Genomic DNA, 54040 nt, shown 5'->3' on the forward strand with positions numbered 1-54040 from the left:
CGGCTGCGGGTGCGGTGGCTGGGGCGGCAGCCGGGGCGGCAACGGCAGCCGGGGCAGGGGCGGCGACGATCACTTGCTTGCTGACCCGGACATTAAGGCTGGGATTGTCACCATACTCGCGCATGACCTCCAACTCGGTCAGGTCATTTTCGGCCAGCAGTTCCGCCAATGCCTTGATGAATGCGACATCCCCGTCATGTGTCTTGTTTGCCATCTCTGCCCTCGGGTGTTCTGGCGGGGGCCTCCCCGCGCGGATAAATATGTTCCGGGCTATATACGCGTTCCCCAAGGGGCTGAAAAGGCAAACCAGATGCGAAAACGGCCCATGTGCGTGCAAAGCGGTCCTTCATCTGCCCGGTTTTGCAGCCGCCGCGCAGGAAAATGACGCGGGAGGCGAGATTTTTGAAGTTTATTTTTTTTACCACTTGATCAAAAAAATATCCTGTGCCAGCGTTTCTCCTGAAGTACACGCCATTCGATCAGGGAGGCACCCCATGACGAACAGCCCGTTTACCCCGGGAATCGCGTCAGGCCGTTTATCGGCCGAAGACTACGCATCCAATTTCGGCGACCTGCACGAGCCGCTGGACGATCACGAGGCATTGGTGGCGGCGGATCGCTGTTACTTCTGCCACGATGCGCCCTGCATGACCGCCTGCCCGACGGATATCGATATTCCGTTGTTTATCCGGCAGATCGCCACCGGCACGCCAGAGGCGGCGGCACGCACGATCCTGTCGCAGAACATCCTGGGCGGCATGTGCGCCCGAGTCTGCCCCACTGAAACGCTCTGCGAAGAGGTCTGCGTGCGGGAAGTGGCGGAGGGCAAGCCGGTCATCATCGGTCAGCTTCAGCGCTACGCGACAGACAAGCTTATGGAGGCGGGTGTTCATCCCTTCACCCGAGCTGCTTCGACGGGCAAGAAAGTTGCCGTTGTGGGCGCGGGACCAGCGGGTCTGTCCTGCGCGCACCGTCTGGCGATGAAGGGTCACGACGTGGACCTTTTCGATGCGCGGCCCAAGGGCGGTGGTCTCAACGAATACGGCATCGCGGCCTACAAGGCGGTTGATGGTTTCGCCGGATCCGAGGTAGACTGGCTGATGCAGATCGGCGGGATCACCTTGCAAACCGGCATGGCGCTGGGCCGCGAACTCAGCCTTGATACGCTGAAGGCGGACTATGATGCCGTGTTTCTTGGCATGGGGCTCGCTGGTGTCAACGCGCTGCGCGCCGAGGGTGAAGAAAAGGGCGGTGTCACCGACGCTGTCGATTTCATTTCAGATTTGCGCCAGGCAAGTGATCTTGCCTCTCTCCCGGTCGGGCGCAACGTGGTGGTGATCGGTGGTGGCATGACCGCCGTCGATGCCGCCGTTCAATCCAAGCTGCTAGGCGCGGAAAATGTGACCATTCTCTACCGTCGCAGCCGCTCAGAGATGCCAGCCAGCCGGTACGAACAAGATCTGGCGGCGTCCAAGGGTGTTCGGTTGGTCTTTAATGCCAAGCCCGTCCGAGTAACCGGCAATGGCGCGGCTCAGGCGTTGGAGGCGGAATATACCGTGTCTGGTCCCGACGGGCTGACAGGCACGGGCGAGACTTTCACCGTCCCCGCCGATCAGGTGCTGAAGGCCATCGGCCAGACCCTGGAAGGCGCGCCCGAGGGAATTGCAATCGAAGGTGGCAAGATCGCCGTGACCGGGCCGGGCCGCACCAGCATGGCCGGGGTCTGGGCGGGAGGCGACTGCGCCTCTGGCGGCGAAGACCTGACCGTGACCGCCGTGGCCGAGGGCCGTGATGCGGCAGAAGATATTCACCAGACCCTGATAGGAGGGTAAGACAATGGCTGATCTCACGACGAATTTCATCGGCATCAAAAGCCCGAACCCGTTCTGGCTGGCTTCCGCGCCGCCAACGGACAAGGAATACAACGTCCGCCGCGCCTTCGAAGCCGGGTGGGGCGGTGTTGTCTGGAAGACCCTGGGCGAAGAAGGCCCGCCGGTCGTCAATGTCAATGGCCCCCGCTATGGCGCGATCTGGGGGGCAGACAGGCGTCTGCTTGGCCTCAACAATATCGAGCTGATCACCGACCGGCCCCTGCAAACCAATCTCGACGAGATGACACGCGTGAAGAAGGACTATCCCGATCGTGCGCTCATCGCCTCGCTGATGGTGCCGGTGAACGAGGACAGCTGGAAAGCGATCCTTGACCGGGTGATCGAGACCGGCTGTGATGGGGTGGAGCTGAATTTCGGCTGCCCACACGGGATGAGCGAACGCGGCATGGGCAGCGCCGTGGGGCAGGTGCCGGAATATGTCGGCCAGGTCACTGAATGGTGCAAGAAACATTCCGACCTGCCAGTGATCGTGAAGCTGACACCCAACATTACCGACATTCGCAAACCTGCGCAGGCGGCGAAGGATGGCGGCGCAGATGCGGTGTCTCTCATCAATACGATCAATTCGATCACCTCGGTCGATCTGGACCTGTTCGCGCCCGAACCCACCATCGACGGCAAGGGGGCCCATGGCGGCTATTGCGGCCCGGCGGTGAAACCGATTGCGCTCAACATGGTTGCCGAGATCTCTCGCTCACCCTCGCTGGCCGGACTGCCGATCTCTGGCATCGGTGGCGTGACCACCTGGCGCGATGCGGCAGAGTTCATGGCGCTTGGCGCGGGCAATGTGCAGGTCTGCACGGCGGCGATGACCTATGGCTTCAAGATCGTTCAGGAAATGATTTCGGGTCTTAGCCAGTACATGGACGAGAAAGGCTTCACCTCGACATCTGAGCTGGTGGGGCGCGCGGTGCCGAACTGTTCTGATTGGCAGCACCTCAACCTCAACTACATCACCAAGGCCCGGATCGACCAGGATGCCTGTATCAAATGCGGGCGCTGCTACGCGGCGTGCGAAGATACCAGCCACCAGGCGATCACTATGTCAGAGGATCGGGTGTTTGACGTCGATGACAGCGAATGCGTGGCCTGTAACCTGTGTGTGAATGTCTGCCCGGTCGAGGGCTGCATCACGATGGAGCAGCTTGCTCCCGGTACGGTGGATGAACGCACGGGCAAGGTGGTTGAGAAGGAATACGCCAACTGGACGACGCATCCGAACAACCCGGGGTCTTGCGCCGCTGAGTAGACCTTGGCACCGGTGGAAAGGCGTTTCGAAACGCCTTTCCACGCGGTTTTGAAACCGCGTTGAAAGCGCATTGTAATGCGCTTGGCTCAAGCCGCTTCGAAGCGGCTTCCAGCGCTCTTTACCCCGCCTCGCGCAGTAGGGTGCCAAGCCGTTTCATGCCGTCCTCGATCATTTCCGCATCTGCGCAGGAGAATGCCAGCCGCAGCGTGTTTTCCCCAGACCGATCCGCGTGAAACGCCCGTCCGGGCACGAAGGCGAGGTTCTTTTCTTCGATCGCGCGCGACAGCAAATCGGCCCCATCCAAGCCGCGCGGCAGAGTCAGCCAGATGAACATGCCGCCCTCGGGCCGGGTCCACTGTACGCCTTCGGGCATATGGCGGGCCAATGCCTCCAGCATCGCGTCGCGCCGCGCCATGTAGGCTGCGCGAATCTTGTCCACATGGGTGTCGAAACATGCCTCGGCCACCTTGTGAATGGCCATCTGGTTGATCGTTGCGCTGTGCAGGTCGGCTGCCTGCTTCATCAGGACGAGCTGCTGGATAACCGGGCTTGCAGCCACCACCCATCCGACGCGAAGTCCAGGGGACAACGTCTTGGAAAAACTGCCACAATAGACGGTGCGGCAGGCCTCCAGATCACCCTTGCGGGCCAGTTCAAGGGCCAGGATGGGCGGTACTGGCTCGCCGTCGTAGCGCAGGGACTGATAGGCCGCATCTTCCAGAACCATGCAGTCCAGGTCTTCCGCCAGATCGAGCAGCCGTTCCCGCCCCGCGCGGTCCACGGTTTCGCCCGTCGGGTTGGCGAAATCGGGCGACAGGTAGAGGAATTTAACCTTTCCGCCCTCGGCCTCGGCCGCCGCGCGGTAATCTTGAGCCGCGCGGTTCGTGCGAATATGCAGCCGTTCATAGCGCGGCTCATAGGCGTTGAACGCCCCGAGCGCGCCCATATAGGTTGGCCAGCCGACCAACGCAGTATCTCCGGGCGACAGCATCAGCTTGCCCAGATAGTCGAGCGCCTGCTGCGATCCGCTGGTGATCAGCACGTTTTCCGGCCCGCATGTGACGCCGATCTTGGCCATCTCGCCGGCGATCCAGTTTCGCAGGGGCAGATACCCCTCTGACACCGAATATTGCAGTGCCTGGTTCGGCATTTCGGTCAGCACCTGCTGGTAGGCATCCGCGAATTCCGTCATTGGAAATAGGGTCGCATCGGGGATGCCCCCCGCAAATGACAGGATGCCGGGCCGGTCGAGCAGTTTCAGCAACTCGCGAATTTCCGATGCCTTCATGCGGGCAGTGCGGGTGGCAAAATTCTGGGTGAGACTCATGCGCGTATTCCTCCTCGAACCGGGAGCCTACGCACGCCCATAAATAAGTCAATAAGATTGACCTAAAGGGCCGATATGGACCTATTCGGGCTTGAGGATCTTTAGGAAGAGTTCATCCAGAAAACTGCTCGCCTCTTGCAGCGGGTCGCGTCCGGGGCCAAGCACCGCACGCACCTGAACGTCGAAATCCGCATAGTGCTGCGTCAGGGCCCAGATGGAGAACAGCAGATGGTGGGGGTCCAGATCCGCGATCTTCCCTGCTTTGATCCATTCGCGGATCACGGCGCATTTCTCTTCGACCAGGTCCCTCAACTCCCCGTCCAACGCTCCGATCATCCGGGGTGCGCCTTGCAGGATCTCATTTGCAAAGAGGCGGCTTTCCCTAGGGAAATCGCGGCTCAGTTCCAGCTTGCGGCGCAGGTAGGTCATCAATTCTTCGACCGGCTCACCCTCTGGATCCAATTCGCGCAGCGGATCGAGCCATGTGGTCATCAGGCCGGTCAACAAGGTGACGTGGATGGCCTCTTTCGAGGGGAAATAATACAGCAGGTTGGGTTTTGACAGCCCCGCCTCGGCCGCGATTTCGTCCAGCGTCGCGCCGCGAAACCCCTGCCCAGAGAACACCTCCAATGCTGCGTCAAGAATCGCTTGCGTGTTCTTGCGCTGGATGCGGGTCTTAGGGGGTTGAAGTTTTGCGGTCATCTACGTCTCATTCAAACGGTTTCGGGCCGTGTCGTTGCGATAAACGGTTCCGGGACCGCCGCCAAGACCGGCACTGTCCGGATTTTTCGCCTATTTGGTCTCCGATTGGCAATCATTGGCGCGCAAATTCTTGACTGGTCATACTCCTTTGATAGCGTGATCTTGACCAATTGGTCAAAATAGCAATGATAAGGCCAGACCATCGCATCCAGGCCACGATAGGGAGAGCTACTATGTCCGCCCCCGGCGAAAACCTCAAGATCAATGGCGCGCGTCTATGGGACAGCCTGATGGAGATGGCCAAGATCGGCCCCGGAATCGCGGGGGGTAACAACCGGCAAACCCTTACCGATGACGACGCCAAGGGCCGCGCGCTGTTCCAGCAATGGTGCAAGGCGGCGGGGTGTTCCATGGGGCTGGACGAAATGGGCAATATGTTCGCCCGGCGCGAGGGCACAGACCCCGACGCGCTGCCGGTTTACATGGGAAGCCACCTGGATACGCAGCCAACGGGCGGCAAGTATGACGGGGTTCTGGGCGTGCTCGGCGGGCTAGAGGCCCTTCGCACCATGAACGATCTGGGTATCAAGACGAAACATCCAATCGTTCTGGTCAATTGGACCAACGAAGAGGGCACGCGCTTTGCCCCCGCAATGCTCGCCTCCGGCGTTTTCGCGGGCAAGCACACGCAGGACTGGGCCTATGACCGGGTCGATGCCGAGGGCAAACGCTTCGGCGATGAGCTGGAGCGCATCGGCTGGAAGGGCGATGAAAAGGTCGGTGACCGCAAGATGCACGCGATGTTCGAGCTGCATATCGAGCAGGGGCCGATCCTGGAAGCCGAGGGCAAGGATATCGGTGTTGTGACCCACGGGCAGGGGCTGCGCTGGATCGAATGCACGGTGACGGGCAAGGAAAGCCACACAGGCTCGACACCCATGCATATGCGCAAGAATGCAGGGCGTGGATTGGCCCTGATCACCGAGCTGGTGCACGAAATCGCGATGAAGAACCAGCCCAATGCCGTGGGCGCGATCGGGCATATCGACGTCTATCCCAACAGCCGCAACATCATCCCCGGCAAGGTCGTTTTCACCGTCGATATGCGCACCCATCTGCTGGACAAGCTTAATGCCATGGTGGCCGAGCTGATGGAGCGCGCCCCGAAGCTTTGCGAAGAGATCGGCGTCAGCTTCGAGTGCGAGATTGTCGGCCAGTTCGATCCGCCCGCCTTCGACGAGGGCTGCGTTGCGGCAGTGCGCGCTGCGGCCGAGCGGCTTGGCTTCAGCCATATGGACATTGTCTCAGGCGCGGGCCACGATGCGTGCTGGATCAACGACGTGGCCCCCACGGCAATGATCATGTGCCCTTGCGTCGATGGTCTGTCCCATAACGAGGCCGAGGAAATCAGCCCCGAATGGGCCGAGGCCGGCGCGAATGTTCTGTTCCACGCTGTTGTGGAAACCGCGGAGATTGTTGAATGAATTCAAGACTGATCGTTGCCGGGTTTGTGGCTTTGACGGCCCTTGGCGGCTGCGTGAATACCGGGATCACCCCCACCAGCCGGGATCAGGTGCCACAGGCGGTCTGGAACCGCGTGCCACCGGGAACCCCGGTGCAGGAGATCCGGCAAGGCACTGTGGACGGCTGCTATTGGTACCTGCGCCACGGTCCGCTGGAAACGGTCTGGGTGCCCGTGCGTGACATCGAAAGCGTCCCGATCTGCACCTGATCGACACGCCAACAGGGAGAAGACAAATGACCACGAAAGTCATCAAGGGCGGTATGGTCTGCACTGCGGACCGCACCTGGAAGGCCGATGTCCTGATCGAGGACGAAAAGATCAAACAGATCGGCGAGGATCTGAAGGGTGACGAATATATCGACGCCGAAGGGGCTTATGTGATCCCCGGCGGCATCGACCCGCATACCCATCTGGAGATGCCCTTCATGGGCACCACGGCGGCCGAGACGTTTGAAACCGGCACCTGGGCCGCAGCCTGTGGCGGGACCACCATGCTCGTGGATTTCTGCCTGCCCGGCGCGGACGGGTCGATCAAGAACGCGATCCACGAATGGCACCGCAAATCGGCCCCGCAGATCTGCGCCGATATCGGCTATCACATGGCGGTCACGGGCTGGAACGAAAGCGTCTTCAACGAAATGAAGGACGCGGTCGACATGGGCGTGAACTCCTTCAAGCATTTCATGGCCTACAAGGGCGCGCTGATGATCGAGGATGACGAGATGTTCGCCTCCTTCAAACGCTGCAAGGAACTGGGCGCGTTGCCAATGGTCCATGCGGAAAACGGCGATCTGGTGGCCGATATGCAGGAGCAGATGATCGCGCAAGGAATCACTGGCCCCGAAGGTCACGCCTATTCCCGTCCTCCCGAGTTTGAGGGCGAAGCCGCGAACCGCGCCATTACCATCGCCGATGCGGCGGGTGTGCCTCTCTACATCGTTCATGTCTCCTGTGAGCAGGCGCATGAGGCGATCCGCCGGGCGCGGCAAAAGGGTATGCGCGTTTACGGCGAGCCTCTCATACAATTCCTAACACTTGATGAAACCGAGTATTTCAACAAGGACTGGGACCATGCCGCGCGCCGGGTGATGAGCCCGCCCTTCCGGTCGAAGGATCATCAGGACAGTCTCTGGGCGGGGCTTCAGGCCGGCAGCTTGCAGGTTGTTGCGACCGACCACGCCGCCTTCAACACCGAACAGAAACGGGCCGGACGCGATGATTTCCGGATCATTCCCAATGGATCGAACGGGTTGGAGGAACGGCTGGCGGTTCTGTGGACAGAGGGCGTCGAAACCGGCCGTCTGACGCCGAACGAGTTTGTCGCGGCAACTTCAACGAATGTCGCCAAGATATTGAATATCTATCCGAAAAAGGGTGCCATTGTTGAGGGGGCAGACGCCGATATCGTGGTCTGGGATCCCAAGATCACCAAGACGATCAGTGCCTCGAACCACCATTCGATCCTCGACTACAACGTCTTCGAAGGTTTCGAAGTCAAGGCGCAGGCGCGCTATACGCTGAGCCGGGGCGAGGTCATCTGGGCCTGGGGCCAGAACAGCCAGCCGCAGCCCGGTCGGGGCCGGTTCGTGCCGCGTCCGGCCTTCCCCTCGGCGCATGAGGCGCTGAGCAAGTGGAAGGCGCTGACCGCACCCAAGATGATCCAGCGCGATCCGCTGAACATACCGGCGGGGATCTGATCGGGTCAGGGGACGAGGGCATCGAGATGAGGAAGCAAGACAACGCTTTCCTGCTCATGTGGGTCGGTTCGGGCAATCACCGCCTGCGCCGGCTCGTCGCCTGGATTGAGCGGCAGATGCGGTACGTCGGCCGGAATGTAAATGAGATCGCCAGCGTTGGTTTCCATACAGTGTTCAAGCTGCTCGCCCCAGTACATGATCGCCGACCCAGAGATCACATAGATCGCAGTTTCATGGGTCACATGCTTGTGCGCCTTGGCACGACCTCCTGGCGGCACGGTCAGAAGATGCATGCAGATCGCCTTGGAACCTGTTGTTTCCCTTGCGATTCCTTCAAAGTAGTTGAACCCCTGTTTGCCCGCAAAAGCCTGGCCGGGGCGCAGCTTGATGCAGGTGTTCGGCATAGTCTCGTCCATGTCGGCCCCTTTGATGATAGGCACCGGATTGGTGCTAGGAGAAAAGAACCATAATGATGGCAGAACAGGCAATTGAAACCGTCGCGCCGGTGGTAAAAGCTCAGCGCCTCGACCTCGTCTTCCAGACGAATGACGGGCCGGTCCATGCGCTGAAGGACGTGGATCTGGACATCGGCAAGGGCGAGTTCGTCAGCTTCATCGGCCCGTCGGGCTGCGGCAAAACCACCTTCCTGCGCTGTATCGCGGCGCTGGAAACGCCTACGGGCGGCAGCCTGAGCGTGAACGGGATGAGCCCAGATGAAGCGCGCCGGAGCCGGGCCTATGGTTATGTGTTCCAGGCGGCGGGGCTTTACCCTTGGCGCACCATCGCGGGCAACATCAAATTGCCACTTGAGATCATGGGATACAGCCGTGCTGACCAGGATGAACGCGTAAAGAACGTCCTGGAACTTGTTGATCTGGAAGGATTTGGCAAGAAATACCCCTGGCAGCTATCGGGCGGGATGCAGCAACGCGCCAGCATCGCTCGGGCGCTGGCATTTGATGCCGATATCCTGCTGATGGACGAACCCTTTGGGGCACTGGACGAGATCGTGCGCGATCATCTGAACGAGCAGCTTTTGCAGCTTTGGGCACGCACCAACAAGACTATCGGCTTCGTCACTCACTCGATCCCCGAGGCGGTTTATCTGTCGACCAAGATCGTGGTGATGAGCCCGCGACCGGGCCGGATCACCGACATCATCGACAGCCCTTTGCCCAAGGAGCGTCCACTTGATATCCGCGACACGCCCGAGTTTCTGGAGATCGCCCACAGGGTGCGGGAGGGGCTGCGCGCCGGTCATGCCTATGACGACTGAGGCCCTGAAAATGGAGGGGCGCCCCCAGTACATCCCCTGTACACCTCCTGTGCACCGGACGTGCAGACAATTGGCGCAAGAGGCAGCCCATGCGTAACCTGCTGCCGATCCTGACAGTCGTCGCGGTGATCCTGGGGGTCTGGTATATGGCCGTCGGTCCGATGAACTTCCGTCTGGCGCTGGATGCCGCGACGCGGGGCGGGGCCGATGTGACGCCCGCCACACCCGATGAACAGGGGCAGACCGGATTAATCCGGCTGATGCTGGACAATCCCGGTGTGATGCCCGCCGCCTATGCGTTCGAACGCCCCCGCCTGCCGCAACCTCAGGACGTGGTGGTTGAGATCTATGAGAACACGATCGGGCTGGCGCGGCGTTGTGAATGGCAGGGGTTCGGGGCGGAGAGGGACAATTGGTCGCCTCTCTCGGATGGTTGCCTCAGGGTGATCGAGAACCGCCGCTCGCTGATTTTCCACGCCTGGCAGACGCTGGCGCCGACTTTGCTGGGGTTTGCTATCGGCACCGGGTTGGGCATCCTGCTGGCGGTTGGGATCGTTTATAACCGGACGATGGATCTGAGTGTGATGCCCTGGGCGATTGCCAGCCAGACCATTCCGATCCTCGCCATCGCTCCAATGGTGATCGTGGTGCTGAACGCCGTCGGCATTCAAGGTCTGCTGCCGAAATCACTGATTTCCAGCTATCTGAGCTTTTTCCCGGTCGTCGTGGGTATGGTGAAGGGCCTGCGCAGTCCCGGTGCGATGGATCTGGACCTGCTGCGCACCTATTCCGCCAGCGGCGCGCAGGAGTTCTGGAAACTGCGCCTGCCAAGCTCTCTGCCTTATCTGTTTGCGTCGCTGAAGATCGGGATTGCAGCAGCGCTGGTTGGCACCATCGTGGCCGAACTTCCCACTGGCGCGCGGTTCGGCCTTGGGTCGCGCCTGTTGACGGGCAGCTACTATGGGCAGACGGTGCAGATCTGGGCGGCGCTGATCATGGCGGCGATTTGTGCGGCGTTGCTGGTCTGGCTGATCGGGGCGGTTGAGAAACGGACTCTGACACGGTTGGGATTGGTGCGATGAGCGGGACACAGGCGGGGAAATTCCTTGGAAGGAATTTGCAAAGCTCTTCGAAGAGCTTTCTTGCGCCCGTGGCGGGTGCTGTTGCCCTTGCCGGGGCGGGGGCGCTGCTGGATTGGCGGTTGGGCCTGGTGCTGGCGGTGTGGCTGGCGGCCTGGGGGCTGAACATTATGCTAACCGAAAGCGCCAGCCCGGGACGGCGCTTCGTGGTCCCCACCATCTTCGGCATCACGCTGCTGGTGCTCTGGCAAATGACGGTTCGGCTGTTCGATATCAGCCAGGTTATCCTGCCCGCACCTTCGGATATCTGGGCGGCGCTGACCACCTCTGTCCCAATCCTGTGGGCCGATTTTGTTCAGACCGTCGTGAAGGGCGCTTTGAGCGGCTACGTCATGGGCGCGGTTCTGGCCATCGGCACGGCCATTGCCGTGGACCGGTCGCAGTTTTTGCAACGTGGCCTGCTGCCCGTGGGCAATTTCATCGCGGCGTTGCCGATTGTGGGCACGGCTCCCATTCTGGTCATGTGGTTCGGATTTGGCTGGCAATCGAAGGCGGCCGTTGTCGTTGTCATGGTCTTCTTTCCGATCCTCGTAAACACGGTGGCGGGGTTGAAAGAAACCGACGCCATGCAGCGCGACCTGATGCGGACCTATGCGGCGAGCTACTGGCAGAGCTTTGTAAAGCTGCGCCTCCCGGCCGCGCTGCCGTTCATCTTCAACGGGCTGAAAGTTTCAACAACGCTGGCACTTATTGGTGCTATCGTGGCGGAATTCTTCGGCTCTCCGATTGTCGGCATGGGGTTCCGCATCAAGACCTCGTTCGGCACATTGGAACTGGCTATGGTCTGGGCAGAGATCGCGGTTGCCGCGGTTGCTGGCTCGGGCTTTTACGGATTGGTGACGCTGGCGGAGAAACGGCTCACTTTCTGGCACCCGTCTCAGAGGACGGGACGATAAACGACAACAAGGATCCAACACTCGGAGGTAAGACAATGAAAAAACTGATGACATCGGCGCTGGCCCTTGGCCTTGCGACCGGCGCGGCTGCGGCCGACGAGGTGACGCTGCAACTGCAGTGGGTCACGCAGGCGCAGTTCGCGGGCTACTATGTGGCGCTGGAGAACGGCTATTACGAGGAAGAGGGGCTCGACGTGACGATCCAGCCCGGCGGCCCGGATATTGCACCGCCTCAGGTGCTGGCCGGTGGCGGCGCGGACGTGATGCTGAACTGGATGCCTTCGGCGCTGGCAGCCCGTGAGCGGGGCCTGCCGGTGGTGAACATCGCGCAGCCCTTTGCGCGGTCGGGCCTGATGCTGACCTGTTGGGCGGATGCGGGCATTTCCGAGCCTGCGGACCTGGCCGGTCACACCATTGGCGTCTGGTTCTTCGGCAATGAATATCCGTTCCTGAGCTGGATGAGCCAGCTTGGCATTCCGACGGACGGGTCCGAGGGCGGCGTGACCGTTCTTCAGCAGGGCTTCAACGTCGATCCGCTGTTGCAGCGTCAGGCGGATTGCATCTCGACCATGACCTACAACGAATATTGGCAGGTGATCGATGCGGGCGTCAGCCCCGATGACCTGATCACCTTCCAGTATGAAGATCAGGGCGTCGCCACGTTGGAAGATGGCATGTGGGTTTTGGAAGAGAACCTCGATGACCCGGAATTTGTTGACCGGATGGCCCGCTTCGTGCGCGCCTCGATGCGCGGTTGGGACTGGGCCGAGGAGAACCCGGAAGACGCGGCAATGATCGTGCTGGACTACGACGAGACAGGCGCACAGACCGAAGAGCATCAGGTCCGCATGATGGGCGAGATCGCCTTGCTGACCGCGGGTTCTGATGGTCGCCTGGACGAGGCCGCCTATCAGCGCACCGTGGATACGCTTCTCGCTGGTGGCTCTGACCCGGTGATCACCGCCGAGCCGGACGGCGCGTTCACGCATGTGGTCACTGACATGGCGCTTGGCCAGTAACAGCGCCCCATAGCCAAAATCTGGCGCGGTCCTCTGACGAGGGCCGCGCCGCTTGATTCAGGGACACATCGGCACGCGACAGGTCGTGTTCGGGGGGCGCTGATCACCTCATTATACGGGAAGGGCACGAAAAACGGAGACTTGGAGGAGATCCGTGCTACGATCCTGGTCTTTGGGAGGACGACGATATGGCGATGACTGTTCAGGTGATCTACCCTACAGGCGAGGGCAAGACGTTCGACTATGACTATTATGTGGATATCCATCTGCCGATGGTCGGCAAGGTGATGGGACCGCATGGATTGGCCGACGCGATGGTGACTAAGGGGCTTGCTGGTGGTCCTGACGCGCCTCCGGGATATTTCGCGGTGGCGACGCTGATGTTTCCGGATGAGGCGACGATGAAGGACGGTCTTGGCGCGGCAGGTCCGTTGTTGGAGGACATCCCCAACTTTACAAATACACAGCCTGACATGCTGATCGGCACGACTCTGTAAAGCGTTTATCAAGGCGTTGCAAATAAGCAGTTTTTCCGTTAATCCGTCGGAGGAGATCCGAGGGATTTGAGCTTATGCGCGACCGGCCCGTTCCGGTGCGCCGTCAGGCGCTGACCGGCACACGCATTCGAGAGAGGCGCATGGCGCTGAAGATGCGGCAGAGCGATCTTGCGCAGGTCGTGGATATCTCGGCGAGCTATCTCAACCTTATCGAACACAACAAGCGCAAGATTGGCGGCAAACTGCTGCTGGATCTGGCACGGGCGTTGCGGGTGGAGCCCTCGCGCCTGACGGAAGGCATGGATGCGACTCTGTCGGATATGCTGCAATCCGCTGCGCGGGAAACAGCGCGCAGTTTTGGCCCACCTGCGGAAACCGACCGGATCGAGGAACTGGCCGGGCGGTTTCCAGGCTGGACCGGGCTGATCGCTGAACAGCAGAAGCGGATTGCCGCGTTGGAGGCCGCCGTGGAGGGCTTGCAGGACCGCTTGAGCCACGATCCGGTGCTGGCGGAATCGATGCATGAGGTTCTGTCGACCGTGGCTGCGATCCGGTCGACCTCTGACATTCTGGTGCGTGAACCCGATCTCGAGGCGCAATGGCGCGGGCGGTTTCATCGCAACCTGCACGAAGAGGCCGAGCGCCTGTCGGCCAGTGCCACGGCACTTTTGGCGCATTTCGAGGGGCAGGGTGCGCGGGCCGAAACCTTGTCCACCCCACAGGAACAGGTCGAGGCGGTGTTCGAACTAGCCGGGCATCATTTCCCCGAAATCGAGACAGGCGGCGCGGCGGCGATCCCGGAGGTGCTGGGGCGCATGGGGGCGCTGGCCGATGAGGATGCCCGCGATCTGGCGGCACGGCATTTGGCCCGGTATGCAGCCGATGCGGCGCGGTTGCCCTTGGCCGAAGTGCTGGCCGCTGCGGCAGAGCTTGATTTCGATCCCCAGGCTTTGTTGCCGCTTGCGGGCGGCGATGCGGCGCTGTTGCTTCGACGGCTGGCGGCGTTGCCTCAGGGCGGCGCGCAGGCGGTACCGGCTTTTGGGCTTGCCACATGCGATGCGTCAGGTGCGCTGATATTCCGGCGTCGGATCAACGCCTTTTCGATCCCACGCTATGGGTCGGGCTGCCCGCTCTGGCCGCTCTATCGCGCATTGGGACGGCCCATGGTTCCTGACAGCGCAGAGCTGGAGCTGCCCGATGGCAGCCGCTTCCGGGCGTGGGCCGTTTGCCAGCCTATCGGTCCTGCTGGATTCGGCGCGGAACCGGTTATGGAAGCGACCATGCTGTTGCGTGCGCTTCCAGATGATGCGCCTGCAAGCCCCGGCGCAGTGCCGGTCGGACCGGGCTGTGCTCTGTGCTCAAGAGAAAGCTGCGCAGCGCGCCGGGCCGGGGGCAGCTTCGCCTAGGGCAACATTCGGCAGGTCCAACAAGTGTTTGACAATGGCCGGGGCATCGGCAAGCTAGGTTTCCAATCCAAACGGGGCAGGGAGGGTCCAGCTTGGGGCGCCGCGTTCTTCTCGTCGAGGACGAGATCAACATTTTCGAGGCGATCAGCTTCCTACTGTCCCGCGACGGGTGGGAGGTCTCGGGCCATGGCAATGGCGCAACGGCAGTGCAGGAAATTGCTAGGCTGAACCCTGATGTGCTGGTGCTGGATGTGATGTTGCCGGGACGGTCCGGACTGGACATTCTGCGTGACTTGCGCGGGCGGCCTGAAACCCGCGATCTGCCGGTCCTGATGTTGACTGCCAAGGGCCAATCGAAAGACCGGGATCTGGCACTGGCGCTTGGGGCCAATGCCTATCTGACCAAGCCCTTTTCCAATTCCGAGATGGTGGAGACCTTGAACAGGGTGGCGACGGGCGGGCAGAAGGCCGGAACATGAACCGCCGTCTGTTTCTCGAACGCCGCACCTATCGGCGCAACCGCCTGCAAGATGCGGCGCGGCTGGCGCCGGTTCTGGGGGCGTTCTTGTTCTTTGGTCCGGTCTTTATCCTAACATCCGATACCGGCGTGGGCGGCGGAACCGCTGGCTGGCTGGTTTATTTTCTGGGCGTGTGGTTCGGGCTGGTGATCCTGTCGGCGGCCCTGTCCTATGCCATTGGCCGGGTCTTTCCGGGTGAAGATGGCGCCTGGCCCCCGTCTGACGGGTCGGAGGGCGACTGATGCTGTCGCTCGACGGTCTGGTCGCCATTTGCATCGTCTATGTGGTGGCGCTGTTCGGCATCGCCTTTCTGGCGGAAAAGCGCGCGACCGAGGGCAATGCCCGCTGGCTAAACTCGCCGCTGGTCTACACCCTGTCGCTGTCGATCTACACCACCGCCTGGACCTTCTATGGCGCGGTCGGGTCGGCGGCGCGGTCTGGGTTGGAGTTCATGACGATCTACCTCGGTCCGACGCTGGTCTTTATCGGCTGGTTCTGGCTGTTGCGAAAAATGGTGCGGATCGGGCGGGCGCAGCGGATCACCTCGATTGCTGATATGATTTCCAGCCGCTACGGCAAGTCGGGCGCTCTTGCGGCGCTGGTCACGGTGCTGGCGGTGATCGGTACGACACCTTATCTGGCGCTGCAATTGCAGTCGGTGACGCTGTCTTTTTCGGTGTTTGCCGACCCGGGGGAATTTGCAGCGCTTGGCACCGACACCACGGCGGTCTGGGTTGCGGGGGGGCTGGCGCTTTTTACCATCATCTTCGGGACGCGCAGCCTGGATGTGAACGAGCGCCACCCCGGCCTCGTCTCGGCCATAGCGCTGGAAGCGATCGTGAAGCTGGCGGCGCTGCTTGCCGTGGGCGTGTTCGTGGTCTGGGGCGTGGCAGAGGGACCTGCGGATATCCTTGCGCGGATCGAGGAAAGCCCAATCTCGGAATGGACCTCGAACGGTGCCAGATGGGTGGGGCTTACAGTGCTGTCTGCGGCGGCAATCCTGTGCCTGCCCCGCATGTTCCAGGTTCTGGTGGTGGAGAACGCCAACGAGGGGCATCTTGCCACCGCCTCCTGGGCGTTTCCGCTTTACCTCCTGCTCATGTCGCTCTTCGTGCTGCCGATTGCGGTCGTGGGGTTGCAGGTGCTGCCCGATGGCGCAAACCCGGATCTCTATGTTCTGACGCTGCCCTTGGCCTTCGATCAGGATCTGCTGGCGCTGCTGGTCTTCCTCGGTGGCTTTTCCTCAGCCACATCCATGGTGATCGTCGCGGCCCTGGCGCTGTCTACCATGCTGTCGAACCACATCATCGTGCCGATATGGCTGTGGGTGACAAAGGGCGAAGACCCGATGTCGGGAGACATGCGGCGTGTGGCGCTGATGGCGCGGCGGCTGTCGATTATCGGAGTGCTGTTTCTGGGATTGATCTACTACCGCAGTTCCGGCGGGTCGGCAGCGCTGGCCTCGATCGGGTTGATTGCCTTTCTGGGCGTGGCGCAGGTGCTGCCGGCACTTCTGGGCGGCATCTTCTGGCGGGGGGCAACGCGGGCGGGCGCCATGGCCGGGATCGGCGCGGGATTTGCCATCTGGGCCTGGGTGTTGCTGTTGCCCAATGCTGCGACCTCCGGGCTGATGCAGGGGCTGCTGGAGCAGGGGCCGTTCGGCATCGGTTGGCTCCGGCCCGCGACGCCGCTGGGCATTCAGGGTGCGGACCCGCTGCTGACGGCCATGGTCCTGTCGCTTGGGGTGAACACGTTCCTCTTTACCTTCGTGTCGCTGATCACCTTCCCTTCGCCGATGGAACGGCTGCAAGGCGCGCAATTCGTCAATGTCTTCGACCATTCCGCCCCCACCCCCGGTTGGCAGGGTGGGGCTGCGGCGGCGGATGACCTGCTGATTATGGCGCAGCGGATTCTCGGCACAGGCCGGGCAGGGCGGCTATTTCAGCAAGCGGCTGCAGCACAGGGGCGGGCGGCCAGCCTGCCGGAACCGAACCCCGATTTCCTGAAGATGCTGGAACGCGAACTGGCCGGGTCCGTGGGCGCCGCGACGGCGCACGCCATGGTCTACCAGATCACCGGCGGGGCCACGGTATCGGTGCGCGACCTTCTGGCGGTGGCGGATGAGACAGCTCAGATGATGGAATATTCAAGCCAGCTGGAACGCCAGTCGTCGGAACTGACCCGCACCGCCGCGCGCCTGCGGGAGGCCAACCAGAAGCTGACCGAACTGGCCGAGCAGAAGGACACGTTCCTGAGCCAGATCAGTCACGAGCTGCGCACGCCGATGACCTCGATCCGGGCGTTTTCGGAACTGCTGATGCAGGGCGAAGGGCTGGAGGAGGGGACGCGGCTAAAGTTCTCTCGGATCATTCACACCGAGAGTATGCGGCTGACGCGGCTGTTGGACGATCTGCTGGATTTGTCGGTTCTGGAACATGGCCGGGTGACGCTGAATGAAAGCCCCGCGACGCTGGCGGAGGTTCTGGACAAGGCCGAGGCGGCGACCGGGGTGATGGAATCGGGTGGGCGGATTCGCATCGTGCGCGACCGCGCGACCGAGCAGATCGACCTGATGACCGATGGCGACCGGCTGGCGCAGGTCTTTATCAACCTGATTTCCAACGCGCAGAAATACTGCGATGCGGAGGAGCCTGAGCTGCGCATCCGCGTTCAGCGGCAACCGGGACGGGTGGAGGTAGAGTTCACCGATAACGGATCGGGTATCTCCGAACGCCAGCAATCGCTGATCTTCGAGAAGTTCACCCGTTTGGAAACCACGCGCGACGCGCAAGGGGCGGGGCTGGGGCTGGCGATCAGCCGCGAGATCATGCAGCGCCTCGGCGGACGGTTGAGCTATGTGCCGGGGCAGGGCGGTGCGGCCTTCCGGGTGCGCCTGCCGGGCCGGGCCCTGCGCGCCGCTTGACGCTTTCTTAACCTGTCTCATGAGACAAGAGGGCGGGCCGTTTCACCCGCTGAAAGGAGAGCCATGTCGCGCGAGGGGTTCAATCCGGGCCTCAGGCAGAAGATCCGCGTTGCTGACGGGTCCGAACCTGGCGCGCCTGTGCGTGCACAGGGTTTGGAACCGGCGCTGACCCGTGCCCTGGGCAAGGCCGGCGCGCCCTATGAGGGGCTGTCACTGACGGCCGTTGCGGATGCCCCGCAATGGGATATGGCACTGGCCGATGTGATCGCGGCCGTGCCGAAGGGCGGGCTGGTTTGCCTGTTGGAGGCCGGGCAGGATCGCCGCGCGATCTGTGCACTGGATCATGGCATGGTCGATGCGCTGATCGAGGTTCAGACCACGGGGCGCGTCGACAAGGGGCAGGGTCTGGCCCGAGCGCCCACCAAGATAGACGCCGCCCTGACGCGGGATTTCGTCGGGCTGTTCCTCAGTGCCTTGTCCGGGGAATTGGCCGATGCGGCGGATGTGGACTGGCCGCTTGGCCTGACCTACGGCGCCCACCTGCCCGATCCGCGCGGGCTCGACCTGTTATTGCCCGATCACCCCTGCCACCTGTTCAGCGCGACGCTCGATCTGGGCGAGGGGGCCAAGACGGGAAGGCTGCTGCTGGCGGTGCCCGTGACAGGCAACGAGAGCATCGCATCAGATGGGACGCCCCCGGCGCCCGGGTGGGGCCAACCCTGGCAAGAGATTGTCCTGTCCTCTCCCGCCATGCTGGAGGCCGTGCTGTTGCATGAAACGCTGCCGCTTTCACGGGTGGAGGCGCTCGTGGTCGGCGATGTCCTGTCCTTTGATCGCAGCGATCTGGCCTCGGTCGCGATGTGTGACGTTCAGGGACGGCGGCTGTTCACTGCGCGGCTCGGTCGGGCCGGAACCTGGCGTGCCGTCAGTCTGAGCTCTGGCGCGGGGTTGCGCCCGGCCCCGGCGTCCAAGCCAGCGCACGAGGCCAATCCAGCACCACAGGCCCCGCCACCGAACCCAGGCCAGCCGCCTGCTTGACTGTCCCCGCTGCTTCGGCCTTTCTGTGCGCAACACTCTTGAAGGGGGATCGGCGATGAAATTTCTGCGCTATGGGGACAAGGGCCAAGAAAAGCCAGCTGTGCTGGATGCGGATGGCAACCTGCGCGACCTATCGGACCAGATCGCGGACCTGTCCGGCGATGTTCTGGGGCGTTTGTCCGAGCTGACCGCAGACGGCCCGCTTGTCCCCGGCACCCCCCGTATCGGAACACCTGTTGCGGGCGTGGGTAAGATGGTCTGTATCGGTCTGAACTACTCCGACCATGCGGAGGAATCGAAAATGACCCCGCCGGAAGAGCCGATGATTTTCATGAAGGCGACTTCGGCTCTGTCCGGCCCATATGACCCGATAGAACTGCCGCGCGGGTCGGTAAGCACCGATTGGGAGGTCGAGATGGGCGTCGTCATCGGCAAACCCGCCAAATACATCACAGCCGACCAGGTGATGGACCATGTGGCGGGCTTCGTGGCAGTGAATGACATCTCGGAACGTGACTTCCAGCTCCGCCGTTCGGGCCAGTTCACAAAGGGCAAAAGCTGCGACACATTCGGCCCGGTTGGCCCGTGGCTGGTCACGCCGGATGAGATTGCCGACCCTCAGAATGTCCCTCTGCGGCTGGAGGTCAATGGCCAGATCATGCAGAACGGCAATACGCGCGACATGATCTTCCCTATGCTTGAGGCCATCGCGCATCTGAGCCAGTTCATGAGCTTTCAGCCCGGCGATATCATCGCGACCGGCACCCCCGCGGGCGTCGGAATGGGGATGACACCCCCGCGCTACCTGCGCGCCGGCGATGAGGTGGTGCTGGAAATCGCCGGCCTCGGCCAGCAACGTATGCAGGTGGTTGAGGGCTAGGCCCCTCTAAACCAATTTGGCTAAAACCTGTCGAAAAATGAGAAAATGCCTTTGCAAAGTTGCATGGGCATCACGTTTCTGCCCAGATTCGCCGCCATCTTCCGCCCATGACCAAAAAACGGACCCGGGAAACGACTCGGAGATCCTGGCAGGAGAAGACGCATGAAACGTATCGCACTCGCACTTCTGGGCCTCGCCGCACTTGGCGTTTCGGCCTGCTCATCCGTCCCGCATGTGGACGTGACGCAGAATATCACCGTTCCCTCGGGGCTCGCCGCGCAGGCAGAGGCCGCCGACTGGCAGGTTGAGGCGATCAACATTTCCGTCCCAGACACCCTGACGGTGTCCGAGGCAAACACGATCAAGCCGCGTTCCGACATTGTCTGGCGCGAAGGCCCGATTGACGGCGACCGTCACCAGCAGGTGCAGGAGCTGATCTACGAGGCGATGGAATTTGCCCTGCGGCCGCTGACCGAAGAAGGCACCACGCTGGTCAGGGTCGAGCTGGAGGTCATCCGGTTTCATGCCCTGACCGAGCGCGCCCGCTACACCATCGGCGGCGAACATGAGATCGAGTTCCTGTTCACCGTGCGCGACGCAGAAACCGGAGCGGCCCTTACCGGCCCGATCCCTGTGGACCTGACCTTCCGCGCCCTTGGCGGCAGCCGTGCCATCGCGGCAGAACGCGAAGGCATCTATCAGCGCGACCGGATCCAGAGCCAGATCATCGGATGGGCACGGCAGGAATTCGGACTTGACGTTCAAGGCACCGAATACGTGTTCTGACCGTTCCCAAGACCAGAGAATCCCGATATGGGGGGCGTATGAACACGCCCCCCATTTCCGTTTTGCGCCTGAAACCCAAGGCCGACGCCCGCCGTATCCGCCATGGCCACCCATGGGCCTGGGCCGATGAACTGGTCCTTGACCGCCGCTCCCGCGCCGTGCCTGCCGGTGCCCTGTGCCTTTTGGAGGATGCCGACCGTCAGCCGCTGGCCATCGGCATTGCCTCTGTCGAGGCCAAGATCGCCTTTCGGGTGTTGGACCGTGACCCTTTGGCAGTGATCGACGCGGGCTGGCTGCGTGCCAAAGTTGCCGCAGCACTTGATCTGCGCGAGCGTCTGTTCAATGCCCCCTTCTACCGGCTGATCCATGCCGAGGGTGACGCCCTGCCCGGACTGATCGTGGACCGGTTCGGTGATGTTCTGGTCGTTCAGCCCAATGCGATCTGGATCGAGGAGCGGCTGGACGACCTGACCGCCATTCTGGCCGATCTGACGGGCGCGACCACGATCATCAAGAACGGCTCCGGCCGCGCCCGCGCGCAGGAGGGCCTCGCCGAGGATAGCGGCCTGCTTCTCGGGTCTGCCCCTGACGCGCCGTTGCCAGTGCAGATGAATGGCGCCACCTATCTTGCCGATGTGATGGGCGGGCAGAAGACCGGACTGTTCTACGACCAGCGTCCCAACCATGCCTTCACCCACGCGATGGCGGGCGGGGCACGGGTGCTCGACATCTTTTCTCATGTAGGTGGGTTTGCTCTGGCCGCATTGGCCGGGGGCGCGGCGCAGGCGCTGTCGGTCGATGCCTCCGCTCCGGCGTTGGAGCTTGCCGCCGAGGGCGCATCCCGGATGGGGATGGCCGACCGTTTCGCCACAAGGCAGGGCGACGCCTTCGCAGTGATGGAGGATCTGGCGTCAGCAGGTGAAAGCTTTGATCTCGTCATTGCCGACCCGCCCGCCTTCGCCCCATCGAAACAGGCGCTGACGCAGGGCTTGCGCGCCTATGAACGGGTGGCGCGACTGGCGGCTCCCTTGGTTGCCCCCGGTGGCACGCTGATCCTGTGCAGCTGCTCGCATGCCGCAGATCTGGGCAAGTTCCGGCAGGCCTGTCTGCGCGGCATTGGTCGGGCCGGGCGCGATCCGCGCCTGATCCATACTGGCTTTGCAGGACCGGACCACCCGCAGCACCCGGCACTGTCAGAGACCGGCTATCTCAAGGCGCTTGCCTTCCGCCTGTTGCCATGAGGTTCTGCCTCGACGCCTGCGTGCTCTACCCGACGGTCTTGCGAGAGATCCTGATGGGGGTTGCCGGGCAGGGGCTGTTCACACCGCTTTGGTCGGCTCGCATTGCCGAGGAATGGCGCCGCACGGCAGAGCGGCAAAGCCCCGGCGACGGGGTTATTGCCGCAGGGGAAATCGCGCTTCTGAACGCACGCTGGCCGGAGGCAGAGATTCCCGCCGATCCCGAACTGGAACAGCAGCTCTGGCTGCCTGATTCCGGCGATATCCATGTGCTCGCCACGGCGATCAAGGGGCAAGCGACGGGCATCGTCACTCTCAACCTGCGTGACTTCCCGACCCGCGAGCTTCAGCCCCACAATCTGCAGGCCCTCCATCCCGACGCGCTTCTTTACAAGCTCTGGCAGGACAGCCCGGACGCCGTCACCGACGTGGTCACACGCGTCCAGACCACCGCCCAATCCCTCGCAGGCGAGCCGTTAGAACTCAGGAAACTCCTCAAACGCGCCCGGCTTCCAAGGCTTGGCAAGGCGCTTTCTTATTCCTGGTGACAAATACTCTCGCCGGAGGTTGTCCTGCGGCTGCAAACAGCTCTGCTCCGATGGCAGAGTACAGGCCTCCCCGGATGTCCATGGCAATGCGGGCCGAGGAGGGCCCCGAAGGGGCCTGACGAGGACCGCCCCCGGATCGACGCCGAAGGCGGCGAAACCGCTTTATCCCCGCGCTTCATCCCATCGGGCTTCCAGCGCTTCGATCGCGGCAATCCGGTCGGGCGTCTTTGGGTGGCTCATCAGCCAGGCGGGCGCACCCCGTCCGGCCATGCCGGTCAGCGTCTCCAGCTTCGCCAGCAGGGCTTTCTGCGGCTCGGTGCCGAACCCGGCCTTGACCATCAGCGCTGCCGCATAGGCATCGGCCTCGTATTCGTCGCTCCGTGAAATCCGCGCCACCACGAGCGATGTGAGCAATCCTGCCAGCATCGGCCCGAGCCCGGGCAAAAACCGTCCGAGAACCGAGGCCAGGATCGTGCGCACGGCGTTCTGGCCGGAAAAGTCGATCATCCGCCGCCTTGTATGGCCAAGCGCCACATGTCCCAGCTCATGGGCCAGGACGCTGGCCAGCTCCTCTCCCGTCACTTCGCCAGACCGGTAGCGGTTATAGAACCCACGGGTCAGGAAGATCCGTCCATCAGGCGCGGCAAGCCCGTTCACCGGCTCCACCTCGTAGAGGTTTACCCGGATGCGCGGCAGTTCCAGTGCTGCGGCAAGCCTGTCCATGATCGCCTTCAGTCCCGGATCGGCCAGTTCAGTCGACCGCTCATCCAGCTCGCGCCGGGTGCGCCAGGCCGAGAAATGGTACATCACCAGCCCGTAGGCAATGGCAAGCAGGATGGGGGTCAGGCGCAATATCATGGGCAAGATATGGGGCGTGGCGGGGACTTGGGCAAGGGATCAGAGAGACAGGGCAGGGCTGCGGCCTGCCGCTTCGAAATCCCACTCCGCCGACCAGTCTTCCCCCTTGCGTTCCAGAACCAGGTAATTTCGCTCGGCGATATATCTCTGGGTTTGGCCGGGGATGCGCGCCATGCGGATCGAATGGCCCTTAAGCGGTGAGTCTCCCAGCATCGCCAGCGCTCCAAGCACCTTCGCCCAAGCCTTCGGAGGGGCACGATGAGAGATGCCCGAGGCGACAAGCTGATGCAGCGTATCGCCGCTTGGCAGGCTCATTTCGCCCCGCGTGGCCAGGTGGATTTCTCCCGACAGCACGGTTACCTGCTGGTCCGCGCGATCCGCGATGCGCGCCATCAGCTCGAGCATATGGAGCCAGGAATCGCGATGCGCCCGGCTTTGCCACTGGTCCCTCAGGTCGTCCTCGTATTTCTGCATACGCGGTGTCAGCACCATCAGGAGTTCCAGCAGCGACAGGCGTGGCCCAAGCAGCGGGACGCTCGAGAGGACAAGGGTGCGGCCGGGGCTGGCCGCGCGGGTCTCGTCCTCCATCATCTGCCAGCCGCCCTTTCCCATGACTTCGCGCCTTGTGCGTTCGCTGCGCAGATCGGGGCCAAGGATGCGCAGGCCCGGTGCCGAGACCGACCAGCCCAGATGCAGGCCCGCGGGATCGCGGAAGCGGGCGGGCAGGTCACCCTCTACCGTGCCATGCTGAAAGAGCAGAGCCGCCTCGCGCGCGATTTCAAAAAGCGTCTGGCCTACCGGTGAATAGGTGCGGCTGCGCTGCAAAGAGCCCCATCCATCGCAGATATCGTGGTCGTCCCATTGCATCAGCGCCGGCACCCGCGCGGCAATGTAGGCAAACTCGGGCGCCTGGTAGAGCGTGATGTAGCGTTCCGCGAACCGCTCTCGCAGATGGTCGCGGAGTGATGCGAGATCGGCGCGGGAAGGATCGCGCGGAAGACGGTCGGGCCAGTCTTCCGAAAGGGGATGGCCCCGGGTGGCCTCATCTGCATAGACCTGATCGCCGCCATGCAGGATCAGCGAAAAGGGGTGCTCGTCATGCTCGGCCGCCAGCCTTGCCCACATGGCGTTGCGTTCCGTGGCGTCGCGGTCGAGATCACCATGTTCCTCACCGTTGCACGAAACGAAGGCCAATCGCCCGGCCCCGTCCGGCACGCCTGCAAGCGCATAATCCGTCCCATTCCAATGGTAGAAGGAAGGCTGGTCAAGAGACACGGAGAACCGGGCGCGGTGAATGCTCTTACCCGCCGGTTCGGCCAGTTTTACCATCTCTGCCGGCGCGTCCCCGACGATCACCGGCGGCACCTTCTGCCCCATCGGGGCGATCAGCAACGCGGCCAGATGCATCTTGCCGTCGCGGATGTCGTCAAGGAATAGAATAGGGCCAAGAATAGGGTCTGAACTGCTCATGCAGCTGACTTAGAGGCCGGGGGCGGGGTGATCAACTCTACGTCTCGCCTTTTGCGCTTTCAGGGCGCCGCGGATCCACAAGGCCATGGCGACCACCACCGCCAACGCCGCCAGAAGGCCCACTGCGTTGCCGAGAATGTCGGACACCGCTTCGATCTGGCTGGCGAAGCCATAGCCCAGGCCGACATAGGCCGTGACCCAGATCGTCTCGCCCAATACGTCCCAAATGGTAAACCGCAGCCAGCTCAGCCCAGCGGTGCCTGCGATGAAATTCGCCCAAGGCCCAAGGGGGGCAAAGAGCCATGTGGAGAAGAAAACGCCAAGCCCGCCTTTGCGGTCCACGAGCTTCCGGGCCCTGTCCAGCACCGCCCGGCGCGCGGGCGAGCGGGCGATGCGGTCGACCAACGGCGCGCCGCCATGACGGCCAATCAGATAGCCGGTCTGATCGCCAAGAACGGCCCCACCCCAGGCCCCCGCCATGACCTGCCACAGCGCCAGATCGCCTGCGGCCACGAACGCCCCGCCCGACAGCATCATCAGCGAAGTGGGAATGGGCAGGGCCAGACAGGACAGAAAGGAAGAGGCAAAGATCACCAATGCGCCCCAGGCAGTGACAAGCGCGAAAATCGTGTCGGTCATGGCCGGTCCCCCTGCGCGGCCCGGAAGGCGTCGATCGCGGTTTGCAGCTCGGCTGCCAGTGCCTCGACCGTCATCCCACGGTCTTGCGCCAGGTCCCGCATTGTGCGTGGGCCACCGGGGGCAGGCGGCAGGTCAAGCGCCTCGAAGGCTAATTCGCGCGGGACGCCCCAGGAATGGGCGACGTAACCAGGTGTCATCCAGGGTTCGATTGCCTGATCACGATGCGCGGGATCTGCCCAGTAGATCCAGAATGCCACCAGCCGCACGGCAAAGAACAGGCTTACCGCCAGTGCACCGCCAAGGATCACGGTGGCAATGGGCGCGGCCTGCCAGATACGGCGGAGGAAGGTGAACATGGGCGGTCCTTCGGCGGGGCGTCATAGGGTGACACGGACCATGGCCCGGATTCCGTCGCAGCGGAAGGGGGCCGGTTGCACATATCCAGCTGAAGCAGAGAGAGAGAGTTTGGCCCCTTCCATCCGCTATTCGAGCGACACCGAAATACCCCTCAGGTCTGTTGACGATACAGGATCACCATCAGCGCAAATGTTGCCCCGGCCAACGCACAGATCGCGCCCAAGACCATTCCTCCTATCACAAGAGGAAAAAACAGCCTGCAATCAGAATCGCAGGTCACAACGGCCAAAGCCACTTGAGACACGGTGTAAAGGATCGCGGCAAGTCCCGCGGCTTTGTAGGGGGAAATCCATCGAAGCAGGTTGACCCTGCTCGCACCCCAGTTGAGTGCGATTGTGAGCAGAAAACCAACAACGATGCTGAACAGAAGAAACATGGTAGCCCTCCTTTTCGTTCAGTCACAGTATGGCACAGGTTTTCGCATCGGGCAGTCTGCCCTGCCGAATTGTGTGGCGGCAGGGCAGATTGGTCTTCAACAACGCATATTCGCACCGTTCGCGTCATAGCTGGGTCCGTCCAGTACGCGGGCCTTGTACATCTCACCCAGAATTTCGACCTCCAGCTCTGATCCCGGAACCGCGTGCGGGGTAGCGACATATCCCATGGCCAGTGATTGCCCCGTGCGGTGGCCATAGCCGCCGGACGAGACATAGCCCACGGCCTCACCATCCTTCAGCACGGCCTCGTCATTGCTGACGTCGATGCCCTCCACGTCAATCGCCATGGTGACCAGCCGCCGTTTTGGCCCGGCCTCGCGCGCAGCCAACGTCGCGTCCTTGCCGACGAAGTCCTTCTTCCAGTTGATGAAGACATCCATCCCGCTTTCCACAGCGTCGAAATCGGGTCGGAATTCCAGCGTCCAGACGCCCCAGCCTTTCTCCAGCCGCATGGACATCAACGCCCGCGCGCCATACCAGCGATAGCCCAGATCGGCACCAGCGTGCTCGATGGCCTCTGCCAGTCGCAGCAGGTATTGCGGCTTGCAGTAGATTTCGTACCCCAATTCACCGCTAAAGCTGATCCGGTTCAGGATTACCGGCACGCCGCCCACGAAGGTCTGGCGAAGGTCGCGGAACTTGAATGCCTCGGCGCTCATGTCATCGCGGGTAATCCGCGCCAGCAGGTCGCGCGATTTCGGGCCTGACAGCGCAATCCCGTGCCAGTCATCGCTGACATTGGCATAGGTCACGTCGGCCGGCAGATCCTTTTCAAACCAACGGCGATGCGCTTCCTGCATGGCGCCGGAGCCGAAGAGCATGAAGTGGTCCTCGGCCAGGCAGGCCACGGTCAGATCGCCATAGAGCCGCCCCTTCGGGGTCAGCATCGGCGTCAGGGTCAGGCGACCCGGTTTCGGCACATAGCCCGCAAGGATGCGGTCCAGATAGGCGCGCGCGCCTCTGCCCTTGAATTCATGCTTGGCGAAATTGGCGATCTCGATGCCACCGACAGCCTCTTGCACCGCCTTCACTTCGCGCGCCACGTAGTCATGCGACCGGTTGCGCTCGAACGTGGGTTCTTCATGGGCGTCTTCCGGCCCATCCGCGAACCACAGCGCGTTTTCCAGGCCAAAGCCCTGACCCATCCGCGCTCCCTTGGCGACCAGCCGGTCATAAAGCGCCGTCGTCTTCTGCATCCGGCCCTTGGGCAGCGTTTCGTTCGGGAAGGTCATCACGAAGCGGCGTTCGTAGTTTTCCGAGGATTTGACCGTACCCCAGTCCGGTGTTGCGAACTCTCCAAACCGTGCCACATCCATGGCCCAGACGTCGATGGAGGGCTCGCCGTCGATCATCCATTCGGCCATGGTCAGCCCCACGCCGCCGCCCTGGCAGAAGCCCGCCATGACGCCCACAGCGACCCAGTAATTGCGCATTCCCGGCACCGGGCCGATCATTGGGTTGCCATCGGGGCCGAAGGTGAAGGGGCCGTTGATCATGTCCTTGATGCCAGCCTCACCAATGGTCGGGATGCGTTCGAAGGACATTTCCAGCCGGTCGGCGATGCGGTCCAGATCAGGTTGCAGCAGTTCGTGCCCAAAATCCCAGGGCGTGCCACCCACCTTCCACGGGGTCGATTTCGGCTCGTAGGTGCCAAGCAGCATCCCCTGCCGTTCCTGCCGGAAATAGATATTGGCCTCGTAGTCGATGCCCGCGGGCAGGCGGCCTGCCTCGCCCATGCTCTCCATGCGCTCCTTGATCAGCGGGATCGCCTCAGTGATCAGATAGTGGTGCTCCATCGGCTGCACCGGCAGGTGGATGCCCGACATATGCCCCACCTCACGGGCCCAGAGGCCGCCGCAATTGACCACCTGTTCGGCATTGATCACGCCCTTGGGCGTGGTCAGGTCCCACGACCCATCGGGCCGCTGGCGCATGTCTGTCACGCCGCAATGGGTAAAATACTGCGCGCCGTGCACACGGGCCGATTTGGCGAAGGCATAGGTGGCGCCGGAGGGGTCCAGATCGCCATCCTGATCGTCCCAGAGTGCTGCGTAATAGTGGCTGGGGTCGATCAGCGGGTGCCGCTCGGCCAGTTCCTTGGGGCTGATAAACTCCTGGTTCAGCCCCATATAGCGCGCCTTGGACCGTTCACGCTTGAGGTAGTCATACCATTCCTTGGTCGAGGCCGCGTAGAAGCCACCGGTCATGTGCAGGCCCACGGAATGGCCGCTGGTTTCCTCGATCTCTTTATAAAGATCAATGGTATAGCCCTGAAGGCGGCTGATATTCGGGTCCGAGCTGATGGTGTGGATCTGCCCCGCCGCGTGCCAGCTTGACCCAGAGGTCAACTCGTCACGTTCCAGCAGGACAACGTCCTTCCAGCCGAATTTCGCAAGGTGGAACAGGATCGAGCAGCCAACAACGCCGCCCCCGATCACCACCACCTTGGCGTGGGAGGGCAGGGGCTTGCCGGTGGCAGTTTCGTCTTTCTGGATCTCGGGCATTTTGGTGCTCCTCTATCAGATATCGAGGCCGCATTTGCGGCCCTCGTAAAAGGCCCATGGCGCCTGGCGCGGGGCTTGCGCGTCGCCAATGAGAATGGGGTTGAGGTCGGACAGCTCTTCCGACAGCGGGTCGAAAGCGCGGTTGGTAGTGGCCATGATCAAGGCGGAACTGGCTATCTCACGCTCTGCTCCATCCAGCAGGTTGCGCAGAAGCGCCCCGTTGCCGCGCCATTCCAAAATGCCATGCTCCGTCAGCATCTCGACCCCCAACCGCGCCAGCCGCGCCCGGATGGGGATGTCGGCACTGGTCCGTGCCAGTTCCTTGCCAACGAAGGGATCGGGCGTGACCAATGTCACCTGCTTGCCCGCCTCGGCCAGGTGCCAGGCGGTGCCGACGCCGCGCATGTTGCCGCCTTCGTCATAGACGACGACGTGGTCCCCCAAACGCGCATCGCGGCGCATCACATCCTCGGCGGCATAGACCTGGCCGTTCGTCAGCCCCGGCAGAGGGCCAAGCTGCGGCAGCCAGCGTTGTGTGGCATCCTCGTCGGGCAAAGACCCGGTGGCCAGCACCACCTGATCCGCACCGATCGCCCGCACGTCCTCCGCATCGAGGAAGCTGTTGAGGTGCAACCGTACCCCCAGTTGCGCGAACTGCCGTTCGTACCAGTCGAGCAGGTCGGTGATCTGCCCGCGCCGCGGCTGTTCCCCCGCAAGCCGGAACTGCCCGCCGATGACCGCTGCTGCTTCATGCAGGTCTACGCTGTGCCCCCGTTCCGCGGCAACCCGCGCAGCTTCCAGCCCGGCGGGGCCTGCGCCCACGACCAGCACTTTTTTCGGCGCATCCGCAGGCGTGAACCGATCCCCGCCCCATTGGTATTCGCGCCCCACAGAGGGGTTTACCAGACAGGAAATCCAGTAATCGCGCGACCGCCGGCCCCAACACATCTGGTTGCAGGAGATGCAGCCGCGAATGTCATCAGACCTGCCTTCCGTAACCTTCCGCGCCAGATGCGGGTCGGCGATCTGCCCGCGCACGATCGACACCAGGTCGGCCTGCCCAGACCCGATGACACTTTCCGCATTGTCGGGCGTCCTGATCCCGCTTTCGGCTTGCACCTTCGCGTGTTTCAGCTCTCGCTTGAAAACCTCGGTCGCGGGCACGGTCAGTTTCTCACCCAATACGAATGTCGGCATCAGCTTCTCGAAGTCGAGGTATCCGCCCGACCCACAACTGACATAATCGAGATGCCCCGTCGCATCGTGCAGCGCGAGGATTTCCGTCAGGTCCTCGATCCCGAGGCTGACCGAATAACTGTCGGAGTAACTGACCGACATGCCGATGATGAAATCCTCACCGCAAGCCGCACGAATGCCGTCAAGAATGCGCATCGACATCCGCGTGCGGTTTTCCAGCGAACCGCCCCAGTCGTCGTCGCGCCGGTTGCTCCACGGTGTCCAGAACTGATCCAGCAGCGAATGATAGGCGGCCCAGATTTCGACCCCGTCAAACCCTGCCTGCTGACACCGCCGGGCAGCGGCCACGAAGGCTGCGATCATCTCTTCGATCTCGGCCCCGGTCATCGCGTGGCTGCCATCGCTGTCGTGGTAGCTGGGGCGCCCTGATGGTCCCCAATGCGGCTGATAGCTGAGGTCGGAATCGCCGTGCTGGCCCACATGGTAGAGCTGCTGCAAGACCACCGCGCCCGCGTCTTTCACAGGCTCCAGAATGCGGCGAAAGGCGGGAATCACCGCGTCATCCTCCGCCAGGAAATTGCCCCGTGTCAGCACGCCCGTCCGATGCACCGGAACAGGCTCCGCCACGATCATCCCGGCCCCGCCCAAGGCGCGTTCCAGCAGATAGGCGCCGAACTGGTCGCCCGGCAATCCGTTCACCGACATATTCGCCGTATGCGCGCCGAAGCTGATCCGGTTACGCAACGTTTTGTGGCGTAGCTCAAGCGGACTGGTCAGGCGCGGAAATGCGGTCATGCGTGTCTCCGACGGCACAGGCGGTGCACGGGGTGTGTACAAGGGGTGCACATTGGGTGCCCCCCTGAGTTTCGACCAGCTGCATCAACTGAACTTATGCGCAAACAAAGGGTTAACCTAGTACCACGCATCTGGCAGCTCCTCCTTGCGTTTGGCCACGAACGCCTCCAACGCGCCACGGATGTCGTCGCTGATCGGCGGCTCTTCATAGCCCTCCAGCATCCCGGTCCAGCGCGCATGGGCGCGGGTCCGCATGTCCTTCGATCCGGTCTCTTCCCAGCTTTCCACATTTTCGCTGTCGCTGAGCTTCGGCTCATAGAACGCCGTCTGATAATTGCGCATCGTATGCCCGCAGCCAAGAAAATGTCCGCCAGCCTCGACCTCTGCATAGGCATCTCGCGCAAGGGCCTCGTCCGAGACATCGAGCCCATGCGACAGCACCTTCTGGTAGCTGCCAAGCCGGTCTGCATCCATGATCAGTTTCTCGAACCCGGTGCAGAGCCCGCCTTCCAGCCAGCCCGCCGAGTGCAGCACGAAATTGGCGCCGGCCAGCATTGTGGAATGCATCGAGTCTGCGCTTTCATAGGCGGCCTGCGCATCTTCGATCTTGGACGCCGTCAGCGATCCGCCACAGCGTAGCGGCAGCCCGGCGCGGCGCGCAAGCTGGCCGATGGCGTAGTTCGACATGACCGGTTCCGGCATCCCGAAGGTGGGTGCGCCGGACTTTAGCGACATCGACGACAGGAAGTTGCCCAGAACGAACGGCGCACCGGGCCGGACCAGCTGCGCATAGGCGCAGACCATCATTGCCTCTGCCATGGCCTGCGCAACGCTGGCGGCGGTGCTGACCGGCCCCATGGCCCCGGAGAGTATGAAGGGAACCACCACAATCCCTTGATTTCGCCCACAATAAACGCGGATCGCCTCGGTCACTACCTTGTCCACCAATAGGGGCGAGTTGGTGTTGACGTTGCCCATGATGACGCAGTTTTCTTCCATCACATCGGCGCCAAAGACGATTTCAGCCATGTCCACGCTGTCCTGGGCGCGGCTCATTTCCGTGATCGCGCCAAGATGCGGCTTGTCTGACAGCGTCATATGCGCCAGCAGCATATCCAGATGGCGCTTGCTGACCGGAATGTCGCAAGGTTCGCAAGTGACGAAACCGCCGTGATGCAGGTTGGGGTGGAGGTAGGTGAGCCGCACGAGATCGCGGAACGCGGCCATGTCGCCGTACCGTCTGCCGCCCTCCAGATCGCGTACGAAAGGCGCGCCATAGATCGGGGCGAAGACCTGGTTGTTGCCGCCAATAATGACAGAGCGGTCGGGGTTCCGCGCAAGTTGCGTGAACTGGGTCGGGGCTTTGGCGCAGAGGCTGCGCACCCAGTCGGCAGGCGCACGAACAAGATCGCCCTCGACCCGTGCGCCCTCGCGTTGCCAGAGCGCTATCGCCTCTGGGTCGTCGCGAAAGGCAATCCCCACATCCTGTAGAATCCAGTCGACCTGAGCTTCCAGCTTTTCGATCTGTTCTGCGTCCAGCACGTCGAAGAACGGCAACACCCGCCTGATATGCGGCGAAGCGAGTGCTCCGCCATTGGCTGCATCTCGGGAACGGGTGGGACGGCTGCGTCTGGCCATGAGCGGTGCCCTTTTAAAATCGATTGAAAGACAGATTAATCATACCCAAAGGCCTTGTGACGCTTGAAAAGAGTGATGTTTGGGATAATCTGAAATTATGCGAAATCTTTGGGATAAACTCTGCTCCCCCCGCCATCTCATGGTCTTTGAAGCCGCCGCAAGATTCGGTTCTTTCACACGGGCGGCGCAAGAGCTGAATGTACAGCAGCCCGCCATCAGCGCCACAATACGGTCGTTGGAGGACCGGCTTGGCGTCGCGCTTTTTCTGCGCGGGCATCGCAAGGTGACGCTGACAGCGGCGGGGGAAAGGCTGTTCTCGGATGTGTCGCGGTCATTCGAGCAGCTCTCGCATTCGGCCACCGCAATCCAGCATCTATCACGGCGCGACTACGTGACCCTTAACGCCTCGACCGCATTCAACAATCACTGGATGATGCCGCGCCTTTCGGCTCTGAAGGCCGCACATCCGCAGATCGACCTGCGCCTTCAGACCAGCGACCGCGAACCGGATCTCTACGCTGAAAATATCAGCCTTGCAGTGCGGCGCGGGGATGGAGCCTGGCCGGACTGTGAGAGCGCTCTGATCGCGCAAGAGAAGATCTATCCCGTCGCCGCACCCAGGGTCATGGGGGCAGCCGTCAACCTCAAAGGTATTCCGAGCCTGCTGCACCAGCGTCTGATTCATCTGGAGGAGCCAATTCGCGATCGCCCGGTCTGGAGCGACTGGTTTGCCCATTTCGGCATCCGCGCCGAAGTGCCATCGACCGGTCTGCGGCTGAATGACTATGCGCTTGTTCTACAGGCGGCGATGGCGGGCGAAGGCTTTGCTTTCGGCTGGCACCATATCGTCACCGGGCTGGTCGATCAGGGCCTGTTGGCCGCGCGCCCGGATTGGAGCTGGTCTTCAGGCACCGGGTTCTACCTTGTCTGGTCCAAGGCGCGGCCCCTGTCGGAAGACGCGATGCTGGTGCGAGACTGGATTCTTGAGCAGACAGCCTAACGGCCAAGCTCCCGCATCCCCCGGTCGATGCCTTCCAGTGTCATCGGCACCATCCGGCCTTCGAAGATCTCGTGGATCATCTGGATCGACTGAGTATAGCGCCAATGGGCCTCTGGTGTGGGGTTGATCCACATGTGGTTGGGCCATTGCGCGCGGGCACGTTCCAGCCAGACCTGTCCCGCTTCCTTGTTCCAATGCTCATTCGCGCCGCCGGGCATGGCGATTTCATAGGGCGACATCGCAGCATCACCCACGAAAATGCATTTGTAATCAAACCCGTAGGTGTTCAGCACCTCATGGGTTGGGATCTGCGCCGTCCAGCGGCGGGTATTGTCCTTCCACACGCCTTCATACAGGCAGTTGTGGAAATAGTAGTGTTCTAGATGCTTGAATTCGGATCGCGCGGCGCTGAACAGCTCCTCCACCACGCGGATATGAGGGTCCATTGATCCGCCCACATCGAGAAACAGGATCACCTTCACTGCGTTGTGGCGTTCGGGCCGCGTCTGTACGTCAAGATAGCCATGTTCGGCGGTGGCGCGGATGGTGCCGTCAAGATCCAGTTCTTCATTCGCGCCGGTCCGCGCCCATTGGCGCAGGCGTTTGAGCGCCACTTTGATGTTGCGGGTGCCCAGTTCGATACTGTCATCGAGGTTCTTGAATTCGCGCTTGTCCCAGACCTTGACGGCGCGGCGATGGCGGCTTTCCTTTTGCCCGATCCGCACCCCTTCCGGGTTATAGCCATAGGCCCCAAAGGGTGAGGTGCCGGCAGTGCCGATCCACTTGTTGCCCCCCTGGTGGCGGCCTTCCTGTTCCTTCAGTCGCTCGCGCAGGGTTTCCATCAGCTTTTCGAACCCGCCAAGCGCCTCGATCTCGGCCATCTCCTCGGCCGACAAGTGCTTTTCCGCCAGCTTCCTTAGCCATTCGGCAGGGATCTCGGCGGCCTCCATCACCTGTTCGGGGGTGATCTGTTCCAGCCCGCCGAAGGTATGGGCGAAGGCGCGGTCGAAGCGGTCCAGATGGCGTTCGTCCTTCACCATCGCGGCGCGGGCGAGGTAGTAGAACCCGTCGAGGTCATAGGTCACCATGCCGGTGCCAACGGCCTCCAGAAACGTCAGGTATTCGCGGACGGATACCGGGATACGGGCAGCACGCAGAGTGTCGAAGAAGGGCAGGAACATGCGCCGCCCCCGTCAGCTTCCGCTACGCAGCAGGAAGACGCCCACGAAGGTGCCAACGATCAGCCCGATCAAGCCCAGAACCCCGGCGTAATGCACGATGTCCATGCGGTCGCCCTTGCGTCGCCAAGCGATGAGCGCGCCAAGCGCGGCCCCGATGACGAGCCCCAGAAGATTTGCCACGTCGCTCTCCTCAACTCCGGTTCTGCGGGGACAGAGCGGCGACCTCGGTCAGCCGGGCACGCACGTCCTGTTCCCGGCCGAAGCCATAACGTGCCCATCCAAGCGAGTCGAGGCGAACAGATGCCGCTTCTGACGGGCGGCCCTCAATCTCCAGTGCCTCGGCCTTGATCATCAGAAGCGTTGCCAGAAGCGAGGCGTTCTCGGCCCGCGTGGCGGCGGGCAGGGCCTCGTTCACCAAGGTCAACGCCCGCGCCCCGTCGCCGGTGGACAGGGCAAAGGCGGCAAGCTGCATGTTCACATGCGCGCTTTGGATGCTGCCCGGATCGATACTGCGGAAATTGTTGCCCGCGGCGATAAAAGCCGAAACCGAGGTATTTGCATCACGCGACAGCGCCAGCCGCCCGAGCGCGAAATAAGAAAAGCCAAGCCGCGTGTCGCGCCAGCCATGATTGGTGGCGATAGCGATGGCACGCTGAGCGGCTGCGATGCGCTGCGGTACCGGCTGACGTCCGCCAAGCGCCTCTTCGATGGTCTCGATCCAGTCCCGATCTATGGGGAGGGGGGCAATGACTGCAGCGCTGCCGCCGCCGGGATTGAGCCGCGACAGAATCGCGGGCAGCCGTGCGGAAACCTCTTCGCGGCTCATGCCAGATCGCAGCGACCCGTCGTAGTAGGTGCGCAGGATCAACATGTCGAAGCCGGTCAAAACCGCGTTGAAATTGTCGTCGTTAAAGATCGAGTCGGGCAGTCGGTAAAGATCGTTCAACGGCCCGAGCGCCTGGCCGATTTCTTCGTGCAGGCAATCGCGCACTTCCTGTGGGCTGACATCGTTGGGGATGAAGACCGTGGCATGTTCGCGGGTGGTCAGTGTGGTCCAGTCCAGCGTGCCAGAACTGCTGCGCGCGGCGCGGAATTCATCCCAGGAGGACACGCGCGGAACCACGAAACAGGCGGCTTGCGGAACGGCGCGTTGCATACGGGCGCGCGGCAGGGTTTCCACGGTGATCGAGGCGCGGGTGCTGCCGTGGGGCACACGGGAAATTTCGATACCCGCCTCGCTGCGCAGCCGCGAGATCAGCCGGTCGAGATCGCGTGATAGGGTAGGCGGCGCACCGGGTGCAACGGCCACGGTCACCGGGCCTTCGAACCGGGACAGGACCGGGATCAGGCGCCCGCTTTCCATCTGGAAGCTGAGGTCTAGAAAATCGCGGGCTATGGCGGCGTTGGACTGCGATGGAGGTATCGGGTTGGGGGTGCCAAACATCGACATGGGCGGCAGCGCGTTCGGCACGGTCATGTCCAACCGACCCGGCACATCCGACAGGCTATCGGGCTCACAGGCCATCAGGAACATGGCAGAGGACAGCAGCAAAGCGGTTTTCTTGAACATTTTCTTATCCAATTTCGCGCCGGTAGACCATGAAATCGGTGGCCTTGGCGATCTTGTCGTAAAGCGTTCTGGCGGTGGTGTTGCCAGTTTGGGTCAGCCAGTAAACGGCGGGGCGCCCTGCAGCATCGGCATCAGCATAGACCGTTTCGATTAGCGCGCGTGCCACGCCCTTGCCACGCGCGGCAGGCGTGGTGAACAGGTCTTGCAGATAGGTCACTTGCTCTGTCCGCCAGCCATGGGCGTGGGCGATGGAATGAACAAGGCCAAGCGCCGCATCGCCATGCCAAGCGATCCAGCCGCGCATGTCGGTCACGTTCGGGTCCACATAGCGGGCGAAGGTCGCGTCATAGGTGCTGTCAGGAAGCTCGGTCTTGTAGAAGGCCAGATAATCCCGCCATAGCGGGGCCCAAGCGGCACGATCCTGCTGTCGGATCATGCGGATGTCCAGGTTTATGCTCACCCTCGACGCCTCGTGTTTTGTTCTGTTCGTTGGAACAAGAGCTAGGCACGGATTGTGTCACAAATCGGGAGCGGTGCAAGCGAAGTCGGGGAAAGCTGCGGGCAATCCCCGGTCGCGGGATTAGCGCCGTTGCTGACGCGCCATGAAAGCAAGCCGTTCGAACAGCGCCACGTCCTGCTCGTTCTTCAGCAGCGCACCGTGCAATTTTGGCAACGCATTGGCCCCGTCGCGTTTCAGATCCTCTGGGTCCAGATCCTCGGCCAGCAGCAGCTTCAGCCAATCCAGCACTTCCGATGTTGAGGGCTTTTTCTTCAGCCCCTGCTGTTCACGAATCTCGTAGAACTGGGTCAGCGCTTCGGTCAGCAGGCGTTGCTTGATGCCGGGGTGATGAACCTCAACGATCTGTTTCAGCGTTTCGAGATCCGGGAAGCGGATATAGTGAAAGAAGCAGCGGCGCAGGAAGGCGTCGGGCAGTTCTTTCTCGTTGTTCGAGGTGATGATGACGATGGGGCGGGTTCTGGCGCGGATCGTCTCTCCGGTTTCGTAGACGAAGAACTCCATCCGGTCGAGTTCCTGCAACAGATCGTTCGGAAACTCGATGTCGGCCTTGTCGATCTCGTCGATCAGCAGAACGCATTTGCCTTCCGTCTCAAAGGCCTGCCAGAGCTTGCCCTTTTTGATGTAGTTCGCGACATCGTGAACACGCTCATCGCCCAGTTGGGAATCGCGCAAGCGGCTGACCGCGTCGTATTCGTAAAGGCCCTGCTGTGCGCGGGTGGTGGATTTTACGTGCCATTCGATGATCGGCAGCCCAAGCGCACCCGCAACCTGCCGTGCCAGTTCAGTTTTTCCTGTTCCGGGTTCGCCCTTTACCAGCAAGGGACGCTCCAGTGTGACGGCCGCATTCACGGCCACGGTCAGGTCTTCGGTTGCCACATAGGTGGCCGTTCCGTCGAATTTCATTGAAACGCCTCAATAGCTTGCCCGGATGCGGGCGCGACCATAACACGCCCCACAGGCGCGGCAAGCAGGCAATACATGGGGTGACAAGGGTGGCGCGTTCTTGTAAGCGGTCGGCAATGCGACCGGGGGCGCTTGCGCCATGTGAGTCGGACAGGCCCGCCTCGGTCCCTTCTAGGGGAGCACAATGAAAGCCGAAGTCTTTCTGCCTGAAGATTATCGTCCCGCCGAGGACGAACCCTTCATGAACGAACGCCAGCTCGAATATTTCCGTCGCAAGTTGCTGACTTGGAAAAATGAGCTGCTTGACGAAAGCCGTGGCACCGTCGCCGTGTTGCAGGACGATACCCGCAACATTCCCGACGTGGCAGACCGGGCGTCTGAGGAAACCGATCGTGCGCTTGAATTGCGCACGCGCGACCGCCAGCGCAAGCTGATTGCCAAGATCGATTCGGCCCTGCGCCGGATCGAAGAAGGTGAATACGGCTATTGCGAAGAGACCGGGGAACCGATTTCGCTGAAGCGCCTGGATGCCCGCCCGATTGCAACCCTGAGCCTTGAGGCACAGGAACGCCACGAGCGGCGCGAAAAGGTCCATCGCGACGACTGATTGCCGCTGCGCCTGCGGGCGCGACGGTCACAAATCGGTTCCCTTTGGGGGCCGCCGGCACCGGGGCCTGATCGCCCCGGTGTTTTTCTTGGAAAGGGCAGCACATGCTGATCGGGCAGGAGATCACAGTTCTGGGCGCGGGCATCGGCGGGCTTGCCGTGGCGACGGCCCTTGCGCAGCGTGGTGCACAGGTTCGGGTGCTGGAACAGTCCGATGCGATCCAAGAGGTCGGAGCCGGTCTTCAGGTCAGCCCCAATGGTGCCGTGGTGTTGAAGGCGCTTGGCCTTGGCGATGCGCTTGCCGCTGCTGCGCCCCGCGCCCGGGCCGTGGTGCTGCGAGATTTTCGCCGTGGCGATCAGGTCTTCCGCATGGATCTGGACCGTGACGACCGACCCTATCACCTGACCCATCGGGCCGACCTGATCGAGATCCTGCGTCAGGCGGCGACAGAGGCGGGCGTCACAGTTGAACTTGGCCGCAAGGTTGACAGTGTCACCACGGATCAGGATGCCACGACGCTGACCTTCGCGGGGGGGGTGAAGGAAACCCTGCCGCTGGTGATCGGCGCTGACGGGTTGCATTCACAGGCCCGCGCCGCGCTCAACCCCGCCACGCGGCCTTTCTTCACCGGCCAGGTCGCCTGGCGCTGTACGATCCCGCTAGACGCGCCAGAGACCCTGCCCGAGGCCACCGTGCATATGGGCCCGGGTCGCCATATCGTGACCTATCCGCTGCGCGGTGGCGAGCTGATGAATGTGGTTGCCGTCGAAGAACGCGATGGATGGGCCGCCGAGGGCTGGACCCACAAGGACCGCCCCGAGATCCTGCGTGCGGCTTTCGCCGATTTCGCGCCCGAGATCCGCGACCTTCTGTTCCGCGCGGACCAGGTCTATCTCTGGGGGCTATTCCGCCATCCTGTCGCAAAGGTCTGGGGGCAGGGGCGTCTTGCGCTGCTAGGCGATGCCGCTCATCCGACGCTGCCGTTTCTGGCCCAGGGGGCCAATATGGCACTGGAGGATGCCTGGGTGCTGGCCGATGCGCTGGATCAGGAAGATCGTATCGCCACTGCCTTCAACCGCTATCAAACCCTGCGGCGCAGCAGAACCGCGCGCATCGTGGACGCTGCCTCAAAGAATGCCGAGAACTACCACCTGCGTCCTGGCCCCTATCGCGCGGCGGCCCATATGGCTCTGAAACTGGGCGCTCGCATCGCACCCAAACTGGCCGCAAACCGGTTTGAATGGCTCTACGGGCACGATGTCACCCGCACCCGCTGATCCTTCTTCTTGGCAGAAATACTCCCGCCAGAGGCGTCCCGACCTCTCCACAGGATCGGTCATTGGACCCAGGCTCATTGGTCTCTCAACCATTCCGTGGCAACGCGGCCCGACGAGGGCTTCCGAAGGGAGCTTGAGGAGGGCCGCTCACGGGTCGACGCCGAAGGCGGCGAAACCCTTTGGGATCAGCCCCCCGCCAGTTTCTGCAACAGGAAGATTTCGCTGTCGGGCTTGACCGGGTGATTGCGGCTGTTGGGCACGATCTGCCCGTCCACCGCAACCGAGACGCCGCGTTTCAGCGCCGGTTCCAGCCCCGGATAGGCCGCGACCAGCCCGTCCAGAACCTGGCCCACGGTCGCGCCCTCGATTTCCACCATCTCTTTCCCGTCGGCCAGGGCACGCAGCCCTGACCACAGGTGCAGCTCTGCCATCAGACCTCCTTGCCCTGGATGGCGGCCAGAACGCGAGAGGGACGCAGCGGCAATTTGCAGATGCGCTTGCCGGTCGCGTCGCGCACCGCATTGGCCACGGCGGGCAGGGGCGGGGTGATACCCGTTTCGCCCACGCCGCGCACACCGTAGGGATGGCCGGGATTGGGCACTTCCACGATCACCGTGTCGATCATCGGCAGGTCCGAGGCGACGGGAACGCGGTAGTCGAGGAAGACCGGGTTTTGCAGCCGCCCGTCCGGGCCATAGACATATTCCTCGTTCAGCGCCCAACCGATGCCCTGTGCGGCACCGCCCTGGAACTGACCCTCGACATAGGCGGGGTGAATGGCCTTGCCGGCATCCTGCACCACCAGATAGCGCAGGATCGTGGTGCGGCCGGTCTCCGGGTCGACTTCGACATCCACAACATGGGTGCCGAAGCTGCCGGAAAAGCCCGAGGGAGAGTCCTCGTAGTGGCCAGAGATCGGCCCCCCGGTGCCACCCATTTCGCCCGCGATTTCGGCAATGGTCATCGGCGGGAATTCCCCGGCATTGGGGCCTGATGGCTTGGCGCAGCCGTCTTCCCAGACCACGGCCTCGGCGTCGATGCCCCATTTGTCGGCAGCGCGTTTGCACATCTTGCCGATGCATTCCTCCGCCGCCCGGATGGTGGCCAGGCCCGACGCATAGGTCGCGCGGCTGCCATGGGTGGGCTCATTGACGCCAAGCGCGCCGGTGTCCGAGATGTTCACCCGCACGTTTTCATAAGGAATGCCAAAGGCTTCTGCCGCCATCAGGGCCATGGACGCGCGGCTGCCGCCGATATCGGGCGTTCCGACCGACACCGTGACCGACCCATCCTCCGAGATCGCCACCGAGGCAGAGGTCTCGCCGCCCCAGTTCATCCAGTATCCCGATGCCACCCCGCGCCCCTGATTGGGGCCGAGCGGTTCGGAATAGTTCGGATGCGCTTTTGCGGCTTCCAGCGTTTCCACGAAACCAATCGGCCCGTATTTCGGCCCGAAGGTCGCGCGGGTGCCTTCCTTGGCGGCGTTCTTTAGGCGTGTGTCGATCGGATCGAGGCCAAGCTCACGGCAGAGCTCATCAATCACGCTTTCGGTGGCGAAGGCCGCCATCGGGGCCCCCGGCGCGCGGTAGGCGGCCTGACGGGGGCGGTTGGTGATCACGTCATAGCCGATGTGATGCACATGCTCGATATCGTAATTGGCAAAGGCCAGCATGGTGGTCACATCCACGGGCGCACCGGCAAAGGCGCCGCCCTGCATTCGGAAGATACCGCTGGCGGCGGTGATCTTGCCGTCCTTTGTCATGCCGATCTTGACGTCCATCGAGGCCGAGGCGGTAGGGCCGGTGGCACGCAGCACCTCGTTGCGGGTCATCACCATCTTCACCGGCTTGCCGCCCGCCTTGCGGCTCAGTGCCAGCGAGAGGGGTTCGATGAAGATCGTGGTCTTGCCGCCGAAACCGCCACCAATCTCGGACGGCGTGACGCGGATATTGGTGGTTTCGACGCCCAGAACAGCGGTGGACATGCGGCGCATGAACCAATGACCTTGGGTGCAGACCCATAGCTCGCCCCGGCCATCAGCCCCCATCTGGCCCAGACAGGCATGGGGTTCGATATAGCCCTGATGTGCGGCCTCGGTGGTGAAGCTGCGTTCGATGATCAGGTCGGCCTCGGCAAAGCCCTTGTCCAGATCGCCCCGGCCGCTGTCGAAAAAGCGCACGACGTTGGGGTGCAGACCCTCGGGAACCGAGAAGTCGGCCGCCCCTTCACGGATGACCGGCGCGCCGTCCTTCATGGCCTCATCCACGTCCGTCACATGGGGCAGGATCTCGTAAGTGACCTCGATCAGCTTGGCCGCATCGCGGGCCAAGAGGGGCGTGGTGGCGGCAACGGCAGCAACGGCGTGACCGTCATAAAGCGCCTTTTCGCCGGCCATGCAGTTTTCCTGCAAATCCCAGTCTTCGCCTTCCAGCCCCTCGGGGAAGTCGGCGCGGGTGATGACGGCCTTCACACCTTCCATCGCCAGTGCCTTCGTCGCGTCGATCTTGACGATCTTGGCATGGGCATGGGGGCTGCGCACAACCGCGCCGTGCAACATGCCGGGCACATTGATATCCGCGCCATAGCGCGCGCGGCCTGTCACCTTGTCCAGCCCGTCAGGGCGGTTGGGGGTGGTGCCGATATATTTGTAAGCGGTCTTTTGTCCGTCCAGAGCCATTACGATGCCTCCCGCATTTCAGCCGCCGCGTCCATCACGGCGCGAATGATCTTGTCGTAGCCGGTGCAGCGGCACAGGTTGCCCGCCAGCCAGTAACGCAGTTCGGTTTCTGTCGGATCGGGGTTCCGTTCCAGCAGGTTCTTGGCAGCAACCAGAATGCCGGGCGTGCAGATCCCGCATTGCAGCGCCGCATGTTCGATGAACTTGCGTTGCAGCGGGTGCAGGGTCTCGCCCTCGGCCATGCCTTCCACGGTGCCGATGTCCTTGCCCTCGGCCTCGACGCCCAAGACCAGACAGGAACAGACCAGCCGCCCGTCCATGGTCACGCTGCACGCACCGCAGTCGCCGGTGCCGCAGCCTTCTTTCACGCCCATCACGCCCAGATGGTCGCGCAGGCAGTCAAGCAGGGTTTCGCGCGGATCGCAGAGGTAATCGACCTCGTCGCCGTTTACCTTGGTGCTGACATGGATACGCTTGCTCATGCGCTTTCTCCTTTCGCGCGGGCATAGGCGATCTTCGCCGCCCGCTTGGCCAGCACGCCGGCCACATGGGTGCGGAACTCGATCGTGCCGCGCTTGTCGTCGATGGGGTTGCAGGCGGCAGAGGCCGCAGCTGCCAGCGCGTCCAGGGCCGCGTCATCGAGCGTGGTGCCGATGATCGCCTTGGCCGCCTCCTCTACAAGCAACGCAACAGGCGCGACTGCGCCAAGCGATACGCGCGCCTCAGTGATGGTATCGCCATCGAGCCGAAGGTTCACCGCGCAGCCCACAACGGCAATGTCCATCTCGGTGCGCGGGATAAAGCGCAGATAGGCGTCGCCGCCGTTTTCCCCACGCGCCGGAATGGTCACGGCGGTGATCAGTTCGCCCTTGGCCAGCGCGGTCTTGCCGGGGCCGGTCGGGATAGTCTCGACCGCGACTTCACGGCTGCCATCAGGGCCCTGGATCGTTACCGTGCATCCCGCCGCGATCATACCGGGTACGGAATCGGCAGCGGGTGAGCCGTTGCAGAGGTTTCCAACAAGGGTTGCGCGGCCCTGTACCTGGGTCGATCCGATCAGGTCCATGCCCTCAATCACCCCCGGCCAATCGGCACAGAGATCAGCACATTCAGACATCTCAGCACCGGCCACGGCGACGCCGATGCGCCAGCCGCCATCCTCGGTGCGCACGATCTCTCTCACGCCGGGGATATGTTTGATGTCGATAAGGTCATCAGGCGTTACGATATCGGCACGCAGCTGCACCAGCACATCCGTACCACCTGCCAGGAACCGCGTGGTTCCCCCCGCCTGCGCCGCAATGGCCGAAGCTTCTTCGAAACTCGAAGGACTATGATAGTTCATGTCATCTCCTTGATCTTCGCGCCGGGGCCATGGCCGTTTCGGCGTCTTGGGCTCAGACTAAACGAGCAATCCGGAATGTCGATCCACCGCGCGCGACTTTTCGCGTCGGAAGCCGACAATTGCGCGTGGATTGGTGGCAAGATGGAGTGAATCGGCGACGTTCAGCCGGTTTCCAACCCTTGTAGAATCGGACAATCGGGCCGGTCGTCGCCCGCGCATTCGCGCACCAGCAGGGACAGGGTGTCGCGCATGGCCACAAGATCGGCGATCTTGCGATCAATGCGCGAGAGGTGTTCCTTGGCGATTTGCTTGACGTCGCTGCTGGCCCGGCTCTCATCCTCGTAAAGCGCCAGCAGGGCGCGGCAATCCTCGATGGAAAACCCGAGCGAGCGCGCATGGCCCAGAAAGGTCAGCTTATGCAGGTCGCTATCACGAAAGCTGCGATAGCCATTGGCGGCGCGCTGCGGGGTGACAAGGCCAATATCCTCATAATAACGAATGGTTTTGGGCGGCAGGCCGGACCGTTCGGCCACGTCTCCGATATTCATGGGCTGGTCCTTATTCGGCAGGGGCAGGAATTGCAGTTTGAGCAGATTGTGGAACGGTGGGGCTGCCATCATGCGCCTCGCCCACCCATCTGAGACGCAGTGCGTTCGACAGCACGAAAACGGATGACAGCGCCATTGCTCCTGCCGCAAGGGCAGGGGATAGCAGCATTCCGGTCAGCGGATAAAGAACGCCGGCAGCGACCGGGATCAGCAGCACGTTATAGCCAAAGGCCCAGAACAGGTTCTGGCGAATATTGGCAATCGTGCGCTGACTGATGCGCAGAGCGTTTGTCACCCCGAGCAAATCGCCCGAGATCAACACCACATCCGCCGCTTCGATGGCGATATCAGTGCCGGTGCCGATGGCAATCCCCACGTCGGCAGAGGCCAATGCGGGCGCGTCATTTATGCCGTCGCCGACAAAAGCCACAGCGCCTTGGGTGCGCAGCCGTGCAATGGCCTCGACCTTGCCATCGGGCAATACGCCCGCGACCACGTGGTCGATGCCCAGATCACGAGCGATGGCCTCGGCTGTGGCGGGGCTGTCACCGGTGATCATCGCGGTTTGCAGACCCATGTCGCGCAGCATGGTCAGGGCCAGTGGGGTGGACCGTTTGATCGGGTCGGCCACGGCAATGAGTGCCGCAAGCTGTCCGTCCACCGCGGCAAAGAGCGCGGTTTTGCTGTCGCTTGCCAACTGGTCTGCCTGTGACGTCAGCAGGCTGGTGTCGACTCCTTCGCGGTCCATGTAACGATCCGCGCCAACAAGAACCCTTCGGCCCTCAACCAGCGCCTCCGCCCCAAAACCGGTAACTGATTGGAACCCTTCAGGTTTCGGCACTTCCAACCCACGCAGCTTGGCGGCGCGCAGAATGGCGGCGGCAATGGGGTGTTCAGACTTGCTCTCGACGCCTGCAACGAGCCGCAAAACCTCGTCCTCCGGCAGGTCCACGGGCGTCAGAGCCACCAATTCGGGGCGGCCTTCTGTCAACGTGCCGGTCTTGTCGAATGCCACGACGCGGGCGGCTTGCAGGCTTTGCAGCGCGTCTCCTTTGCGGAACAATACCCCCATCTCTGCGGCGCGACCGGTGCCGACCATGATAGAGGTTGGCGTTGCCAATCCCATGGCGCAGGGGCAGGCGATGATCATGACTGACACGCCCGCGACCAGCGCGAGGCTAAGCGCCGGGGCGGGGCCGAAGATCAACCAGACCAGCACGGTCAGCAGGCTTGCGGCGATGACGGCTGGCACGAACCAGGCGGTGATCCGGTCAACAAGGCCCTGAATCGGCAGTTTCGCGCCCTGCGCTTCCTCGACCATGGCGATGATCTGGGCCAGCATCGTGTCGCGGCCCACCTTTTCCGCGCGGTATGTCAACGCTCCGGCACCGTTCACTGTGCCGCCTACAACCTGCGATTTGCGAGACTTGAGGACCGGGATCGGTTCACCCGTCAGCATCGATTCATCGACATGGCTTTCGCCCGAGATCACGCTGCCATCCACGGCGATCATTTCGCCTGGTCGGACATGCAGGATATCACCGACGACGACCTCTTCTATGGCGAGGTCTACGACCTCTCCACCCCGTTCCACCTGCGCGGTTTTCACCTGCAGGTTCAACAGCTTGCGGATCGCTTCGCCGGTGCGGCCCTTAGCGCGGGCTTCCAGGAGGCGGCCAAGCAGGATCAACACGACAATCACGCCCGCCGCCTCGAAATACACATGCGCGGTGCCGTCTGGCAAAAGGCCCGGCGCAAAGGTGGACACGGTGGAATATCCGAACGCCGCAAGCGTGCCGAGCGCGACGAGGGAATTCATATCGGGGGCACCCTTGAACAGCGCTGGAATGCCCTTGGTGTAGAAGGCGCGGCCGGGGCCAACCAGGGTAATCGCAATCAGCAGGAATTGCAGAACGCGGCTGGTCTGTTCACCGATCGTCATCGCTACCAAATGGTGCAAGGGCGGATACACATGCCCCCCCATTTCCACGATAAAGACCGGCAAAACAAGCGCTGTGGCGAGTAGAGTTTTTTGCGTAAGAGACTGAATTTCTTTCGCTTTTCTTTCGTCTTTGGTGTCGGGTTCTGACCCTTTCACAACTGCCGGATAGCCCGCATCCCGCGCCGCGTGGGCAATCTGGGACGGGCTGGATTGACCAAGCAGATATCGCACCTGCGCGGTTTCCGTGGCGAGGTTGACGCTGGCCGACAAAACACCCGGTGTGGCGCGCAGTGCCTTTTCCACACGACCCACGCAAGAGGCACAGGTCATGCCCTCGACAGACAAGGTAACATCCGCAAGTCCTGCCGGGTAACCCGCTGTTTCCAAAGCCTTTGTCAAATCATCAAGGCTGACTGAAGGGTCATGAAGAACCTGCGCGCTTTCGCTGGCAAAGCTGACTTCTGCGCTGCTGACACCGGGGACGCCTGCCAAGGCGGTTTCCGCACGCCGCACGCATCCGGCGCAGCTAAGGCCAGTGATTTGCAGGTGGGATTTGGCTTGGTCGGACATGGTTATCCCTTCGGGCGGAATCCTCGATCAGCACGGTAGATAAGGGTTCCAGTCTCTGGAAGGTCAAGGGGGCTGGGGATTAATAAAATGGCGGCGCCCCGGTACGCCCCCATACACCCCCTGTGCTGACGTTGCGCGGATTACGCGGAGGGGAAGGCGAAATCCGGCAGTTCCCGGAACGCGTTCTTCAGGGCGACGCCCCAGCCTGTCGAGATCTCTTCGAAATAGGCATTGTCGGCCTGAATCCGCATCTCTCTGCCTCGGGTCCTGCTGTCGGCATCATAGGCATGCAGATCCAGCGGCAGACTGACCGAGAGGTTGGCCTTGATCGTCGAATCGAAAGACACAAGCAGCAGCTTGATGGCGTCCTCAAAGCTCATGTCCGGTTCAAACGCACGCACAAGGATCGGGCGGCCATATTTGGTTTCGCCGATTTGGAAGAAGGGCGTGTCCTCGCTGGCCTCAATGAAATTGCCTTCCGGGTAGATCATGAACATGCGGGCTTCGCCGTCGCCGACCTGACCGCCGACAATGATGGTCGCGGAAAACATCGCGTCGGCCTGCTGGCCGCTATCGGTGTGGCTTGCGATAACCTCTTTCAGCGTGTCGCCAATCAGGGTGGCGACCTGAAACATCGATTTGGCCTTGTAGATGCCGGGATTGCGGTCATCGGGGGCTTTGCCGCGTTCCTCCAAAAGGCTGATCACCGATTGTGTGGTCGCCAGATTGCCCGCCGTCATGATTGTGATGCAGCGTTCGCCGGGTTCTTCGAAGATAAACATCTTGCGGAAGGTGGAGATATTGTCGATGCCCGAATTCGTGCGGGTGTCCGACATGAACACCAGTCCCCGCTTCAATTTCAGCCCCACGCAATAGGTCACGGCCGTCGCCCTCTATTATTCCGTTGCCTTGAAATCAGGCTATTGCTGAACTTGCAAGCTGACTTGCAAGTGTTCGTCGCCTGCACCCTGCCGGATGCCCATAATTGGGGCTGCATCACGGTAATCGCGACCGGTGGCGACGCGTACATAGCGGGCATCTGGCGATATGCCGTTCGACACGTCAAAGCCGACCCAACCAAGCGCCTCGGTCCAGACTTCGCACCAGGCGTGGCTGGCATCCTGTTCCACACGGTCGTTCATCATCAGATAGCCCGAGACATATCGGGCAGGATGACCGAGCAGGCGCGCTGCGGCAATCATGATATGGGCGTGGTCCTGACAGACGCCATGCCCTGCGCCCAGGGCAGATTCGGCGGTGGTGTCGCTGTTTGTGCGCCCGGTTTCATAGGCGACCTTGGTCAGGATCATTGCCGACAGGGCATGTAATTGCGCGAGAGGGTCGAGCTCTTCGGTCTCTGACTTCAATTGACGTGCCAGGGCCCGGATAGCGGGGCCGGGGGTGGTGTTCGGGGTTGGGGACTCGAACAGCCACAAAGGGGCGAATCCCTTGTGAGTGCCGATGACGCCATGGTTGTCCTCAACTTCAACGGTGCCTTCGCTGCGGATCTCGATCAGGGTCGCGCCAGGATCGACTTTGACCAGCTCGGTGTGGTTGACGAACTGGTCGGAAAAACTGGCCTGTTTGGTGCCGCCGGTGATGGTCGAAGACCAGTCCAGAACGGTCTGACCGTGCCCGGACCGGGGCACAAGGCGCAGCTGTTGCAGGGCATAATATACCGGTTGGTCATAGGTATATGTGGTCACATGGGTGATCCGGAGAAGATTGCGCACGGTCATTGTATGAACCTGAAGTCTCTCTGAATGAGGCTGGCCAATTCAGCGGTATCATTGATGCTGGCGGTCAGGAATTCGTGCAGACCCTCGTCGAAGATGGATTGAACGGTGGCCGCATTCAGCGCCGCGCAGATGCGATCGGCAAGCGCGTGGCAATCGTGGCGGATACCATAGTCGTCAGCAAGCCAGTTCAGGTTTTCCCCGATCTTCGAGAAACAGAAGGCCATGGACCGGGGCATCCGTCTGTCGAGGATCAGGAAATCAGCGATGCCCTGTGGTGTGGTTTCGCCGCCATTCAGCCAGCGATAGCTGCGTTCGGCGGACACGGATCGCAGGATGATCTCCCACTGCACATTGTCGATGCGGCTGCCAACAAACGAGGCCGAAGGAAGCAGGACGTAATATTTCACATCAAGAATGCGGGCCGTGTTGTCGGCGCGTTCCAGAAAGGTGCCAAGCCGTGAGAAGGCGAAGATATCGTTGCGCAACATTGTGCCATGCAGCGCGCCGCGCACGACCGAGGTGCGGAACCGGATCGTTGCCAGCAGGTCATGCAGGTTGCGTTCTGATACCGGTCGGCTCAACGCAGCTTTGATAGCCATCCAGCATTCATTCACCGCCTCCCATACTTCCGAGGACAGGGCGGTCCGCACCAGCCGCGCATTTGACCGGGCGGCGTCGATGGAGTTCAGAACCGAGGAGGGGTTGTCGCGGTCGCGCAGCAGGAAGTTAATGACCGACGCGGACTCGAAACTGTCGAACTTTTCGGAATAGGCAGCGTCGCTTCCTGCCGTGCTGATCACCGATTGCCATTCATTCGATTCCCCGTCACTCCGGGTCAACGCAATGCGCCAGCCGGCCTCTAACAGCCGCGCGGTGTTTTCGGCGCGTTCAATGTAGCGGAACATCCAGAACAGCCCGCCTGCGGTTTTTCCCAGCATCATCGGCCTAGTCCCCCAATACCCAAGTGTCTTTGGTGCCGCCGCCCTGGCTGGAATTCACCACCAGAGAGCCTTTCTTGAGCGCGACGCGGGTCAAGCCGCCAGGCGTGATCTCTATCTTGTTAGGGGACACCAGCACGAAGGGGCGCAGGTCCACATGGCGCGGCGCAAGCCCCGACTTGGACAGGATCGGCACGGTCGACAGCGCCAGGGTGGGTTGCGCGATATAGTTCGAAGGCCGCGCGCGCAGCTTCTTCTCGAAGGCGGCCAGTTCTTTCTTGGACGCGGCAGGGCCCACGAGCATCCCGTAGCCGCCCGATCCGTGCACCTCTTTGACCACCAGTTCGGACAGGTGATCGAGCACATAGGCAAGCGAGTCCTCCTCTGAACAGCGCCAGGTCGGCACGTTTTGCAGGATCGCCCGTTCGCCGGTGTAGAACTCGACGATATCGGGCATGTAGCTATAGAGTGCCTTGTCATCGGCGATGCCCGTGCCCGGTGCATTGGCGATGGTGATGCCGCCCGAACGGTAGACATCCATGATGCCGGGCACCCCAAGCAGGCTGTTGGGATTGAAGGTCAGCGGGTCGAGGTAGTCGTCATCCACGCGCCGGTAGAGCACATCAATAGGATGATAGCCTTGCGTTGTTCGCATCACGACGCGACCGTTTTCAACCGACAGATCGTGGCTTTCTACAAGCTCCGCCCCCATCTGATCGGCCAGAAATGCGTGTTCGAAATAGGCCGAGTTGTGGATGCCGGGGGTCAGCACCGCCACCGTGGGCCTGTCCGTCAGCCCCTCGGGCGCGCAATCGGCCAGCGAACGGCGCAGAAGTTGAGGATAGGCGCTGACGGGCCGGACCTTGAGCTTGCTGAACAGCTCGGGGAACATCTGAAGCATGGTCTCCCGGTTCTCCAGCATATAGCTGACACCGGAGGGGGTGCGGGCATTGTCTTCCAGCACGAAGAACTCGTTTTCGCCGGTGCGCACCAGATCGGTGCCGACGATGTGGGTGTAGACGCCGCCGGGCGGGTTTACCCCGATCATTTCCGGCAGAAACGCTGAGTTCTTTGAGATGATTTCCTTCGGAATGCGGCCTGCGCGCAGGATCTCCTGCCTGTGATAGATGTCATGCAGAAAGGCGTTTATCGCGCGAACCCGCTGTTCAATACCACGTTCCAACGTTGCCCATTCACGCGCTGATATGATGCGCGGGACAATGTCGAAGGGGATCAGCCGTTCATCAGCGTCCTGTTGACCGTAGACATTGAAGGTGATGCCGATGCGTCTGAAAAAGGCTTCAGCCTCGGTCGATTTGCGGCGCAGATCCTTCAGATCTTCATTCGCAAACCACTGAAAATAGGACTCATACGGCGGGCGGGGCTGGTTCGCGTCTTCCAGCATCTCATCGAAGGTTGGAGCGTTGTCTGCCATGTCTCCACTATGAGGTAGTTTCGGGACTAATCAATTGGCAAATGCATCTACGCGGGATGCAAGCTGATCGCGCGGGCAAGCTTCATCGCAGGATCGCGGCCTTGAATGCCTGCCCAAAATCTGGGCGTTTGCGCCTGACTATTGGTCGCATGGTGAACAATGAGGCGGTTGAGTGCCCTTGACGCGGGCCTTGGTGCCTCGTTGGATGGCTATCAGAAACGGTCGCGGGGTCTAGACAATGTTGCAGAAACTGCTTGCCAGAAACACAGCCTGGGCGGATGGCAGACGCCGGTCAGATCCAGACTATTTTCAACGCATGGCCCAAGGGCAGCAGCCCAGTTACTTTTGGATCGGTTGTTCCGACAGCCGGGTGCCGGAGAACGTGGTGGGTGGGCTGAACCCCGGTGAGATCTTCGTGCACCGCAATGTGGCGAACCTTGTTCACTCGACCGATTTCAGCCTGCTGAGCGCGCTTGAGTTTGCGGTTGACGTTCTGTGCATTCGAGAGATCATCGTCTGCGGACATACCGGCTGTGGGGGGATCGCAGCGGCAAGCCAGGGGCTGGTAAACGGTTTGGCCGATCACTGGCTGGAAGCGTTGCGCCGTCTGGCCCGGCGTGAGGCCAAGGATCTGGCGGCCTATCCCGAAGGGCCGGCGCGCAATGACCGACTGGCAGAGCTAAGCGTGATCGACGCCGTGAGCCGCCTTGCAGAAACCCCGGTTCTGCAGAGGGCATGGGCGCGGGGCGACTATGTGTCCGTACACGGGTTGATCTATCGGCTGGCTGAAGGTGAGTTGCGAAACCTTGACGTGACGCTGACAGCGGCGCATCTGGACCGGAATGAAACGGGGTAGGGAGGGCAGGCCATGAAAATTGGATATGTGATGTCGCCGGGGCGCGGCGATGTGGACCGGGTGCTTGGCCGCTTTGTTGAGACGCTGATGGCGCGCGGTGTGGATGTTGCGGGCGTGGTGCAAACCAATACCGATTGCGGGCCTTCGAAAGCCTGCGACATGGATGTAGAGGTTCTGCCCTCTGGCCCGGTGCTGCGGATCAGCCAGGATCTGGGGCCGGGGTCGCGCGGCTGCCGCCTGAACCCCGACGCGCTGGAACAGGCCGTGGGTCTGGTCGGCCAGCGCCTGTCAGGGGACACCCGGCTCTTGGTGGTCAACAAGTTCGGCAAACAGGAATCCGAGGGCCGCGGCTTTCGTGAGGTGATCGGCACGGCTCTGGCGCAGGATATTCCGGTCGTGGTGGGGCTGAACGGGTTGAATCGGGAACCGTTCGAAGCGTTTTGCGGCGGCATGGCCGAGGCGCTGACCCCCGATGTTCAGGCGTTGTTGGACTGGTTCGACGGGGAGTGAAGGCTGCAGAATGACCCATTGCAGTGTAGAGCCGCCGACTGAGGCGGAGAGGGCGCTGCGTCCGACGGCTAGGTATGTCGGCTTTGCGGGACAAATCAGTCACCGCCCGTTCGAATAACAATCAAGCGTTTTGACTAGCCGTTACATCGGTTGTCATTTGGCCATCTTGGTGAAGACGTGAGGTATGACCCGTCCAAACTTGCCAATGGCGTTTTCGACTGAAGCGTGCCGCATAGCTGGGCGTCCATCGTAATCAGTGAACCCATACGTCTCGGAAACTTCATAGAGTGTGAGCGCGGTGCCGTTTCGTTCTGCCTCTTTTGTATCAGCAGTCAGATGTGCAATGGCGAGCCCCACCATCTCTGGCGAGTTAGCTTGGGTCGCCGGATCGAAACCTGGAGGCATCTGAAAGCCAGCATCTTCACCGGAAGCTGCCATGACGACCCGCTCGGTTCGAATGAAAGAAGGCCAGAGAGAGTAAGCTCTAACACCGGTGCCGTTCAATTCCGAAGCGAACGACTGGGTCATCCGGTCAGCTGCCGCCCGCGCGATAGAATACGGGGCGCAGAAGAAATCAAAACAAGCACCCGGTGAAGAGATGTTTACAATGCACCCGCTTCCTTGCTTGATCATTGCCGGAACCGCTGCGTGAGCCGCGAGGTAGTAGGAACGTGCACCTACCGCAATGTGGGTGTCGAACGCAGAGGCGGGCATTTCCCAAAAACGACCAGCGAGAGTGCTTTGCGGTTGTCCATTGTTCACCAGCACGTCGATGCGGCCAAATTTATCTAAAGCGACCTGCACCAGATTTTCGACAGACCTGGCATCGCTTAGGTCGCAGGCGACCGGAATGGCTGTTCCGCCCTCAGCCTCGATCTGTTTGGCAACTTCTTCGAGCGATCCACCGACAGAGGCGCCATCTCCGTCGATCTTGACGTCTTGGGAGGGTGATAGCGTACGCGCCGCGATGACGACCGCTGCACCTTCACGTGCCAAACCGATTGCAGCACCGCGTCCAATTCCCCGGCTGGCGCCTGTTACAACCGCGACCTTCCCATCCAAAATGCCCATCACTTCCTCTCCGTTTGCGTTACCCCAACTCTGGCCGAAAGCCGCAACTTGAGCTCATGGTTCAAAACAATAAGAGGTTTTTCAACTGGAAACTGCTAGACACCCTAAGCGGCGGCTTTCCAAGCGGCTGCTTCGGGCTCAAAGCCGACATCCGCCTGGCGTGCGACGCCTCAAATAGTGCCCGCCTGTGATCTGGAGCATTCCGCGCATGGGCGGCTCATAGCCGCCCTTCAGAACGCCTTGAAGGTCAGCGTGGTCAGCGTCCGCTCGATACCCGGCACGTCGCAGAGGCGTTCGTTGATGTAGCGGCCTATGTCTTCGCCCTCGGGGATGATCAGCTTGACCAGCAGGTCATATTCGCCCGAGGTGGAGAAGAGCTCGGCATGGATTTCCTTCAGGACGATATTGAAGGCCACGTCATATGTGGTGCCGGGTTTGCATCGGATCTGGACGAAAACGGTCTGCATTGAGGAATCCTGCGAATGGGTCTGTCGCCAAGATGACCTGTCTTTCGTGTCGGGATCAACCCGGACTATCCCAAGACGTGGCAACGGGTTAGAGTTCGGCCATGACAAACGCGCTGCCCTTTCGCTTTCTCTTGCTGCCCGGCTTTGATCTGGCGGCGCTTGGGGCTGCGTCGACGGTCTTGACTGAGGCAGGGGTGACTTTCCAAACCACGGCGCTGTCAGGCGCGTCGGTGCCGGGGGACAGCGGCGTGCATGTGGCCCATGGCGGACCGATGCCGCCGATTGAGCCGGGTGATGCGCTGGTGGTGTTCAGCGGGCTTGTCTTGTCTGATTTGGACCGAGAGGGCGCTTTGGCGGCGCTGCGCCGGGCACG

At 62.0% G+C, this 54040-nt stretch carries 53 protein-coding genes and 1 pseudogene; 25 read left to right on the plus strand and 29 right to left on the minus strand.

The annotated features are described in order from the left end of the window. Positions 1 to 214 (minus strand): annotated as a pseudogene (locus tag ACROHD_RS15205) (acetyl-CoA carboxylase, biotin carboxyl carrier protein); the annotation flags it as partial. Between the two features lie 280 nt (positions 215 to 494). Between ACROHD_RS15205 and ACROHD_RS15210 the strand changes: the two are divergent. Beyond that, the gene (locus tag ACROHD_RS15210) at positions 495 to 1832 is read left to right on the plus strand and encodes an NAD(P)-dependent oxidoreductase (RefSeq protein WP_432679048.1); all 1338 of its coding nucleotides are present in this window, start codon (positions 495 to 497) and stop codon (positions 1830 to 1832) included. A 4-nt stretch (positions 1833 to 1836) separates the two neighbouring features. Then, positions 1837 to 3141: an NAD-dependent dihydropyrimidine dehydrogenase subunit PreA gene (gene preA, locus ACROHD_RS15215; RefSeq protein WP_432679049.1), complete on the plus strand. Its 1305-nt coding sequence runs from the start codon at positions 1837 to 1839 to the stop codon at positions 3139 to 3141. A gap of 118 nt (positions 3142 to 3259) precedes the next feature. Here preA and ACROHD_RS15220 read toward each other — a convergent pair whose 3' ends face one another. Both ACROHD_RS15220 and ACROHD_RS15225 read right to left on the minus strand, forming a co-directional pair. Beyond that, positions 3260 to 4468, minus strand: a complete 1209-nt coding sequence (locus ACROHD_RS15220) for an aminotransferase-like domain-containing protein (RefSeq protein ID WP_432679050.1) — start codon at positions 4466 to 4468, stop codon at positions 3260 to 3262. Positions 4469 to 4549: 81 nt separating this feature from the next. Next, positions 4550 to 5170, minus strand: coding sequence for a TetR family transcriptional regulator C-terminal domain-containing protein (locus ACROHD_RS15225; RefSeq protein WP_432679051.1), 621 nt, complete (start codon positions 5168 to 5170; stop codon positions 4550 to 4552). A gap of 233 nt (positions 5171 to 5403) precedes the next feature. Between ACROHD_RS15225 and ACROHD_RS15230 the strand changes: the two genes are divergently transcribed. Genes ACROHD_RS15230 through hydA form a run of 3 tightly spaced genes read left to right on the plus strand, consistent with a single transcriptional unit; the run spans position 5404 to position 8392 of the window. Further along, positions 5404 to 6654, plus strand: a complete 1251-nt coding sequence (locus tag ACROHD_RS15230) for a Zn-dependent hydrolase (RefSeq protein WP_432679052.1) — start codon at positions 5404 to 5406, stop codon at positions 6652 to 6654. Further along, on the plus strand, positions 6651 to 6902 hold the full coding sequence (locus ACROHD_RS15235; RefSeq protein WP_432679054.1) for a hypothetical protein: 252 nt from the start codon (positions 6651 to 6653) through the stop codon (positions 6900 to 6902). Before ACROHD_RS15230 ends, ACROHD_RS15235 begins: the two co-directional genes overlap by 4 nt. Before the next feature lie 26 nt (positions 6903 to 6928). Continuing rightward, entirely contained in the window at positions 6929 to 8392 is a 1464-nt protein-coding gene (gene hydA / locus ACROHD_RS15240; RefSeq protein ID WP_432679055.1) for a dihydropyrimidinase, read from the plus strand. A 5-nt stretch (positions 8393 to 8397) separates the two neighbouring features. Here hydA and ACROHD_RS15245 read toward each other — a convergent pair whose 3' ends face one another. Then, positions 8398 to 8808 carry a cupin domain-containing protein gene (locus tag ACROHD_RS15245; RefSeq protein WP_432679057.1) on the minus strand — a complete coding sequence of 137 codons (411 nt, stop codon included), beginning with the start codon at positions 8806 to 8808 and terminating at the stop codon, positions 8398 to 8400. Positions 8809 to 8864: 56 nt separating this feature from the next. Here ACROHD_RS15245 and ACROHD_RS15250 point away from each other — a divergent pair, with 56 nt between their 5' ends. The 14 genes from ACROHD_RS15250 (at position 8865) to ACROHD_RS15315 (ending at position 22556) form a co-directional block, all read left to right on the plus strand. Then, a complete protein-coding gene (locus ACROHD_RS15250; protein ID WP_432679059.1) occupies positions 8865 to 9668 on the plus strand; it encodes an ABC transporter ATP-binding protein in 804 nt (267 codons plus the stop codon). 89 nt (positions 9669 to 9757) lie between these two features. Then, positions 9758 to 10750 (plus strand): ABC transporter permease, encoded by a 993-nt coding sequence (locus tag ACROHD_RS15255; RefSeq protein WP_432679060.1) that lies wholly within the window; start codon positions 9758 to 9760, stop codon positions 10748 to 10750. 167 nt (positions 10751 to 10917) lie between these two features. After that, positions 10918 to 11703 carry an ABC transporter permease gene (locus ACROHD_RS15260; protein ID WP_432679118.1) on the plus strand — a complete coding sequence of 262 codons (786 nt, stop codon included), beginning with the start codon at positions 10918 to 10920 and terminating at the stop codon, positions 11701 to 11703. Between the two features lie 35 nt (positions 11704 to 11738). Continuing rightward, positions 11739 to 12722 carry an ABC transporter substrate-binding protein gene (locus tag ACROHD_RS15265; protein ID WP_432679061.1) on the plus strand — a complete coding sequence of 328 codons (984 nt, stop codon included), beginning with the start codon at positions 11739 to 11741 and terminating at the stop codon, positions 12720 to 12722. Between the two features lie 188 nt (positions 12723 to 12910). Continuing rightward, a complete protein-coding gene (locus tag ACROHD_RS15270; protein ID WP_432679062.1) occupies positions 12911 to 13219 on the plus strand; it encodes an EthD family reductase in 309 nt (102 codons plus the stop codon). Between the two features lie 74 nt (positions 13220 to 13293). Next, positions 13294 to 14625, plus strand: coding sequence for a short-chain fatty acyl-CoA regulator family protein (locus ACROHD_RS15275; protein WP_432679063.1), 1332 nt, complete (start codon positions 13294 to 13296; stop codon positions 14623 to 14625). Between the two features lie 92 nt (positions 14626 to 14717). Further along, positions 14718 to 15104, plus strand: a complete 387-nt coding sequence (locus ACROHD_RS15280) for a response regulator transcription factor (RefSeq protein ID WP_432679064.1) — start codon at positions 14718 to 14720, stop codon at positions 15102 to 15104. Continuing rightward, complete coding sequence (locus ACROHD_RS15285; protein WP_432679065.1) at positions 15101 to 15385, plus strand: hypothetical protein; 285 nt, start codon at positions 15101 to 15103, stop codon at positions 15383 to 15385. Before ACROHD_RS15280 ends, ACROHD_RS15285 begins: the two co-directional genes overlap by 4 nt. Further along, positions 15385 to 18066, plus strand: a complete 2682-nt coding sequence (locus ACROHD_RS15290) for an ATP-binding protein (protein ID WP_432679066.1) — start codon at positions 15385 to 15387, stop codon at positions 18064 to 18066. The genes ACROHD_RS15285 and ACROHD_RS15290 overlap by 1 nt, the downstream gene beginning before the upstream one ends. Positions 18067 to 18129: 63 nt before the next feature. Then, positions 18130 to 19104, plus strand: a complete 975-nt coding sequence (locus tag ACROHD_RS15295; protein WP_432679067.1) for a FliM/FliN family flagellar motor switch protein — start codon at positions 18130 to 18132, stop codon at positions 19102 to 19104. A gap of 55 nt (positions 19105 to 19159) precedes the next feature. Then, on the plus strand, positions 19160 to 19984 hold the full coding sequence (locus ACROHD_RS15300) for a fumarylacetoacetate hydrolase family protein (protein WP_432679068.1): 825 nt from the start codon (positions 19160 to 19162) through the stop codon (positions 19982 to 19984). Positions 19985 to 20146: 162 nt separating this feature from the next. After that, positions 20147 to 20770, plus strand: a complete 624-nt coding sequence (locus ACROHD_RS15305) for a DUF6778 family protein (protein ID WP_432679069.1) — start codon at positions 20147 to 20149, stop codon at positions 20768 to 20770. 38 nt (positions 20771 to 20808) lie between these two features. After that, positions 20809 to 22011: an RSP_2647 family RNA methyltransferase gene (locus ACROHD_RS15310; RefSeq protein ID WP_432679070.1), complete on the plus strand. Its 1203-nt coding sequence runs from the start codon at positions 20809 to 20811 to the stop codon at positions 22009 to 22011. Beyond that, positions 22008 to 22556, plus strand: a complete 549-nt coding sequence (locus ACROHD_RS15315; RefSeq protein ID WP_432679071.1) for an RSP_2648 family PIN domain-containing protein — start codon at positions 22008 to 22010, stop codon at positions 22554 to 22556. The genes ACROHD_RS15310 and ACROHD_RS15315 overlap by 4 nt, the downstream gene beginning before the upstream one ends. A gap of 162 nt (positions 22557 to 22718) precedes the next feature. Here the strand turns inward: ACROHD_RS15315 and ACROHD_RS15320 are convergent, their stop codons facing one another. The 8 genes from ACROHD_RS15320 to ACROHD_RS15355 all read right to left on the minus strand — a co-directional run bounded on the left by ACROHD_RS15320 (position 22719) and on the right by ACROHD_RS15355 (position 32511). Then, entirely contained in the window at positions 22719 to 23411 is a 693-nt protein-coding gene (locus tag ACROHD_RS15320; protein ID WP_432679120.1) for a M48 family metalloprotease, read from the minus strand. A gap of 42 nt (positions 23412 to 23453) precedes the next feature. Continuing rightward, positions 23454 to 24884 (minus strand): alkaline phosphatase D family protein, encoded by a 1431-nt coding sequence (locus tag ACROHD_RS15325; protein WP_432679072.1) that lies wholly within the window; start codon positions 24882 to 24884, stop codon positions 23454 to 23456. Between the two features lie 9 nt (positions 24885 to 24893). Then, on the minus strand, positions 24894 to 25523 hold the full coding sequence (locus ACROHD_RS15330; RefSeq protein WP_432679073.1) for a DedA family protein: 630 nt from the start codon (positions 25521 to 25523) through the stop codon (positions 24894 to 24896). Continuing rightward, positions 25520 to 25879: a hypothetical protein gene (locus ACROHD_RS15335; protein ID WP_432679074.1), complete on the minus strand. Its 360-nt coding sequence runs from the start codon at positions 25877 to 25879 to the stop codon at positions 25520 to 25522. The genes ACROHD_RS15330 and ACROHD_RS15335 overlap by 4 nt, the downstream gene beginning before the upstream one ends. 152 nt (positions 25880 to 26031) lie before the next feature. Beyond that, positions 26032 to 26316: a hypothetical protein gene (locus tag ACROHD_RS15340; RefSeq protein WP_432679075.1), complete on the minus strand. Its 285-nt coding sequence runs from the start codon at positions 26314 to 26316 to the stop codon at positions 26032 to 26034. 96 nt (positions 26317 to 26412) lie between these two features. Next, positions 26413 to 28881 (minus strand): GcvT family protein, encoded by a 2469-nt coding sequence (locus tag ACROHD_RS15345; protein ID WP_432679076.1) that lies wholly within the window; start codon positions 28879 to 28881, stop codon positions 26413 to 26415. Between the two features lie 15 nt (positions 28882 to 28896). Next, the gene (locus ACROHD_RS15350) at positions 28897 to 30873 is read right to left on the minus strand and encodes an oxidoreductase (protein WP_432679077.1); all 1977 of its coding nucleotides are present in this window, start codon (positions 30871 to 30873) and stop codon (positions 28897 to 28899) included. A 117-nt stretch (positions 30874 to 30990) separates the two neighbouring features. Then, on the minus strand, positions 30991 to 32511 hold the full coding sequence (locus ACROHD_RS15355; protein ID WP_432679079.1) for a trimethylamine methyltransferase family protein: 1521 nt from the start codon (positions 32509 to 32511) through the stop codon (positions 30991 to 30993). A 139-nt stretch (positions 32512 to 32650) separates the two neighbouring features. Here ACROHD_RS15355 and ACROHD_RS15360 point away from each other — a divergent pair, with 139 nt between their 5' ends. Beyond that, entirely contained in the window at positions 32651 to 33511 is an 861-nt protein-coding gene (locus ACROHD_RS15360; RefSeq protein WP_432679080.1) for a LysR substrate-binding domain-containing protein, read from the plus strand. Here ACROHD_RS15360 and ACROHD_RS15365 read toward each other — a convergent pair. The 5 genes from ACROHD_RS15365 to ACROHD_RS15385 all read right to left on the minus strand — a co-directional run bounded on the left by ACROHD_RS15365 (position 33508) and on the right by ACROHD_RS15385 (position 37685). Then, positions 33508 to 34692: a vWA domain-containing protein gene (locus ACROHD_RS15365; RefSeq protein WP_432679081.1), complete on the minus strand. Its 1185-nt coding sequence runs from the start codon at positions 34690 to 34692 to the stop codon at positions 33508 to 33510. The two genes, ACROHD_RS15360 and ACROHD_RS15365, sit on opposite strands and share 4 nt — an antisense overlap. 12 nt (positions 34693 to 34704) lie before the next feature. Next, positions 34705 to 34872, minus strand: a complete 168-nt coding sequence (locus ACROHD_RS15370; protein WP_432679083.1) for a hypothetical protein — start codon at positions 34870 to 34872, stop codon at positions 34705 to 34707. Positions 34873 to 34882: 10 nt separating this feature from the next. Then, positions 34883 to 36262, minus strand: a complete 1380-nt coding sequence (locus ACROHD_RS15375) for a DUF2927 domain-containing protein (RefSeq protein ID WP_432679085.1) — start codon at positions 36260 to 36262, stop codon at positions 34883 to 34885. Positions 36263 to 36266: 4 nt separating this feature from the next. Further along, positions 36267 to 36698, minus strand: coding sequence for a GNAT family N-acetyltransferase (locus tag ACROHD_RS15380; RefSeq protein WP_432679087.1), 432 nt, complete (start codon positions 36696 to 36698; stop codon positions 36267 to 36269). Between the two features lie 144 nt (positions 36699 to 36842). Further along, positions 36843 to 37685 carry an AAA family ATPase gene (locus tag ACROHD_RS15385; RefSeq protein WP_432679089.1) on the minus strand — a complete coding sequence of 281 codons (843 nt, stop codon included), beginning with the start codon at positions 37683 to 37685 and terminating at the stop codon, positions 36843 to 36845. Positions 37686 to 37869: 184 nt separating this feature from the next. On the opposite strand from ACROHD_RS15385, the gene dksA reads away from it, so the two are divergent. Beyond that, a complete protein-coding gene (dksA, locus tag ACROHD_RS15390) occupies positions 37870 to 38292 on the plus strand; it encodes an RNA polymerase-binding protein DksA (protein WP_420397664.1) in 423 nt (140 codons plus the stop codon). Between the two features lie 104 nt (positions 38293 to 38396). Further along, entirely contained in the window at positions 38397 to 39569 is a 1173-nt protein-coding gene (locus ACROHD_RS15395; RefSeq protein WP_432679092.1) for an FAD-dependent monooxygenase, read from the plus strand. Positions 39570 to 39754: 185 nt separating this feature from the next. On the opposite strand, the gene ACROHD_RS15400 is transcribed toward ACROHD_RS15395, so the two are convergent. From ACROHD_RS15400 to ACROHD_RS15445, 10 genes are all read right to left on the minus strand, one after another. Continuing rightward, positions 39755 to 40000, minus strand: coding sequence for a MoaD/ThiS family protein (locus tag ACROHD_RS15400; RefSeq protein ID WP_071690182.1), 246 nt, complete (start codon positions 39998 to 40000; stop codon positions 39755 to 39757). Further along, positions 40000 to 42246, minus strand: a complete 2247-nt coding sequence (locus tag ACROHD_RS15405; protein WP_432679094.1) for a xanthine dehydrogenase family protein molybdopterin-binding subunit — start codon at positions 42244 to 42246, stop codon at positions 40000 to 40002. Before ACROHD_RS15405 ends, ACROHD_RS15400 begins: the two co-directional genes overlap by 1 nt. Then, entirely contained in the window at positions 42246 to 42728 is a 483-nt protein-coding gene (locus ACROHD_RS15410) for a (2Fe-2S)-binding protein (RefSeq protein WP_432679096.1), read from the minus strand. Before ACROHD_RS15410 ends, ACROHD_RS15405 begins: the two co-directional genes overlap by 1 nt. After that, entirely contained in the window at positions 42725 to 43591 is an 867-nt protein-coding gene (locus tag ACROHD_RS15415) for an FAD binding domain-containing protein (protein WP_432679098.1), read from the minus strand. Before ACROHD_RS15415 ends, ACROHD_RS15410 begins: the two co-directional genes overlap by 4 nt. 161 nt (positions 43592 to 43752) lie before the next feature. Beyond that, positions 43753 to 44139 (minus strand): Cu(I)-responsive transcriptional regulator, encoded by a 387-nt coding sequence (gene cueR, locus ACROHD_RS15420; protein ID WP_432679100.1) that lies wholly within the window; start codon positions 44137 to 44139, stop codon positions 43753 to 43755. Positions 44140 to 44149: 10 nt separating this feature from the next. Beyond that, positions 44150 to 46651 (minus strand): heavy metal translocating P-type ATPase, encoded by a 2502-nt coding sequence (locus ACROHD_RS15425; RefSeq protein ID WP_432679102.1) that lies wholly within the window; start codon positions 46649 to 46651, stop codon positions 44150 to 44152. 140 nt (positions 46652 to 46791) lie between these two features. Next, complete coding sequence (locus ACROHD_RS15430) at positions 46792 to 47532, minus strand: proteasome-type protease (RefSeq protein WP_432679104.1); 741 nt, start codon at positions 47530 to 47532, stop codon at positions 46792 to 46794. A gap of 39 nt (positions 47533 to 47571) precedes the next feature. Then, positions 47572 to 48384, minus strand: a complete 813-nt coding sequence (locus tag ACROHD_RS15435) for a transglutaminase family protein (RefSeq protein ID WP_432679106.1) — start codon at positions 48382 to 48384, stop codon at positions 47572 to 47574. A gap of 2 nt (positions 48385 to 48386) precedes the next feature. Beyond that, on the minus strand, positions 48387 to 49328 hold the full coding sequence (locus ACROHD_RS15440; RefSeq protein WP_432679122.1) for an alpha-E domain-containing protein: 942 nt from the start codon (positions 49326 to 49328) through the stop codon (positions 48387 to 48389). 7 nt (positions 49329 to 49335) lie between these two features. Then, positions 49336 to 50763, minus strand: coding sequence for a circularly permuted type 2 ATP-grasp protein (locus ACROHD_RS15445; RefSeq protein WP_432679108.1), 1428 nt, complete (start codon positions 50761 to 50763; stop codon positions 49336 to 49338). A 316-nt stretch (positions 50764 to 51079) separates the two neighbouring features. Here ACROHD_RS15445 and ACROHD_RS15450 point away from each other — a divergent pair, with 316 nt between their 5' ends. Together ACROHD_RS15450 and ACROHD_RS15455 are read left to right on the plus strand one after the other, a co-directional pair. After that, complete coding sequence (locus tag ACROHD_RS15450) at positions 51080 to 51619, plus strand: carbonic anhydrase (RefSeq protein WP_432679110.1); 540 nt, start codon at positions 51080 to 51082, stop codon at positions 51617 to 51619. A gap of 12 nt (positions 51620 to 51631) precedes the next feature. Then, entirely contained in the window at positions 51632 to 52129 is a 498-nt protein-coding gene (locus ACROHD_RS15455) for a DUF2478 domain-containing protein (protein WP_432679112.1), read from the plus strand. A 153-nt stretch (positions 52130 to 52282) separates the two neighbouring features. On the opposite strand, the gene ACROHD_RS15460 is transcribed toward ACROHD_RS15455, so the two are convergent. Continuing rightward, the gene (locus ACROHD_RS15460) at positions 52283 to 53200 is read right to left on the minus strand and encodes an SDR family NAD(P)-dependent oxidoreductase (protein ID WP_432679114.1); all 918 of its coding nucleotides are present in this window, start codon (positions 53198 to 53200) and stop codon (positions 52283 to 52285) included. A gap of 230 nt (positions 53201 to 53430) precedes the next feature. Further along, complete coding sequence (locus tag ACROHD_RS15465; RefSeq protein WP_071690194.1) at positions 53431 to 53667, minus strand: Lrp/AsnC ligand binding domain-containing protein; 237 nt, start codon at positions 53665 to 53667, stop codon at positions 53431 to 53433. A 101-nt stretch (positions 53668 to 53768) separates the two neighbouring features. Between ACROHD_RS15465 and ACROHD_RS15470 the strand changes: the two genes are divergently transcribed. Beyond that, a partial coding sequence (locus tag ACROHD_RS15470) for a type 1 glutamine amidotransferase family protein (RefSeq protein WP_432679116.1) occupies positions 53769 to 54040 on the plus strand: 272 nt, incomplete at its 3' end.

The organism is Nioella aestuarii, assembly GCF_050896395.1.
In the GTDB taxonomy this organism is placed as follows: domain Bacteria; phylum Pseudomonadota; class Alphaproteobacteria; order Rhodobacterales; family Rhodobacteraceae; genus Nioella; species Nioella aestuarii.

Coding starts and splice junctions, on each gene's coding strand:
- ACROHD_RS15210 (WP_432679048.1), top strand. CDS start 495: ATGACGAACAGCCCGTTTACCCCGGGAATCGCGTCAGGCCGTTTATCG.
- preA (WP_432679049.1), top strand. CDS start 1,837: ATGGCTGATCTCACGACGAATTTCATCGGCATCAAAAGCCCGAACCCG.
- ACROHD_RS15220 (WP_432679050.1), bottom strand. CDS start 4,468: ATGAGTCTCACCCAGAATTTTGCCACCCGCACTGCCCGCATGAAGGCA.
- ACROHD_RS15225 (WP_432679051.1), bottom strand. CDS start 5,170: ATGACCGCAAAACTTCAACCCCCTAAGACCCGCATCCAGCGCAAGAAC.
- ACROHD_RS15230 (WP_432679052.1), top strand. CDS start 5,404: ATGTCCGCCCCCGGCGAAAACCTCAAGATCAATGGCGCGCGTCTATGG.
- ACROHD_RS15235 (WP_432679054.1), top strand. CDS start 6,651: ATGAATTCAAGACTGATCGTTGCCGGGTTTGTGGCTTTGACGGCCCTT.
- hydA (WP_432679055.1), top strand. CDS start 6,929: ATGACCACGAAAGTCATCAAGGGCGGTATGGTCTGCACTGCGGACCGC.
- ACROHD_RS15245 (WP_432679057.1), bottom strand. CDS start 8,808: ATGGACGAGACTATGCCGAACACCTGCATCAAGCTGCGCCCCGGCCAG.
- ACROHD_RS15250 (WP_432679059.1), top strand. CDS start 8,865: ATGGCAGAACAGGCAATTGAAACCGTCGCGCCGGTGGTAAAAGCTCAG.
- ACROHD_RS15255 (WP_432679060.1), top strand. CDS start 9,758: ATGCGTAACCTGCTGCCGATCCTGACAGTCGTCGCGGTGATCCTGGGG.
- ACROHD_RS15260 (WP_432679118.1), top strand. CDS start 10,918: ATGCTAACCGAAAGCGCCAGCCCGGGACGGCGCTTCGTGGTCCCCACC.
- ACROHD_RS15265 (WP_432679061.1), top strand. CDS start 11,739: ATGAAAAAACTGATGACATCGGCGCTGGCCCTTGGCCTTGCGACCGGC.
- ACROHD_RS15270 (WP_432679062.1), top strand. CDS start 12,911: ATGGCGATGACTGTTCAGGTGATCTACCCTACAGGCGAGGGCAAGACG.
- ACROHD_RS15275 (WP_432679063.1), top strand. CDS start 13,294: ATGCGCGACCGGCCCGTTCCGGTGCGCCGTCAGGCGCTGACCGGCACA.
- ACROHD_RS15285 (WP_432679065.1), top strand. CDS start 15,101: ATGAACCGCCGTCTGTTTCTCGAACGCCGCACCTATCGGCGCAACCGC.
- ACROHD_RS15290 (WP_432679066.1), top strand. CDS start 15,385: ATGCTGTCGCTCGACGGTCTGGTCGCCATTTGCATCGTCTATGTGGTG.
- ACROHD_RS15295 (WP_432679067.1), top strand. CDS start 18,130: ATGTCGCGCGAGGGGTTCAATCCGGGCCTCAGGCAGAAGATCCGCGTT.
- ACROHD_RS15300 (WP_432679068.1), top strand. CDS start 19,160: ATGAAATTTCTGCGCTATGGGGACAAGGGCCAAGAAAAGCCAGCTGTG.
- ACROHD_RS15305 (WP_432679069.1), top strand. CDS start 20,147: ATGAAACGTATCGCACTCGCACTTCTGGGCCTCGCCGCACTTGGCGTT.
- ACROHD_RS15310 (WP_432679070.1), top strand. CDS start 20,809: ATGAACACGCCCCCCATTTCCGTTTTGCGCCTGAAACCCAAGGCCGAC.
- ACROHD_RS15315 (WP_432679071.1), top strand. CDS start 22,008: ATGAGGTTCTGCCTCGACGCCTGCGTGCTCTACCCGACGGTCTTGCGA.
- ACROHD_RS15325 (WP_432679072.1), bottom strand. CDS start 24,884: ATGAGCAGTTCAGACCCTATTCTTGGCCCTATTCTATTCCTTGACGAC.
- ACROHD_RS15330 (WP_432679073.1), bottom strand. CDS start 25,523: ATGACCGACACGATTTTCGCGCTTGTCACTGCCTGGGGCGCATTGGTG.
- ACROHD_RS15335 (WP_432679074.1), bottom strand. CDS start 25,879: ATGTTCACCTTCCTCCGCCGTATCTGGCAGGCCGCGCCCATTGCCACC.
- ACROHD_RS15340 (WP_432679075.1), bottom strand. CDS start 26,316: ATGTTTCTTCTGTTCAGCATCGTTGTTGGTTTTCTGCTCACAATCGCA.
- ACROHD_RS15345 (WP_432679076.1), bottom strand. CDS start 28,881: ATGCCCGAGATCCAGAAAGACGAAACTGCCACCGGCAAGCCCCTGCCC.
- ACROHD_RS15350 (WP_432679077.1), bottom strand. CDS start 30,873: ATGACCGCATTTCCGCGCCTGACCAGTCCGCTTGAGCTACGCCACAAA.
- ACROHD_RS15355 (WP_432679079.1), bottom strand. CDS start 32,511: ATGGCCAGACGCAGCCGTCCCACCCGTTCCCGAGATGCAGCCAATGGC.
- ACROHD_RS15360 (WP_432679080.1), top strand. CDS start 32,651: ATGGTCTTTGAAGCCGCCGCAAGATTCGGTTCTTTCACACGGGCGGCG.
- ACROHD_RS15365 (WP_432679081.1), bottom strand. CDS start 34,692: ATGTTCCTGCCCTTCTTCGACACTCTGCGTGCTGCCCGTATCCCGGTA.
- ACROHD_RS15375 (WP_432679085.1), bottom strand. CDS start 36,262: ATGTTCAAGAAAACCGCTTTGCTGCTGTCCTCTGCCATGTTCCTGATG.
- ACROHD_RS15380 (WP_432679087.1), bottom strand. CDS start 36,698: ATGATCCGACAGCAGGATCGTGCCGCTTGGGCCCCGCTATGGCGGGAT.
- ACROHD_RS15385 (WP_432679089.1), bottom strand. CDS start 37,685: ATGAAATTCGACGGAACGGCCACCTATGTGGCAACCGAAGACCTGACC.
- dksA (WP_420397664.1), top strand. CDS start 37,870: ATGAAAGCCGAAGTCTTTCTGCCTGAAGATTATCGTCCCGCCGAGGAC.
- ACROHD_RS15395 (WP_432679092.1), top strand. CDS start 38,397: ATGCTGATCGGGCAGGAGATCACAGTTCTGGGCGCGGGCATCGGCGGG.
- ACROHD_RS15400 (WP_071690182.1), bottom strand. CDS start 40,000: ATGGCAGAGCTGCACCTGTGGTCAGGGCTGCGTGCCCTGGCCGACGGG.
- ACROHD_RS15405 (WP_432679094.1), bottom strand. CDS start 42,246: ATGGCTCTGGACGGACAAAAGACCGCTTACAAATATATCGGCACCACC.
- ACROHD_RS15410 (WP_432679096.1), bottom strand. CDS start 42,728: ATGAGCAAGCGTATCCATGTCAGCACCAAGGTAAACGGCGACGAGGTC.
- ACROHD_RS15415 (WP_432679098.1), bottom strand. CDS start 43,591: ATGAACTATCATAGTCCTTCGAGTTTCGAAGAAGCTTCGGCCATTGCG.
- cueR (WP_432679100.1), bottom strand. CDS start 44,139: ATGAATATCGGAGACGTGGCCGAACGGTCCGGCCTGCCGCCCAAAACC.
- ACROHD_RS15425 (WP_432679102.1), bottom strand. CDS start 46,651: ATGTCCGACCAAGCCAAATCCCACCTGCAAATCACTGGCCTTAGCTGC.
- ACROHD_RS15440 (WP_432679122.1), bottom strand. CDS start 49,328: ATGCTGGGAAAAACCGCAGGCGGGCTGTTCTGGATGTTCCGCTACATT.
- ACROHD_RS15445 (WP_432679108.1), bottom strand. CDS start 50,763: ATGGCAGACAACGCTCCAACCTTCGATGAGATGCTGGAAGACGCGAAC.
- ACROHD_RS15450 (WP_432679110.1), top strand. CDS start 51,080: ATGGCCCAAGGGCAGCAGCCCAGTTACTTTTGGATCGGTTGTTCCGAC.
- ACROHD_RS15455 (WP_432679112.1), top strand. CDS start 51,632: ATGAAAATTGGATATGTGATGTCGCCGGGGCGCGGCGATGTGGACCGG.
- ACROHD_RS15460 (WP_432679114.1), bottom strand. CDS start 53,200: ATGGGCATTTTGGATGGGAAGGTCGCGGTTGTAACAGGCGCCAGCCGG.
- ACROHD_RS15465 (WP_071690194.1), bottom strand. CDS start 53,667: ATGCAGACCGTTTTCGTCCAGATCCGATGCAAACCCGGCACCACATAT.